The organism is Candidatus Palauibacter sp., assembly GCF_965197445.1.
Lineage (GTDB): Bacteria > Gemmatimonadota > Gemmatimonadetes > Palauibacterales > Palauibacteraceae > Palauibacter.
On record NZ_CBDANE010000004.1, the window covers coordinates 517,672 to 573,304 of the forward strand.

65 protein-coding genes (2 of these 65 running past the window's edge) are annotated in these 55,633 nt (G+C 68.1%); 4 read left to right on the top strand and 61 right to left on the bottom strand.

Going from position 1 to position 55,633, the window contains the following annotated elements:
* The 41 genes from ACN9M6_RS06115 to ACN9M6_RS06315 form a co-directional block, all read right to left on the bottom strand.
* Positions 1–154 carry the 5' portion of a glycosyltransferase family 4 protein gene (locus ACN9M6_RS06115; RefSeq protein ID WP_419162265.1) on the bottom strand. 1,136 nt of this gene lie to the left of the window's left edge, so 154 of the gene's 1,290 nt are visible here — the first part of the coding sequence; its start codon is at positions 152–154; its stop codon lies off the left edge, out of view.
* A gap of 5 nt (positions 155–159) precedes the next feature.
* Positions 160–1,083 (bottom strand): glycosyltransferase, encoded by a 924-nt coding sequence (locus ACN9M6_RS06120; protein ID WP_419162026.1) that lies wholly within the window; start codon positions 1,081–1,083, stop codon positions 160–162.
* Positions 1,080–2,444, bottom strand: coding sequence for an RNA polymerase factor sigma-54 (rpoN, locus tag ACN9M6_RS06125; RefSeq protein ID WP_419162027.1), 1,365 nt, complete (start codon positions 2,442–2,444; stop codon positions 1,080–1,082). Before rpoN ends, ACN9M6_RS06120 begins: the two co-directional genes overlap by 4 nt.
* A 7-nt stretch (positions 2,445–2,451) precedes the next feature.
* Positions 2,452–3,177 carry an LPS export ABC transporter ATP-binding protein gene (gene lptB, locus ACN9M6_RS06130; protein WP_419162028.1) on the bottom strand — a complete coding sequence of 242 codons (726 nt, stop codon included), beginning with the start codon at positions 3,175–3,177 and terminating at the stop codon, positions 2,452–2,454.
* Positions 3,174–4,922, bottom strand: coding sequence for a hypothetical protein (locus ACN9M6_RS06135; protein WP_419162029.1), 1,749 nt, complete (start codon positions 4,920–4,922; stop codon positions 3,174–3,176). The genes lptB and ACN9M6_RS06135 overlap by 4 nt, the downstream gene beginning before the upstream one ends.
* Positions 4,919–5,899, bottom strand: coding sequence for an LPS export ABC transporter periplasmic protein LptC (lptC, locus tag ACN9M6_RS06140; protein WP_419162266.1), 981 nt, complete (start codon positions 5,897–5,899; stop codon positions 4,919–4,921). Before lptC ends, ACN9M6_RS06135 begins: the two co-directional genes overlap by 4 nt.
* A 25-nt stretch (positions 5,900–5,924) precedes the next feature.
* Entirely contained in the window at positions 5,925–6,467 is a 543-nt protein-coding gene (locus tag ACN9M6_RS06145) for a KdsC family phosphatase (RefSeq protein ID WP_419162030.1), read from the bottom strand.
* A 13-nt stretch (positions 6,468–6,480) separates the two neighbouring features.
* On the bottom strand, positions 6,481–7,332 hold the full coding sequence (kdsA, locus tag ACN9M6_RS06150) for a 3-deoxy-8-phosphooctulonate synthase (RefSeq protein ID WP_419162031.1): 852 nt from the start codon (positions 7,330–7,332) through the stop codon (positions 6,481–6,483).
* Positions 7,329–9,038 carry a CTP synthase gene (locus tag ACN9M6_RS06155; RefSeq protein ID WP_419162032.1) on the bottom strand — a complete coding sequence of 570 codons (1,710 nt, stop codon included), beginning with the start codon at positions 9,036–9,038 and terminating at the stop codon, positions 7,329–7,331. Before ACN9M6_RS06155 ends, kdsA begins: the two co-directional genes overlap by 4 nt.
* Positions 9,039–9,052: 14 nt before the next feature.
* Positions 9,053–9,787 (bottom strand): 3-deoxy-manno-octulosonate cytidylyltransferase, encoded by a 735-nt coding sequence (kdsB, locus tag ACN9M6_RS06160; protein ID WP_419162033.1) that lies wholly within the window; start codon positions 9,785–9,787, stop codon positions 9,053–9,055.
* 83 nt (positions 9,788–9,870) lie between these two features.
* Positions 9,871–11,433 carry a hypothetical protein gene (locus ACN9M6_RS06165; protein ID WP_419162034.1) on the bottom strand — a complete coding sequence of 521 codons (1,563 nt, stop codon included), beginning with the start codon at positions 11,431–11,433 and terminating at the stop codon, positions 9,871–9,873.
* Positions 11,434–11,483: 50 nt separating this feature from the next.
* The gene (locus ACN9M6_RS06170) at positions 11,484–12,026 is read right to left on the bottom strand and encodes a nitroreductase family protein (protein WP_419162035.1); all 543 of its coding nucleotides are present in this window, start codon (positions 12,024–12,026) and stop codon (positions 11,484–11,486) included.
* A 36-nt stretch (positions 12,027–12,062) separates the two neighbouring features.
* Positions 12,063–12,977, bottom strand: a complete 915-nt coding sequence (locus tag ACN9M6_RS06175) for a site-specific tyrosine recombinase (protein WP_419162036.1) — start codon at positions 12,975–12,977, stop codon at positions 12,063–12,065.
* Positions 12,974–13,666 carry a DedA family protein gene (locus ACN9M6_RS06180; protein WP_419162037.1) on the bottom strand — a complete coding sequence of 231 codons (693 nt, stop codon included), beginning with the start codon at positions 13,664–13,666 and terminating at the stop codon, positions 12,974–12,976. Before ACN9M6_RS06180 ends, ACN9M6_RS06175 begins: the two co-directional genes overlap by 4 nt.
* Complete coding sequence (gene ispF, locus ACN9M6_RS06185) at positions 13,659–14,144, bottom strand: 2-C-methyl-D-erythritol 2,4-cyclodiphosphate synthase (protein ID WP_419162038.1); 486 nt, start codon at positions 14,142–14,144, stop codon at positions 13,659–13,661. Before ispF ends, ACN9M6_RS06180 begins: the two co-directional genes overlap by 8 nt.
* 27 nt (positions 14,145–14,171) lie before the next feature.
* Entirely contained in the window at positions 14,172–14,576 is a 405-nt protein-coding gene (purE, locus tag ACN9M6_RS06190) for a 5-(carboxyamino)imidazole ribonucleotide mutase (RefSeq protein WP_419162039.1), read from the bottom strand.
* Positions 14,577–14,626: 50 nt separating this feature from the next.
* Positions 14,627–15,877: a beta-ketoacyl-ACP synthase II gene (gene fabF / locus ACN9M6_RS06195; protein ID WP_419162040.1), complete on the bottom strand. Its 1,251-nt coding sequence runs from the start codon at positions 15,875–15,877 to the stop codon at positions 14,627–14,629.
* A gap of 22 nt (positions 15,878–15,899) precedes the next feature.
* Positions 15,900–16,133 carry an acyl carrier protein gene (locus ACN9M6_RS06200; protein WP_419162041.1) on the bottom strand — a complete coding sequence of 78 codons (234 nt, stop codon included), beginning with the start codon at positions 16,131–16,133 and terminating at the stop codon, positions 15,900–15,902.
* Positions 16,134–16,293: 160 nt separating this feature from the next.
* Positions 16,294–17,037 (bottom strand): 3-oxoacyl-[acyl-carrier-protein] reductase, encoded by a 744-nt coding sequence (gene fabG, locus ACN9M6_RS06205; protein WP_419162042.1) that lies wholly within the window; start codon positions 17,035–17,037, stop codon positions 16,294–16,296.
* A gap of 46 nt (positions 17,038–17,083) precedes the next feature.
* A complete protein-coding gene (fabD, locus tag ACN9M6_RS06210) occupies positions 17,084–18,019 on the bottom strand; it encodes an ACP S-malonyltransferase (protein WP_419162043.1) in 936 nt (311 codons plus the stop codon).
* Positions 18,016–18,990: a phosphate acyltransferase PlsX gene (plsX, locus tag ACN9M6_RS06215; RefSeq protein ID WP_419162044.1), complete on the bottom strand. Its 975-nt coding sequence runs from the start codon at positions 18,988–18,990 to the stop codon at positions 18,016–18,018. The genes fabD and plsX overlap by 4 nt, the downstream gene beginning before the upstream one ends.
* A 57-nt stretch (positions 18,991–19,047) precedes the next feature.
* A complete protein-coding gene (rpmF, locus tag ACN9M6_RS06220) occupies positions 19,048–19,230 on the bottom strand; it encodes a 50S ribosomal protein L32 (protein ID WP_419162045.1) in 183 nt (60 codons plus the stop codon).
* A 65-nt stretch (positions 19,231–19,295) separates the two neighbouring features.
* Entirely contained in the window at positions 19,296–19,844 is a 549-nt protein-coding gene (locus tag ACN9M6_RS06225; RefSeq protein ID WP_419162046.1) for a YceD family protein, read from the bottom strand.
* A complete protein-coding gene (ndk, locus tag ACN9M6_RS06230; protein ID WP_419162267.1) occupies positions 19,841–20,257 on the bottom strand; it encodes a nucleoside-diphosphate kinase in 417 nt (138 codons plus the stop codon). The genes ACN9M6_RS06225 and ndk overlap by 4 nt, the downstream gene beginning before the upstream one ends.
* 12 nt (positions 20,258–20,269) lie before the next feature.
* The gene (locus tag ACN9M6_RS06235; protein WP_419162047.1) at positions 20,270–20,713 is read right to left on the bottom strand and encodes an HPP family protein; all 444 of its coding nucleotides are present in this window, start codon (positions 20,711–20,713) and stop codon (positions 20,270–20,272) included.
* 19 nt (positions 20,714–20,732) lie between these two features.
* Positions 20,733–21,602, bottom strand: coding sequence for a succinate--CoA ligase subunit alpha (sucD, locus tag ACN9M6_RS06240; RefSeq protein ID WP_419162048.1), 870 nt, complete (start codon positions 21,600–21,602; stop codon positions 20,733–20,735).
* 1 nt (position 21,603) lies between these two features.
* Positions 21,604–22,734 (bottom strand): ADP-forming succinate--CoA ligase subunit beta, encoded by a 1,131-nt coding sequence (sucC, locus tag ACN9M6_RS06245; RefSeq protein WP_419162049.1) that lies wholly within the window; start codon positions 22,732–22,734, stop codon positions 21,604–21,606.
* 94 nt (positions 22,735–22,828) lie between these two features.
* Entirely contained in the window at positions 22,829–24,199 is a 1,371-nt protein-coding gene (locus ACN9M6_RS06250; protein ID WP_419162050.1) for a phosphomannomutase/phosphoglucomutase, read from the bottom strand.
* A 43-nt stretch (positions 24,200–24,242) separates the two neighbouring features.
* Complete coding sequence (locus ACN9M6_RS06255) at positions 24,243–25,781, bottom strand: NADH-quinone oxidoreductase subunit N (protein ID WP_419162051.1); 1,539 nt, start codon at positions 25,779–25,781, stop codon at positions 24,243–24,245.
* A 1-nt stretch (position 25,782) separates the two neighbouring features.
* Positions 25,783–27,330: a complex I subunit 4 family protein gene (locus ACN9M6_RS06260; protein WP_419162052.1), complete on the bottom strand. Its 1,548-nt coding sequence runs from the start codon at positions 27,328–27,330 to the stop codon at positions 25,783–25,785.
* Complete coding sequence (gene nuoL / locus ACN9M6_RS06265; protein WP_419162053.1) at positions 27,327–29,429, bottom strand: NADH-quinone oxidoreductase subunit L; 2,103 nt, start codon at positions 29,427–29,429, stop codon at positions 27,327–27,329. Before nuoL ends, ACN9M6_RS06260 begins: the two co-directional genes overlap by 4 nt.
* Complete coding sequence (gene nuoK, locus ACN9M6_RS06270) at positions 29,423–29,752, bottom strand: NADH-quinone oxidoreductase subunit NuoK (protein WP_419162054.1); 330 nt, start codon at positions 29,750–29,752, stop codon at positions 29,423–29,425. The genes nuoL and nuoK overlap by 7 nt, the downstream gene beginning before the upstream one ends.
* Positions 29,749–30,276 carry an NADH-quinone oxidoreductase subunit J gene (locus tag ACN9M6_RS06275; protein ID WP_419162055.1) on the bottom strand — a complete coding sequence of 176 codons (528 nt, stop codon included), beginning with the start codon at positions 30,274–30,276 and terminating at the stop codon, positions 29,749–29,751. Before ACN9M6_RS06275 ends, nuoK begins: the two co-directional genes overlap by 4 nt.
* 7 nt (positions 30,277–30,283) lie before the next feature.
* Positions 30,284–30,781, bottom strand: coding sequence for a NuoI/complex I 23 kDa subunit family protein (locus ACN9M6_RS06280; protein ID WP_419162056.1), 498 nt, complete (start codon positions 30,779–30,781; stop codon positions 30,284–30,286).
* A complete protein-coding gene (locus tag ACN9M6_RS06285; RefSeq protein WP_419162057.1) occupies positions 30,782–32,059 on the bottom strand; it encodes a complex I subunit 1/NuoH family protein in 1,278 nt (425 codons plus the stop codon).
* Positions 32,056–33,642, bottom strand: a complete 1,587-nt coding sequence (locus tag ACN9M6_RS06290; RefSeq protein ID WP_419162058.1) for a molybdopterin-dependent oxidoreductase — start codon at positions 33,640–33,642, stop codon at positions 32,056–32,058. Before ACN9M6_RS06290 ends, ACN9M6_RS06285 begins: the two co-directional genes overlap by 4 nt.
* 3 nt (positions 33,643–33,645) lie before the next feature.
* A complete protein-coding gene (nuoF, locus tag ACN9M6_RS06295) occupies positions 33,646–34,935 on the bottom strand; it encodes an NADH-quinone oxidoreductase subunit NuoF (RefSeq protein WP_419162059.1) in 1,290 nt (429 codons plus the stop codon).
* Positions 34,932–35,519 carry an NADH-quinone oxidoreductase subunit NuoE gene (gene nuoE / locus ACN9M6_RS06300; protein ID WP_419162060.1) on the bottom strand — a complete coding sequence of 196 codons (588 nt, stop codon included), beginning with the start codon at positions 35,517–35,519 and terminating at the stop codon, positions 34,932–34,934. The genes nuoF and nuoE overlap by 4 nt, the downstream gene beginning before the upstream one ends.
* Positions 35,516–37,390: an NADH dehydrogenase (quinone) subunit D gene (gene nuoD, locus ACN9M6_RS06305; RefSeq protein ID WP_419162061.1), complete on the bottom strand. Its 1,875-nt coding sequence runs from the start codon at positions 37,388–37,390 to the stop codon at positions 35,516–35,518. Before nuoD ends, nuoE begins: the two co-directional genes overlap by 4 nt.
* Positions 37,391–37,406: 16 nt before the next feature.
* Positions 37,407–38,030 carry an NADH-quinone oxidoreductase subunit B gene (locus tag ACN9M6_RS06310; RefSeq protein WP_419162268.1) on the bottom strand — a complete coding sequence of 208 codons (624 nt, stop codon included), beginning with the start codon at positions 38,028–38,030 and terminating at the stop codon, positions 37,407–37,409.
* A gap of 109 nt (positions 38,031–38,139) precedes the next feature.
* Positions 38,140–38,496, bottom strand: a complete 357-nt coding sequence (locus ACN9M6_RS06315) for an NADH-quinone oxidoreductase subunit A (RefSeq protein WP_419162062.1) — start codon at positions 38,494–38,496, stop codon at positions 38,140–38,142.
* Positions 38,497–38,656: 160 nt separating this feature from the next.
* Between ACN9M6_RS06315 and ACN9M6_RS06320 the strand changes: the two genes are divergently transcribed.
* Positions 38,657–39,163, top strand: coding sequence for a methyltransferase family protein (locus ACN9M6_RS06320; RefSeq protein WP_419162063.1), 507 nt, complete (start codon positions 38,657–38,659; stop codon positions 39,161–39,163).
* Positions 39,160–40,041: an alpha/beta fold hydrolase gene (locus ACN9M6_RS06325; RefSeq protein WP_419162064.1), complete on the top strand. Its 882-nt coding sequence runs from the start codon at positions 39,160–39,162 to the stop codon at positions 40,039–40,041. The genes ACN9M6_RS06320 and ACN9M6_RS06325 overlap by 4 nt, the downstream gene beginning before the upstream one ends.
* Here ACN9M6_RS06325 and dcd read toward each other — a convergent pair.
* The 7 genes from dcd to ACN9M6_RS06360 form a co-directional block, all read right to left on the bottom strand.
* Entirely contained in the window at positions 40,022–40,576 is a 555-nt protein-coding gene (gene dcd, locus ACN9M6_RS06330; protein ID WP_419162065.1) for a dCTP deaminase, read from the bottom strand. The genes ACN9M6_RS06325 and dcd overlap by 20 nt on opposite strands.
* Before the next feature lie 73 nt (positions 40,577–40,649).
* Positions 40,650–41,003, bottom strand: coding sequence for a DUF423 domain-containing protein (locus tag ACN9M6_RS06335; protein ID WP_419162066.1), 354 nt, complete (start codon positions 41,001–41,003; stop codon positions 40,650–40,652).
* Between the two features lie 32 nt (positions 41,004–41,035).
* Entirely contained in the window at positions 41,036–41,272 is a 237-nt protein-coding gene (locus tag ACN9M6_RS06340; protein WP_419162067.1) for a hypothetical protein, read from the bottom strand.
* 43 nt (positions 41,273–41,315) lie between these two features.
* A complete protein-coding gene (moaA, locus tag ACN9M6_RS06345) occupies positions 41,316–42,296 on the bottom strand; it encodes a GTP 3',8-cyclase MoaA (RefSeq protein WP_419162068.1) in 981 nt (326 codons plus the stop codon).
* A gap of 390 nt (positions 42,297–42,686) precedes the next feature.
* Positions 42,687–43,220 (bottom strand): molybdenum cofactor biosynthesis protein MoaE, encoded by a 534-nt coding sequence (locus ACN9M6_RS06350; protein WP_419162069.1) that lies wholly within the window; start codon positions 43,218–43,220, stop codon positions 42,687–42,689.
* A gap of 2 nt (positions 43,221–43,222) precedes the next feature.
* On the bottom strand, positions 43,223–43,477 hold the full coding sequence (locus tag ACN9M6_RS06355) for a MoaD/ThiS family protein (protein WP_419162070.1): 255 nt from the start codon (positions 43,475–43,477) through the stop codon (positions 43,223–43,225).
* On the bottom strand, positions 43,474–43,749 hold the full coding sequence (locus ACN9M6_RS06360; protein WP_419162071.1) for a hypothetical protein: 276 nt from the start codon (positions 43,747–43,749) through the stop codon (positions 43,474–43,476). Before ACN9M6_RS06360 ends, ACN9M6_RS06355 begins: the two co-directional genes overlap by 4 nt.
* A gap of 104 nt (positions 43,750–43,853) precedes the next feature.
* Between ACN9M6_RS06360 and ACN9M6_RS06365 the strand changes: the two genes are divergently transcribed.
* Entirely contained in the window at positions 43,854–45,026 is a 1,173-nt protein-coding gene (locus ACN9M6_RS06365; protein ID WP_419162072.1) for a pyridoxal phosphate-dependent aminotransferase, read from the top strand.
* 33 nt (positions 45,027–45,059) lie between these two features.
* On the opposite strand, the gene ACN9M6_RS06370 is transcribed toward ACN9M6_RS06365, so the two are convergent.
* The 3 genes from ACN9M6_RS06370 to carA all read right to left on the bottom strand — a co-directional run bounded on the left by ACN9M6_RS06370 (position 45,060) and on the right by carA (position 47,520).
* Entirely contained in the window at positions 45,060–45,359 is a 300-nt protein-coding gene (locus ACN9M6_RS06370; protein ID WP_419162073.1) for an HU family DNA-binding protein, read from the bottom strand.
* A 60-nt stretch (positions 45,360–45,419) separates the two neighbouring features.
* Complete coding sequence (gene sppA, locus ACN9M6_RS06375; RefSeq protein WP_419162074.1) at positions 45,420–46,325, bottom strand: signal peptide peptidase SppA; 906 nt, start codon at positions 46,323–46,325, stop codon at positions 45,420–45,422.
* A gap of 67 nt (positions 46,326–46,392) precedes the next feature.
* On the bottom strand, positions 46,393–47,520 hold the full coding sequence (carA, locus tag ACN9M6_RS06380) for a glutamine-hydrolyzing carbamoyl-phosphate synthase small subunit (RefSeq protein WP_419162269.1): 1,128 nt from the start codon (positions 47,518–47,520) through the stop codon (positions 46,393–46,395).
* Between the two features lie 101 nt (positions 47,521–47,621).
* Here carA and ACN9M6_RS06385 point away from each other — a divergent pair, with 101 nt between their 5' ends.
* Complete coding sequence (locus ACN9M6_RS06385) at positions 47,622–48,254, top strand: ribonuclease H family protein (RefSeq protein WP_419162075.1); 633 nt, start codon at positions 47,622–47,624, stop codon at positions 48,252–48,254.
* Positions 48,255–48,261: 7 nt separating this feature from the next.
* Here ACN9M6_RS06385 and secG read toward each other — a convergent pair whose 3' ends face one another.
* The 10 genes from secG to dnaB form a co-directional block, all read right to left on the bottom strand.
* The gene (gene secG / locus ACN9M6_RS06390) at positions 48,262–48,690 is read right to left on the bottom strand and encodes a preprotein translocase subunit SecG (protein ID WP_419162076.1); all 429 of its coding nucleotides are present in this window, start codon (positions 48,688–48,690) and stop codon (positions 48,262–48,264) included.
* 64 nt (positions 48,691–48,754) lie between these two features.
* Positions 48,755–49,519 (bottom strand): triose-phosphate isomerase, encoded by a 765-nt coding sequence (gene tpiA, locus ACN9M6_RS06395; RefSeq protein WP_419162077.1) that lies wholly within the window; start codon positions 49,517–49,519, stop codon positions 48,755–48,757.
* Positions 49,516–50,718 (bottom strand): phosphoglycerate kinase, encoded by a 1,203-nt coding sequence (locus tag ACN9M6_RS06400; protein WP_419162078.1) that lies wholly within the window; start codon positions 50,716–50,718, stop codon positions 49,516–49,518. Before ACN9M6_RS06400 ends, tpiA begins: the two co-directional genes overlap by 4 nt.
* 20 nt (positions 50,719–50,738) lie before the next feature.
* Positions 50,739–51,767, bottom strand: coding sequence for a type I glyceraldehyde-3-phosphate dehydrogenase (gene gap / locus ACN9M6_RS06405; protein ID WP_419162079.1), 1,029 nt, complete (start codon positions 51,765–51,767; stop codon positions 50,739–50,741).
* A gap of 20 nt (positions 51,768–51,787) precedes the next feature.
* Positions 51,788–52,609 (bottom strand): ComF family protein, encoded by an 822-nt coding sequence (locus ACN9M6_RS06410; protein ID WP_419162080.1) that lies wholly within the window; start codon positions 52,607–52,609, stop codon positions 51,788–51,790.
* Positions 52,610–52,619: 10 nt separating this feature from the next.
* Positions 52,620–53,438: a shikimate dehydrogenase family protein gene (locus ACN9M6_RS06415; RefSeq protein ID WP_419162081.1), complete on the bottom strand. Its 819-nt coding sequence runs from the start codon at positions 53,436–53,438 to the stop codon at positions 52,620–52,622.
* Positions 53,435–53,899, bottom strand: coding sequence for a low molecular weight protein arginine phosphatase (locus tag ACN9M6_RS06420; RefSeq protein ID WP_419162082.1), 465 nt, complete (start codon positions 53,897–53,899; stop codon positions 53,435–53,437). The genes ACN9M6_RS06415 and ACN9M6_RS06420 overlap by 4 nt, the downstream gene beginning before the upstream one ends.
* The gene (locus ACN9M6_RS06425) at positions 53,896–54,639 is read right to left on the bottom strand and encodes an L-threonylcarbamoyladenylate synthase (protein ID WP_419162083.1); all 744 of its coding nucleotides are present in this window, start codon (positions 54,637–54,639) and stop codon (positions 53,896–53,898) included. The genes ACN9M6_RS06420 and ACN9M6_RS06425 overlap by 4 nt, the downstream gene beginning before the upstream one ends.
* Positions 54,640–54,654: 15 nt before the next feature.
* A complete protein-coding gene (gene ispD / locus ACN9M6_RS06430) occupies positions 54,655–55,353 on the bottom strand; it encodes a 2-C-methyl-D-erythritol 4-phosphate cytidylyltransferase (RefSeq protein WP_419162084.1) in 699 nt (232 codons plus the stop codon).
* Positions 55,353–55,633, bottom strand: partial view of a replicative DNA helicase gene (dnaB, locus tag ACN9M6_RS06435; RefSeq protein WP_419162085.1) — the end only. 1,105 nt of this gene lie beyond the right edge of the window; only the last 281 of its 1,386 coding nucleotides appear in the window; its start codon lies beyond the right edge, outside the window; its stop codon occupies positions 55,353–55,355. Before dnaB ends, ispD begins: the two co-directional genes overlap by 1 nt.

Here is a 55,633-nt window from a genome sequence, read left to right on the forward strand (position 1 = left end):
GGATGCCGCGCCATTCGGTCCCCCCTCCCCCCCGGTACGCCGGCGCCAGGACGGCCACGTCCACACCGCGGTCCTGCAATCCGAGCAGCAGTCTTCCCAGCCACGGGGTGATGATGTCGGCGTCGTGGCGCGGAAAAGCCGTCACGACGTGCACGACCCTCAAGTCCGGCGGTCCCGCTTGAGTTCCTCGATTTCGTCCCGCAGCTGTGCGATCGTCTCCGCGAGGAAGCCGAGGATGAAGAGGAGCAGCCCCCCGACCACCAGAAGTAGCACGAGCGTGAGCAGCGGCCGGTAACCGAGGCCGAAGCCGAAGCGGAGCACGAGGGCCACGAGACCCGTCAGACTACCGGCTGCGATGAGCGCGAGGCCGGTGGTGCCGAAGAAGAGCAGCGGCTTGCGCCCGCAGACCAGCTGGAACCACACGGAGACGAGATCGAGCATGCCGATCAGTATCCGGCCTCGCCCCGAGAACTTGGCCGTCCCGTGTCGCCTGGGGTGAAGGGCGATGTCCAGCTCTCCGATCCGGTACCCCTCGGCGTGCGCGAAGACGACGAGGTAGCGGTGCCAGTCGTGGCGCAGGGTAAGCCCGCCGAGTACATCGGCCCGAAGTGCCTTCATGGCGTTCAGGTCCCGCACGGGCACACGGAAGATGGCGCGCGCGAGCCGGTTGTAGATCGACGAGACGAAGCGCTTTTCGTACCGTCCGACCTTCCGGCCCGCGACCAGGTCGTACCCTTCGTCCAGCAGCGCCGCGAAACGCGGAATCTCATCGGTCGAATGCTGAAGGTCCGCATCGAACAAGACCAGGTATTCGCCGCGCGCCGCCGCCGACGCGGTGAGTATCGCCTCCGTCTTGCCCCGGTTCCCGCGGTGCCGCAGCACGACTGCCGCATCGAAGCCGGCGCGCGCCGCAGCCGCTTCGGCCGCCTCCGCCGTCCCGTCAACCGACCCGTCGTCGACGAGCACGACCTCCGCCGACAGATCGTGTGCCTCGAAGGTCGCCGCGAGTTCGGCGAACAGTTCGGGCATGTTCTCGGCCTCGTCGTACGCGGGCACGATGACCGAAATCCTCGGGGTCGTCATACGCGTTTGCGCAGGCGGGCCGAGAGGATCCCGAGCTGGTCCCGATATTTCGCGACGGTGCGCCGGGCAATCCGCACGCCGTCCCCCCTCAGGAGGTCCGCGATCGCATGGTCGCTGAGCGGCGCCTTCGGATCTTCCTCCGCAATCAGCTTGCCGATCCGCGTCCGGACTCCACGCGCCGACACGTCCGCACCCCCATCGGTCGAATATCCGCCCGAAAAGAAGAACTTGAGGGGATACAGGCCGCGCGGCGTCTGTACGTATTTCTCATTCGTCACCCGCGAGACCGTGGACTCGTGCACTTCGACGTGCCGCGCCACTTCACGGAGCGTGAGCGGCCGCAGGTGCTCGGCCCCCTTCTCGAAGAAGTCCCGCTGACGGTCGACAATGAAGTTCATGACTCTCAACATGGTCTGGCGGCGCTGTTCGATCGCCTGAATGAGCCACTGCGCGCTATTGAGTCTCTCCGTGATGAACGATTTGTTCTCACCCTCGAACCGAGCGCGGTCGGCAGCCATCTCCCGGTACGTCGGCGACAGCTTCAGGCGCGGTAGCGTCGTATTGTTGTGAGAGACGTGATAACCGCCGTCGACTTTCTCCACCGTCAGGTCGGGGATGACATAGGACTCTGAAGCGTCGGCGTACTTCAATCCCGGTTTGGGGTCCAGTTTCGCAATCTCGTCCGCCGCCGCCTGGACGTCCCGGGGCGTGATTCCGTATTCCTCCGCCAATTCGTTCCAGGAGTGGTCGGCGAGTTCGTCGAAGCGGTCCCGCACGATCCGGTATTCGAGCGACGAGTCGCGGCCGCGGTCGCGGAGCTGCAGCAGTAGCGTCTCGCGCAGACCCCGGGCCGCAATCCCGCTCGGATCAAACCCCTGAATGCGGCGCAGCATTTCCTCCACCTCGCCGCGGTGTACCGGCGCGTCGTCGTCGAGTCGATCCTCCAGAGCCTCGAGAATCTGATCCGGAGGGCACGAGAGAAAACCTTCCCGATCGATGTTCCCGATGATTTCTTCACCGATCAACACCTGACGGTCTCCGAGTCTGAGCAAGTTCAACTGGTCGTGGAGGTGATCCCAGAGACTCTGCGTCGCCGTGACGGTGGGCGTGAAATACTCGCGCTCCTCGTACTCATCCGGCCGCCCGCCCGGGTCGAAGTCGTCGAGGAGGACATCTTCCCAGTCCACGTCTTCGGCGGACTCTTCCTCGAGGAAGGGGTTGTCGACGAGCTCCTGTCTCAGGTGTCCCTGAAGGTCCAGGAGCGGCATGTGCAGGAGGTCCATGGCCTGGTACAGCCGCGGCTGGGCTTTCTGTTCCTGCTGCAGGCGGAGGCCCGCCGAGAGCCCCGGTCTCCCGTCCACAGGCATATCAGAGCCTGAAGTCCTTCCCGAGATAGAGCTCTCTGGCTTCGGGATCGTCGACCAGGTCGCCCGCCGCCCCCTGCACGAGAATCCTGCCCTCGAACAACAGGTAGGCGCGATCCGTGATCGACAGCGTCTCGCGTACGTTGTGGTCGGTAATCAGGACTCCCAGCCCCTTGTCTCTGAGATCGCTCACGATACGCTGGATCTCGTCGATCGCGATCGGGTCGACCCCTGTGAACGGCTCGTCCAGCAGCAGAAACTTGGGACGGGTCACGAGCGCTCGCGTGATCTCCAGCCGTCGACGCTCGCCGCCCGAGAGCGAGTAGGCCTTGTTCGAGCGAAGGTGCTTGATCGACAGCTCGTCGAGCAACTGCTCGAGCCGGTCCCTTCTCTCCTGCCGTGACAGCTTGAGCGTTTCGAGAATCGCCATCACGTTCTGTTCGACGGTGAGTTTCTGGAAGATCGAGGCTTCCTGCGGCAAGTAACCGATCCCGGCCCGCGCCCGCCGGTACATGGGCCAGTCCGTGAGCTCCCGGTCGTCCAGGTACACGCGGCCCCGGTCTGCCTTGAGCAGCCCTACGATCATGTAGAAGGTCGTCGTCTTGCCGGCGCCGTTGGGTCCGAGCAATCCGACGATCTCGCCCTGCCGCACTTCGATCGCCACGTCATCCACGACGCAACGCCGCTTGAACGAGCGGACGAGCCCCTCAGCCCGGAGTACGCTGCTCACGGCACCCTCCTTGATCTTTGTCCCGCGGGGGTCCGCGGGGGACGGAGCCATCCCGCGGGGGGAATTCGCACCGGCACGGCCACCCGCCCCGGGATCCCCGCGTGTACGCGGCGTCGCAGAGTGTCCGGGGGCGCACTCGAAGTGTCAGGAGGCGCGGAGGACGTATCCGGGGGCGCCGAGAGGGTATCGGGAGGCGTCCCGGCCGAGTCGGCGGGAGCCGCGCCGGACAGGGTATCGGCCGCCGTTCCCGAACTGTCGGCCGCCGTTCCCGAACTGTCGGCTGCCGGCTCGAGCCCGAACACCTCGCGGGGTTCGAGGTAGACTCCGATCGCGTGGTCGCCTGCCACGGCGTGGGGTCCCCCGTCCCGGAATCCTACCTCTATGCGCACGCCGATCATGTAGTTGAGCGATGGCCGCGACGAGGCGGCCGAATCCCGCACCATCCTGTAGAGCGCACTCGCGTTCCCGATCAGGTCGAGCTTCGACATGAGGGGGGCCGGCGCAGCCGCCGTATCGGAGACTGCCTCGGCCGACCGTTCGAAGGCGGCGATTAGGGTATCCCCCTTTGCCCAGTTCATGGAGCCATCCGTCGCGAGTTCCGGCGCCGCGACCGCCGCGGAATCGGGAGAAGCCGCCGCGGAATCGGTCGCCGCCGGGCTCGCGAGACTATCCGCACGTACCTCCGTGGAATCACCGGCCGCTTCCTCTCCCGCGCCGGGGGTTTCGTCTTCGGTGCTCCCCTCGGTGGCCGCCGTACTGTCCTGCTGGATCGCGATGGCGTTCCCCACCGCATACAGCGTATCTATCTGGCTGCCGTACATGGCAAAGTAGAGCGAATCCCCATAGACCAGGTGGGCACCGGAGGCGGCCTCCCCGACCCCTTCTCCGTGGGCCCAGACCGCGTCCACCTCCCGATTCTCCAGCGCGATATCGATCACCTCGGCGCGAACCTCGAATCGGTCTCCCGAGGCGTAGGCATCGCCGGTGGCGTGCACCTCCTCGAGTTCCTCGTTCTCGGACCGGAATCGGATCGTGTCGCCCTCGAGCCGAATCTGTTCGGCCTCAATCCACGGGTCCCCCCACATGACGCCGGATCCCTCGGTCCGCGTCAAGGTCGCGCTGTCGGCTCGCGCATTCATGTCGCTGCGCGTGATCACGGCGTCCCCGTGGAAACGGGCTTCGTCCTCGCCGGCAAAGATGGCGACATCGGATTCGACGACGAACGGCTCCCGGGATTCCCCGCTGGTCGGATAGAAGGTAACGGTCGGCCGTCCCGGCGCGGTGGTGAACGCGTCGACGCCGGAGACCGCACGCAGGAATTCCACTCGCGGCCCCGCGAGCGTGGAGCTGTCGGTGAGGCGCAGCAACTCGACGTTCTGCTCGGCGATGACAAAATCAGAAAGCTGAAAGTAGAGAAGTCGATCCGATTTCAGCGTCCGGATCGTATCCCGGTAGACCACGTTGCCGAACAGTTCCACCAGCCGGGGGCCATCCCGCTTGACGGCGCTGTCCGCCTGCATCGTGGCCGAACCGCAGATCCACAGATAGCGCCCGCTCAGATGGGTCACGTGTGCGCCGGACACGTCACGGTTCGTGACGCTACGCGTATCCGACTCGATCGGACGCCATGTGAGGACACACTCATCGAGCCCGGAAGCCGCGGTCGAGTCAGGCTCCTGCGCCGGAAGCGGAGATCCGAGGCAGGACGCCGCGACGAGGAGCGCCAGGAGCCGCGAACGGATCACCGGCGAGCCGTGGTGTCCGGCGGTGCAACCACGGAGTCGGGGAGCGCAGCCGTCGTGTCCGGCGGCACGACCGTACTGTCCGGGAGCACAACCGCGGTGTCGGGGGGTGCGACGGTAGTGTCGCCGGGCACGGCCAGGCTATCCGGCGGCACGACCAGGGTGTCGGGGGGCGCGGCTGCGCTATCCGGCGGTACGACCGCGGGCGTTGTGTCGCTGGGCGCGGGCGTCGTGTCGCTGGGTGCGGCCGTCGTGTCGCCGAGCGCGGCCGTCGTATCGCTGGGTGCGGCCGTCGTATCGCCGAGTGCGGCCGTGCTGTCCGGCGGCACCGTGTCCTCCGGCGCGACCGCCGAATCCTGTACCACCGCCACCGAGTCCTCAGCGGCGGGAGCCGGGGTCCGAACGATCGGAGACCGCGACTCGCCCGCCGGGTTCAGCACGACGACCGAGTCGAGCGTCGGATCCGATTCGAACGCCGACCCCTCGACCACTGTCCCGGGACCTTGCAGGAGCCGAAAGGATACCGGGCCGTACAGCCGTCCGTCGGCGTTCACGTACCGCAACTGTTCCGTTTCCAGACGCTGACCCTCGACACGGTCCAGGGCGACCACGGATCCATCCGCCTCCAGGTCCCCCGTGAGTTCGTGGAAGACGCCGTACTCCGACGTCACCTCGGTTGATTCCCGTCCGTTCACGTCGTAGAAGGTGAGTTTCATGGGGCGGAGGTGGATCTCGTTCTCCGTGTGCCATTGGGCCGTGTCCGATTCGACGATCGCCCGCCGGATACCGTCCCGCGTGATGGTCGTGCGCATCCCGATTACGGAGGAGTCGATGCCATCCGGCAGGACCCGGTCGGCCATCGGGGGCGCATCTTCCGGCCGGCATGCCGCCGAGAGCACGATCAGAACCGCGGCCAGAACCGAGGCCGGAAACGGAACGGTCCTCTCCGCGCGCCGGCCCACACGGCCAGCACGAATCACGTATAAGAACGGCAATCCGTCCTCCTTACCGGAACTCCGCAACCAACCCCTCCCACTCCCCGCGTGCCACGAGCAGGGCTTTCGCGAACTCGCGGACCGCCCCTTCCCCGCCGCGAACCGTGCCAACCCAGGCCGCGCACGCGCGCACCTCGGACACCGCCCCGACGACCGCCACCGGCAGACCTACCCGCTCCATGACGGCGAGGTCCGACAGATCGTCACCCATGTGCGCGGCCTGCTCCAGCGTCCAGCCCCGCCGCGCGAGCATACCCTGAAGGCCTGCAAGCTTTCCCTCCGGGGCACCGAGCGAAACATCCTCGACCTCAAGTTCGCCGGCGCGGATGAGGACGGCCGACGAACGCTTCCCGCTCAGAAACGCGATGACGAGCCCGGCTCTCTGCAGGAGCCGGATCGCCATGCCGTCGAGGGCGTTGAAGCGCCGCATCTCAAAGGAGCCGCTCGCCGGATCCCAGCCGGTCCAGAGCGAGCCGTCCGTGAGTACGCCATCCACGTCCAGAGAGACCAGCCGGACGGCCTTCGCCCGTCGAGGGTCGAGCGGTGCGGTCATGAGGTGGCGGCCGTCAGGCCGTCACGGCCTCGCGCACGCGCATCGAGGTCTCGAGTACGCGTTCGAGTTCGCCGAGCGGGAGCATGTTGGATCCGTCTGAGGGGGCGGCCCCCGGATCCGGATGGACCTCGACGAACAGGCCATCGGCCCCGGCCGCGACGGCCGCCGCCGCGAGCCGGCCGATATGCCGCGGTTCGCCGCCACTGGTGGTGCCTTCGCCGCCCGGCAACTGGACCGCGTGCGAGGCGTCGAACACCGTCGGGCACCCCGTGGCCTCGCGCATGAGGTCGAAGCTCCGCATGTCGACGACCCACCGCCCGTAGCCGAAAGCGACCCCCCGCTCCGTCACGGCCACCTCGCGGGCTCCCGCCTCTCGCAGCTTCCCGACCACTCCACCCACGTCCCCGGGAGCCATCCACTGGCCCTTCTTCACGCTCACAGGCCGGCCCGTCGCGCCGGCAGCGCGCAGGAGGTCGGTCTGCCGACAGAGGAAGGCGGGGATCTGCAGCGCGTCCACGACGGCGGCCGCACACGCCGCCTGCTCGGGAAGATGAATGTCGGTCAGCACGGGGAGACCCGAGCGTTCGCGCACTCGCGCCAGCGCGGCAAGCCCCGCGTCGAGACCCGGCCCCCGCGACGACGAGGCGGAACTCCGGTTGGCCTTGTCGAACGAACCCTTGAACGTGACCCGAACGTCGAGCCGCTCACCGAGGTCCGCCAGGTGGTCGGCGATCTCGAAGTTCAGCCCGTCGTCCTCCAGGGCGCACGGCCCCGCGATCAGGAAAAGAGAAGTCCAGGGTCTCTTGTTCCCGCCGGATGGCGTCCGCCGGCGACCGGAGAAGAACGGCGGACATCCAGCGTTCATCTCCCCGCCGTGACCCCGTTCGTCCGGACCGACACCTCGGAGTCCGCCCATTCTTCGACCGCCTGATCCCGCGCGGAGCGAGAGGACGCCATCGCATCCCTGCGCGCCACCGCCGCCTCGACGAAGGCAGCGAAGAGCGGGTGGGGCTTGTTCGGTCGCGACTTCAGCTCGGGGTGGAACTGCGTCGCGAGGAAGAAGGGGTGATCGGGAAGCTCGAGCATCTCGACCAGCCCCCCATCGGGCGACATCCCGCTGAACAGCATCCCGCCCCGGCGCAGGGTCTCATTGTATGTGGGGTTGACTTCGTACCGGTGACGGTGCCGCTCGGAGATCTCGTCAGCACCGTACACGCGTCGCGCCAGCGACCCCTTCGCGAGCCGGCACGGGTACGCGCCGAGCCGCATGGTGCCCCCCATTTCCGTGACCTTGTGTTGCGAGTCCAGGAGAGAGATCACCGGATCGGTCGTCTTCTCGTCGAACTCGAACGAGTGAGAGTCCGTGAGACCGCACACATTGCGCGCGAACTCGATGATCGCGCACTGCAGGCCGAGGCAGATGCCGAAGTACGGGATCCGGCGCTCGCGGATGAACCGGATCGTTTCCAGCATGCCGGAGACACCGCGAACCCCGAACCCGCCCGGCACGAGCACGCCATCGAAGCGGTCCACGAAATCGGTGCCGCGCTCTTCCACATGCTCCGAGGAACGCCACTCGACGTCGACCTCCACGTCGTTGTCGATCCCCCCGTGGATGAGGGCCTCGGCGATCGACTTGTAGGAGTCCACCAGTTCCGTGTACTTGCCCACCACGCAGATCCGGACCCTCCCATCCCCCGGATTCTTGATCCGCTCGACCATCGCTTCCCAGCCCGTGAGGTCGGGCGCCCTGCCCTCGAGGTGGAGCTGTTCGCAGATACGGTCATCCATCGACTGCGCGCGATAGGCGAGCGGAAGCTCGTAGATCGTCGCCACGTCGCGCGACTCGATGACCCGGCTCACCGCGACGTTACAGAAGCGGGCGATCTTCATCTTGATCCCGTCCTCGAGGTCGTGCTCGGTCCGGCACACGAGCAGGTCCGGCTGGATCCCGATCCCCAGCAACTCGCGCACCGAGTGCTGCGTAGGCTTCGTCTTCAGTTCGCCCGAGGCCGCGATCCAGGGGACGAGCGTGAGGTGGATGAAGAGGGAGTTTTCCCGCCCCACATCCTGCCGGAACTGGCGGATCGCCTCCAGGAAGGGGAGCGACTCGATGTCGCCGACCGTCCCGCCGATCTCGGTGATGACGACGTCGTGATTCGGGGCCAGCCGACGGATTGCCGTCTTGATCTCGTCCGTCACATGCGGGATGACCTGCACTGTGGCGCCGAGGAAATCCCCACGCCGTTCCTTTGTGATGATGTTCTGGTACACCCGCCCGGTCGTAACGTTGTTCGCCTGAGAGAGGGATTCGTCGATGAACCGCTCGTAGTGCCCGAGGTCGAGGTCGGTCTCGGCCCCGTCGTCGGTCACGTAGACTTCCCCGTGCTGGAACGGCGACATCGTGCCGGGATCCACATTCAGGTAGGGGTCGAACTTCTGGATCGTCACGCGCAGGCCGCGTTCTACGAGCAGGCGCCCGATCGAGGCCGCGGTGATGCCCTTCCCCAGCGAGGATACGACTCCTCCCGTGATGAAGATGTACTTCGTCGGCGACCTGTCGTCCGTCATCCCCGCCTCCTTAGCTATCCCCTGGTGGACAATAACCGTTCCGCGCGCTCAATGTCGGCCGGCACGTCGACACCGGGTTCGGTCCATGGACCGAGTTCGACGTGAATCTTCATGCCCGCCTCGAGTGCCCTCAACTGCTCCAGTCGCTCGGCCCGTTCGAGCGCCGACTCGGGCATGGCCGCCCAACGCCTCAGCGCCGACCGGCGGCACGCGTAGACGCCGACATGGCGCAGACGCGCGCGCGTCCCGAGCCCCGGCGACTCGTCTCGCGAGAACGGGATCGGGCTCCGACTGAAGTAGAGCGCCCGTCCGTCGGCGGCCCGAGCGACCTTCACGACCGCGGAGGACCGCCACTCGGCTTCCCCGCGAATCGGCACCGCGATCGTCGCGAGTTCCTGCGCCCTCCGCACGGCACCCTCGATGGCGCCACCACCCACGAAGGGCTCGTCGGCCTGAAAGTTGACGACTACGTCGTCTTCCGCCGCGCCGAGCAGGTCGGCCGCCTCATCCACGCGGTCGGTGCCCGAGATATGATCGGATCGCGTTCTGACGACCTCCGCCCCGAACCCGCGCGCGCACGCCTCGATCTCGCCGTCGTCCGTCGCCACCACGATCTGGTCGAAGACACGAATGGCCGAGGCGGCTCGCCAACACCACTCGAGCAGGGTGCAGCCGGCGAGTTTCTGGAGGGGCTTCCTGGAGATACGTGTGCTGTAGAGTCGTGCGGGAAGGACGCAGATCACGCCCATCGGTGGCGCGTTTGGTTCGTTCGGAGCGGCATCGCAAGAAGCTAGGCGCGCGCTCCAGGGTTGTCAAAATCGGAGCGTCAAGATCAGCGCGGCGGCGGCATCCCCGTGGGTCGCGCGGACCTGCGGGTTCGGACGTCGATAAACCCGATGACACCGGGCGCATCGGGCTCCGCGGTGGAGCCCGCCGCGGCTCCGAACTCCAGCCGGAAGTCCCACAACCGGATGGCCAGGCCGCCCTGGACCGACGTGTTCATGTCGAAATCCTCTCCGGGCCCACCGACACCCCCCGCGCTGGCGCGCGCGAAGACGTCCAGTCCGCCGAGCGCCGCGTCGCCGAGAATGGGTACGGCGTAGGCGGCTTCCCCGTACACCATGCGTGCCCCCCTCAGGCCGCGAAGCCGCATGGTCGGGAGCGTCCCCAGGCCGCCGATCGTCGAGTAGCGCTGCGGCGGAAGGTGGCCAACCACATCCGTTCTCCCGATCGCGAACGCATCGACCGCATGTCCCCACGCCGTCACGCGGCGAACCGACACGCGCCCTTCCACGAGCAGGAAATCGTAGGAGTCAACGAAGGTACGGTCCACCTCGAACTCGTCCTCGAATCCCGCCTCGACACCCACCCCGAACTCCGCGCGGCCATTGCGGCCATACACCGACCATTCAAACCCGGCGCGGGCGAACCAGAGACTCCCGTCAAAGATCAGGCGATTCGGGTGCACTCGATGCTCATCGTCCGCCCCGCCTCCGAAGAGGATGGTCACGTCCCGCGCCGCGAGCGACTCGGCCCGTTCGCGCCCGCCCGAGAGGATCAGCCGCCAGTTCGGAGTGTCCTCCCAGACGGCCGGTTCCGGGGAGGTCCATTCCAGTTCGACGCCGAGCTGCCTGGAGTCGTAGTGGTTCCGGCTGTCATCGCCCGCGACGAAATGCGCCAGGCTGTTGTACCACGTCGGGCGGATCCACGCTTCGTTGCTGACCACAGCGCTGGTCGCGAACAGGCCCAGGCGGACCCGCTCGCCCAGGTGCCACGAATTGTGCAAACGAAAGTCCACGTCCCCTCGAGCGGGGATCCACGTCGCGCCCGCCGCAAGTTCGGGACGGCCGGGGGCATCCGACACGCGGGCCAGCGCACCCACCGGGACGGACAGGCCGTTCACCCGGTCGTAGGTGGGCAGACGCACACCCCAGGTGCCGTCGAGTTCGAAGGGGGGTTCAGGCTCGACTTCCGAGATGATCTCGAAGCCGCCATTCGTGGGCCGTACGCGTAGCGGCTCGTTGGGACGATAGGTGATGGAGCCTCCCACCTCGGCCAGGCTGGAATCGTAGAACCCTCCCCCGAGCACGAGGACGTCCCCCGACACCGACCCACCGGTGCGGAGGAAGAGATCGCCATCGACCACGTAGATGTCACCCTCGATCCGACCCGCGATCCGGGCGCTGCCCTCGAGCAGGAGGACGGGCCCGGGCACGGTGTCGCTCGCCGCGAGCACAGTGTCGCGCACCCACAGGGTGTAGAGTTCCGTCTCGAGGAAGTCCCGGAGCGCCTGCTGCGCGTCCGAACGCGGCTCGCCGGCGAGCCGCACCTGCTGCTGGCTCTGCGCTTCGCCCGGCAGCACGGCTGCCAGCACCACCGGGAGTCCGACCGCCACCAGTCGCCAGGACCGGGTTGGCCTCGGAGAACGCCGGGACCTGTGGCGCATCACGGCGCGGTCTTCCGGTTGGCGCCCCAGCGGTCCCAACCGATGACCTCTTCCCGCGCGCGCCGCTCGGGCAGGTCGGACAGGCCATCGTGATAGCCCAGGCAGAGGAGCGCCACGACCGGCACATGACCCGGGACCCCGATCGCGGACCGCACGCCGGACTCCCTGAAACCGTAGATCCAGCTCGAATCGAGACCGAGATCAGCCGCCGTCAGCACCATCGTCTGCGCTGCTGCCGCGAGATCTCCCGCGAAACTGGGCCTGCCCGTGCCGCTCACGTGGGAGTGGATCCGCGCACAGCACACGATGACGACCGGAGCCGTTCTCACGTGGGGATGGTTGAAGGCGGCGGCCGCGAGCGTGTGTCGCGTGAGCGCCTCCTGCACAACGACGAAGCGCCACGGCTGGCCCTCGTGGGCGGACGGCGCATAGCGCGCGGCCTCGAGCACAGCCTCGAGCATGTCGGGTTCGACCAGCCGGTCACGGAAGCGCCGGACCGGGCGTCGATTACGCGCCAGGTGCAGGAGCCGGGTCAGGCGCATTGGCGGTCGCCCGGCGGTCGTCGACCGGGAAGCCGATCAGCCACGGGGATGGTGACTCCGGTGCACCTGACGCAGGTGCGACCGGTCGACGTGCGTGTAGATCTCGGTCGTCGAGATGTCTGCATGTCCGAGCATCTCCTGGACGGACGCGAGGTCGGCGCCTCCCTCGAGCAGGTGCGTCGCAAAACTGTGGCGCAGCGTATGGGGCGTCACGCGCTTCAGAATCCCGGCACGCTGGACATGGCGGCGGAGGATCTTCCAGACGCCCATCCGGCTCAGCGGGCCACCCCGTGCATTGAGGAACACGCGCCCCTGCGAGCGTCCCCGGTCGAGTGTGGGCCGAGACTCACGAAGGTATCGGCCCACCGCCGAGCGCGCAGCCGCGCCGACGGGGACCAGCCTCTCCTTTCCGCCCTTGCCCCGCACCCGGACCAGCCCCTCCCGCAGGTCGAGATCGCGGCCTTGCAGCGCCAGGAGTTCCGAGACCCGGAGCCCGCAGCCGTAGAGCAACTCGAGGATGCCCTCGTCGCGCGGGGCGGCCCAGTCGTCCGGCCGGACGGCCCCGATGAGCGCCTCGATCTCGGGGACCGAGAGCACGTCGGGAAGCGGGCGCCCCGCGCGGGGTGCCTCGAGGCGCTCACTGGGGTCGGCCTCGAGGACGCCCTCCACGACGAGGAAGCGGAAGTAGCCCCGCAGCGCGTACACGCACCGGGCGACGGTGGAGGCCGCCCTGCCCTCCTCGGCCAGACGCGCGGTGTGGTCCCGCAGCAGTTGGTACGTCACCTGTCCCGGCGAGGCGGCTCCCTCCGAGACGGCGAACGCCGCGAAACGACGCGCTTCGCGCAGATACCCATCGATGGTGCGCGGAGAGAGGCCGCGTTCGAAGCCCAGATGGTCGCGGAACGGCTCGAGATGAAATGCTCGCTCGACATCGGGGCCCGGATCGGTCACGTCGTGTCGCGGGGCGGGCCGCTCTCCGAACCTGCGGCGTCGGGATCAGCGGCCGGCGGCTCCTCCCGGTCGTCGCGACGGCTCCGAACCCACCAGCCGACGAGCAGGCCGAGGACGGCGGCGGCCACGACCAGGAGCCACGCGTTGACCCGGCTCAGGAGTTCGAAGATCCGGTGCACGTTGCGCGAGGCGAGGATGCCCCCCGAGAGCATGAGCGCGTTCCAGAGGAACGATGCCACGACGATCGGGATCAGGGCGCGAACCGCACCCAGTCCGGTGAAGCCCGCGAAAGTCGGGACGATCACCCGCAACACCGGAAGAAAGCGGGCGAAGAAGATCGCCCACAGGCCGTGACGCTCGTAGAAGCGGGCCATCCGCCGCAGCTGATGCGGCCGCAGGACGCGTCGCCCCCAGCGCGACCTGAACACCGCTGGTCCGTGCCGCCGCGCGAGCCCGAACACGAGCATGGCGCCGCCGGTGTTCGCGACCCACGCGCTGAGGAGCACGGCGACCGGCTCCAGCGAGCCCCGGTCCACGAGCACGGCGCCGAGTACGACGAACGTATCCGACGGAACCGGCGGGAAGATGTTCTCGACGGCGGAGCCGACGGCGATCAGCGCGTAGGCGGCCGCATCCGGCAGGGCAAGCAGGAAATCGAGGAGAGGTTGAACGCCGGGGACCTCAGGCACCGTCCGCCGCTCCGGCCACTGCCGCAACGGCGATCGCGGCCAGTCCCTCGCCTCTCCCGATCCAGCCCAACCCTTCGTTCGACTTGCCCTTGATCGATACTGCGCTCGCGGGGACCTGAAGGGCTTCCGCCAGCCGCTCGCGCATCGCAGCCGCGTGCGGCGCGATGCGGGGGCGCTCGGTGACGATGGTGACGTCGACGTTCCCCACGTGGAACCCATCGTCCCGCAACCGCCGCACCGCCGCGGCGAGCAGGCCGATCGAATCCGCGCCTTCGTGCGCCGGATCCGTGTCCGGGAACATGGCGCCGATATCGCCGAGGCCGACGGCGCCGAGGACGGCATCCGTCACCGCGTGTGCGACGGCGTCCCCATCGGAATGACCCTTCAGGCCGGGGGTGTTCGGGATGGTGACGCCCCCCAGCACGAGCGGCCGCGTCTCGTCGAAGCGGTGGGAATCGTACCCTACGCCGGCTCGCACGAGACGACCGATCCGCCCGGGCGCCGCTCAGCCCCGCGCCACGCCGAGGATGCGGAGGGCGAGGTGGGCCGCGTTCTTCGCGTTGTCGATGCCGACGGCGGCAACCGGGACACCGGGCGGCATCTGCGCGCAGGAGAGCAGTGCGTCGAGCCCTCCGAGCGTTCCGGCGGAAACGGGGACGCCGATCACCGGAAGCGAGGTGTGAGCGGCGACCACGCCGGGCAGCGCGGCCGACAGTCCCGCTCCGCAGATCACAACGGAGTGGCCGGCGGCCTCGGCGCCCGCGGCGAGAGACGCGGTCCGCTCGGGCTGCCGGTGGGCCGAGCTCACCTCGACCTGCACCTCGATCCCCTGTTCACGCAGGATCGACACACCCTTTTCCATCGTCGGCCGGTCCGACTCGGACCCCATCATCACCAGCACGGAACTCATCACATTCTCCAGGCTGCGCGCCCCAGCGACCGACCCGCCGCGAAGGGCGTCTACTCGCCAGCCCAGCGACGGATCGCCAGGCACACGTTGTGGCCACCGAAACCGAAGGAGTTGGACAGGGCAGCCTCGACCGGGCGCTCGATCACGCCGCCATGCGCGTACTCGAGATCGCACGCGGGATCGGCCTCCTCGAAGTTGATCGTCGGGGGGATGACGCCCGTCCGGCAAACGAGCGCGGAAATCGCGCCCTCGATCGCACCCGCCGCCCCCAGCGTGTGCCCCGTCATCGACTTCGTCGAACCCACCACGATGGAATACGCATGGTCGCCCAACACGTCCTTTATCGCCTTCGTCTCGGACGCGTCGTTGGCGGGGGTCGAGGTCCCGTGTGCATTGATGTACCCGATCTCCGATGGCTCGAGCCCGGCATCGTCGAGAGCCTGCCGCATGGCCAGGCACGCGCCCGAGCCATCCGGCGCCGGCGCCGTCATGTGGTACGCATCCGCGCTCTGCCCGAAACCGGCGATCTCCCCCAGGATCTCCGCGCCGCGCGCCTGCGCGAAGTCCAGTCCCTCGAGGATGAACATCCCCGCCCCTTCGCCGAGCACGAAACCATCGCGGTGGGCGTCGAACGGGCGGGAAGCGTGCTCCGGGTCGTCGTTTCGCGTCGACATCGCCTTCATGGACGCGAACCCGGCGACAGTGAGCGGCGTGATCGTGGACTCGCTGCCCCCGGTGATCATGACATCGGCCTCTCCGTTCCTGATCGAGCGGAAGGCGAGTCCGACCGAATGTCCGCTGGAAGCGCAGGCCGAAACTGTCGCGTAGTTGGGACCCTGCGCCCCATACCGCATCGACACCATCCCCGCGGCCATGTCGGGGATGAACATGGGGATGAAGAAGGGGGAGACGCGTCTCGGCCCACCCTCGAGCAGCTTCTTGTGCTGGGCCTCGAGGAGCGGAAGTCCACCGATGCCGACGCCGATGAGCACGCCCGCCCGGTCGGACGGCAGGTCACCGAACCCGTCCGCGAAGCCCGCCTCCGTCATGGCCTGGTCGGCCGCCGCCACGGCGAACTGGAGAAAGCGGTCCGACCGTCGGGCTTCCTTCCGGCCCATGTACCTTGACGGATCGAAGTCGTTGACCTCGCACGCGAAACGAACCGACTGGTCGGCAGCGTCGAACAGGGTGATCGGCCCTGCCCCGCTGACCCCGCGAAGCAGCGCGTCCCAGGTCCTGGCAGGATCGAGCCCGATCGCCGTGACCATCCCCACCCCGGTGATCACAACACGCCTTTTCATGGGTGCGACGGCAAGCGGGGCGTTACCCCTTCGAATTCAGGTATTGGATCGCCTCCCCGACGGTCTGCATCGTTTCCGCATCCTCGTCCGGAATCTCGATCCCGAATTCCTCTTCAAAGGCCATCACGAGTTCGACGGTATCGAGCGAGTCGGCGCCGAGGTCGTCGACGAAATTGGCGTCGTCAACCACCTTCTCCTGCTCCACGCCGAGTTCCTGCGCGATGATCTCACGCACTCGTGCAGCGGTGTCCCACATTGCGTGCTCTCCTTGTAATAAGGGGGCCGGCCCGCGGCCCCCGTGCGTGTCCGTTGAATCGTCCAGCATGAATAGCGCTGCTATTCTCGCTCCCCGTGCCTTGCCAGCCAAGTACCTCGCCGCCCTCGGTGCGACGGCGGAGGCTCGCCACGGACGGCTGCTAGGGCTGCATCACCATTCCGCCGTCGACCACTATGACCTGTCCCGTGACGTACGAAGCCCCGGGACCCACCAGAAAGCGGACGACCGTGGCGACATCTTCCGGCGATCCCGGCCGGCCGAGGGGAATCCTCGCCGACATGGTCTCGCGAACACTTTCGGGTAGCCCCGAGGTCATGTCGGTCTCGATGAACCCCGGCGCGACGGCGTTGGCCCGGACGCCGCGACTCGCCAGCTCCTGGGCGATGCTGCGGGTGAGCGAGATCAGCGCGGCCTTGGCCGCCGCATAGTTGGACTGGCCCCGGTTGCCCGTCAAGCCCACGACGCTCGAGATGTTCACGATGTTCCCGGCCCGCCGCTTCATCATGCCGCGGGCGACGGCGCGCACGAGGTAAAACGCTCCAGAGAGATTCGTGTCGAGGACCGACTGCCAGTCCTCGTCCTTCAGGCGGAGGATGATATTGTCCCGTGCGATCCCGGCGTTGTTCACAAGGATCGTGGCGTCACCCAGCTGCTGCGAGACCGCCTTCACGAGATCCCGGCATGCCGCGGAGTCCGATACATCGCAACCGAAGCCCGCGTGTCCGGAACCCGGCAGCTCCGCCGCCACGGCTTCGGCCCGCTCGGCGCCGGTGCCGACCACGGCGACCCGGGACCCCGCCTCGGCCAGTTCCGCTGCGATCGCGTGACCGATGCCCCGCGTCGCGCCCGTTACGATCGCGACTTCGCCCGTCAATTCGCTCATTCGATTCCCTTCCGACTCCTGTGGCTGCTGGCGTCCCCGGGACCCCTCAGTCCGCGGACCCGAGGTATGCATCCACGGACCGTGAATCGCCGACCGGGGTCACGCGCAGGCTGCGATCGACCCGGCGGGCGAGTCCGGAGAGCACGTTCCCGGGCCCCACCTCGAGCCAGCGCGACACCCCCGTCTCACGGATACGCTCGATACCCTCCGCCCACCGCACCGGGGACGTCAACTGCATGATCAGCGTGCGGCGGGCGGTGCCGGCATCCGTCACGGAGGCCGCGGTCGCGTTCGAGACTACGGGGAACGACGGTTCCGCCCAGCTTGCGGCTTCGAGCACAACCTCCAGCCCTTCCGCCGCCGCCGCCATGAGGGGCGAGTGGAAGGCGCCGCTCACGTTCAAGGGCAGCACCCGGCGCGCGCCGGCCTCCGTCGCGAGGTCACCGGCGGCCGCAACGGCCTCCACATCCCCGCTGATGACGACCTGACCGGGTGCGTTCAAGTTGGCCGGCACGACGACACGCCCCTCGCCCCCGGCACGCTCGCAGATCTGCGTCACGGCCTCGGCGTCGAGCCCGAGCACGGCGGCCATCGTGCCCGGCCGGGCAGCCCCCGAGGCCCCCATCAACTCGCCGCGCCGGCGCACGATCCTGAGGCCATCCTCGAATCCGAACGCGCCCGAGACGAGATAAGCGGACAGTTCGCCGAGCGAATGCCCCGCCCCGACCTCGACCCGGCCGGCACGCCCGGCGATGAGCCGCCAGACGGCGCAGGAGTGCAGCATGATGGCGGGCTGCGCGTTTTCTGTGGCTCGCAACTGGTCCTCGGGTCCCTCCCAGCAGAGACGGCTCAGCGGCATGCCGAGCGCGTCGTCGGCCCGCTCGTAGAGCTCCCGGATGGACGAATCGTCTTCCGCCAGGTCCCGTCCCATACCCACGTACTGCGAGCCCTGGCCCGGAAAAAGGAGGGCGACGCGGCTCACGCCCCACCCTCTCGCGGCAATGCCGCCCGAACGCCCGCGGCAAGTCCCGACGCGGCGCCGTCCGCCGCCATGCGAATCCCGTTCATGATCGCGCGGGCGGGCGAGGCACCGTGACAGATCACCGTCACCCCGTCCACGCCGAGCAGCGGCGCGCCCCCGTACTCGGCGTAGTCGAGGAAACGCAGCGCTTCGTCGAGCTGTCCTCCCTCGCCGACCCCCGCCTCCCGAAATACCTGGAGGACGAATTCGGCGATCGACTCGTAGAACTTGAGGAGGACATTGCCGACGAACCCGCTGCACACGAGGACGTCGCAAGATCCGGTCACGATGTGGTGTCCCTCCACATTTCCGACGAACTCGAGGCCGGGGTCGGCGGACATCAGTCCATGTGCCGTCGTGACCACGCCCCCTCCCCGCTCCTCCTCCTGGCCCATGTTGAGGAGTCCGACCCGCGGGCGATCCATCGAGAGCGCGTGCCGGAAGTAGATCGACCCGAGATGGGCGAACTGATGTAACTGGTCCGGGCGGGCGTCGACGTTCGCCCCCACGTCGAGAACGAGTACGCGACCCGAGGCCGTCGGGAAGAGGGCGCCGACCGGCGGCCGGTCGACACCGGGGAGCAGGCCCAGCGTGAGCACCGAGGCCACGACCGTCGCCCCCGTGGAGCCCGCCGACACGAAAGCGTCCGCGCGCCCATCGCGGACCGCCTCGAGCCCGCGGACCACGGTGCTGTCCGGCTTCCGGCGTACCGCCAGCGCGGGCGGCTCGGCGGGATCGATGCGCTCTTCCGCCGCGAGCCACGTGACGCGGTCGCGGGGGAACCGTTCCAGCTCCGCTTCCGCGACGCGACCCGGCCCCACGAGCAAAAGGGCGATGTCATCCGGCCACGCTTCGAGGGCTCGCCGCGCGCCGGCCATGGCGGCTTCCGGCGCGGCGTCGCCCCCCAGGAGGTCAAGGGCTACGCGTATCATGCCTGGATTAACTGGCGGGTCCCGGTCGCCGTGAGGCGGCGACCGTGCGCGCGAACGTCAAAAGTCTTCGGTCTGGACAACCTCGCGGTCCGCGTAGTGGCCGCAGGTCGGACAGACCCTGTGCGGTCGCTTTGGATCACCGCAATTGGGGCACGCCTGGCGCGCGCTGTCGTGCGCGTTGTAGTGCGTACGCCGCTTGCGCTTGCGCTGCTTCGACGTGCGTCTCTTGGGGACGGCCATATCGTCAACTCACTCCTCTGCGGATCGGGCGGAACACGATAACTGGCGATGTCTTCCTTCGAATGTCAACCTTGGAGGCCACCCAGCGCGGCCCATCGGGGATCCGGCCCCGGCGGCGGGCAACCGCACCCCTCGTCGGCAAGCCGCGTGCCGCACGTCGGGCACAGACCCCGGCAGTCGGCTGCGCACTCCACATACCTGGGTGCGCGCACCCAGAGTTCCTCTCGAACCGGGCCCGCAAGATCCAGTTCGCCCGCCTCCGGATCCAGAGCCCAGACGCCCTCTTCCCCTGGTGCGATCCGCGCAGGCGAGCGGAACAGCGCGTCCCACTTCGCCGTCACGATCAGCTGGACCGGATCGAGACAGCGCCGGCACTCGACCCGGGCCCGCGCCTTGAGAGTTCCGCGGGCGCGGACGCCCTTCGATCCGGCCCTCTCCCCCATTCGGCGAATCTCGATTTCGAGGTCGAGGCGCTCGAACGGGAGCGGCAGGTCACCCAGCTGCTCAGCAGGCGCCTCGAGGCGAAGCGTGCGCTCGATCGGACCGGCGGCGAGCCCCGCGAACCCGATCCGGGTCGCGTCGGTCGCGGCCGGCGGGTCGGGGCGCGGACTCACCCGCTCTCGATGAGATCGACCTCTCCAAAAAAGAAGCCGAGTTCCCGCCTCGCGTTCTCATCGGAGTCCGAGCCGTGAATCGCGTTCCGCTCCTTGCTCTCCGCATACAGAGCGCGGACCGTGCCCGCCGCGGCTTCCGCCGGGTCCGTCGCCCCGATCACCTCGCGCAGGTGCGGCACCGCGCGCTCGTGTTCGAGGGCGAGCGCCATGCAGGGCCCCGAAGTCATGAACTCCACCAGCGACCCGTAGAACGGGCGTTCGCGGTGCACGGCGTAGAATGCCTCGGCGCCGGTCTGGCCGAGTCGAAGCACCCTCGAGCCGCGGATCCGGAACCCGGCGTCTTCCAGCGCGCCGAGTACTCTGCCGGCCTTTCCCGCGCCGAACGCATCCGGCTTGATGATCGCCAGCGTCATCGTCTGCAAGCCTCAATCCTCCGTCTTGTTGTCCTGTGTCGCTTCGTCCATGTCCCGGCGCAGCAGCAGCCGGATAATGTCGCCACGCGTGAGGAACCCGACCAGCTGACCCTCGCGCACGACCGGCAGACGTTCGATCTCCTTGTCCAGCATCAGCCGCACGACGTTGGCCAGGGGTTCGTCCTCGTTCACGCACATCACGGTCCGTTCCATGATGTCGCGCACGTTGCCCGTGACGGCCCCCAGCACCGCGCTTCCTCCCCCCGGCTCTTCCAGCGCGGGGAGGAAATGCGTCATGAGCTGGCCGTCCGTGAGCATGCCCAGCACGTGACCTTCCTCGTCGATGACCGGGACCGCCCGCAGTCTCCGACGGACCAGCACGTCGGCCGCCTCTCTGAGCGCCATCGAGGGGCCGGCGGTCGTCACCTTGCGGGTCATGATCTCGCGTACCTTCATTGCCCGCCTCCTTTGCCGGTTACATGCGATCCCGTATCAGGCCGACCAGGTCCGCCGGCCTCCGCGCCACGCCGATCCCGCTCCGCTCGAACGCACGGATCTTCTCCTCGGCCGTCCCCTCGGAACCGGAGATGATGGCCCCCGCGTGCCCCATGCGCCGACCGGGCGGGGCGGTCTGGCCCGCGATGAACCCGACGACCGGCTTGCTCATCTCTCGCGCCACGAACTCGGCGGCCACCTGTTCATCCGTCCCGCCGATCTCTCCGATCATGGCGACCGCTTCCGTCTCGGGGTCGCTCTCGAACGCCGCGAGGCAGTCGACGAAATCGGTGCCGATGAGGGGGTCACCCCCGATCCCGACGCAGGCGGACTGGCCGATCTCCGCCCGTGTGAGCTGGAAGATCACCTCGTACGTGAGGGTGCCGGAGCGACTCACGATGCCCACCGGTCCCTCGCGCACGATCTGACCGGGAAGGATCCCCACCTTGCACCGGCCCGGCACGATGAGGCCGGGGCAGTTGGGGCCGATGAGGCGTGCTCCCTTCTCCCGTACATAAGGTAATACGCGCAGCATGTCCCCCACGGGCACGCCCTCGGTAATGCACACGATAAGCGAGATTCCCGCGTCCGCGGCCTCGAATACCGCGTCGGCCGCGAAACGCGCGGGCACATAGATCACGCTCGTGTCGGCGCCGGCTTCGGCCACCGCCCGCTCCACGGTGTCGAACACGGGTATCGTGTCCTCGAACGTCTGCCCGCCCTTGCCCGGCGTCACGCCGGCCACGACGCGGGTGCCGTATTCCATCATCTGCCGGGCGTGGAACGAGCCATCGCGACCCGTGATCCCCTGGACCACGAGCCTCGTCTCCTCCCCGATGAAGATCGCCATATCAGCGCCCCCGCCGGACGGCTGTCTCCACCGCCCTGTCCATGTCCACCATGGCTTCGAATCCGTGCGCGTCGAGGATCGCCACGCCTTCCTCCTCGTTCGTCCCGGTGAGGCGGATGGTGATCGGGACCCGCAGCTCCATGCGGCTCGTCGCCTCCACGATCCCGTTGGCAACGTCATCGCAGCGCGTGATTCCCCCGAAAATGTTGAACAGGATTGAATTCACGTTGGAATCCTCGGTGATGAGTTCGAGCGCCGTCACCACCTTGTCGGGGTTCGAGGAACCGCCGATGTCGAGGAAATTCGCGGGCTCCCCTCCGTAGTATTTGACCAGATCCATCGTGGCCATGGCCAGGCCGGCGCCGTTGACGCAGCAGCCGACATTGCCGTCCAGCTGGATATAGGAGAGCTGGGCTTCGCGCGCTCTGACCTCCGCCGGGTTCTCCGCCCCCGTGTCGCGCAGGGCCGCGATCCCGGGCAGCCGGAAGAGGGCGTTGTCATCGATGTTCATCTTGGCGTCGATCGCCTTCACCTCCCCCTCCGGAGTCAGGATCATCGGATTGATCTCCGCCAGCGTGGCCCCGCTCGCCCGGTAGGCCCCGTACAGCTTCGAGAGGATCGACGCGGCCTGACGGGCCGCCCGCGGATCGTCGTAGAGGTGGTGGCCCAGGAGCGCCGCCTGATGGTTGAGCAGGCCGTAACGGGGGTCGACGGCCACCTTGCGAATCGCCTCCGGCATCGTCGCGGCGACCTCCTCGATGTCGACGCCGCCCTCCGACGAAACCATGATCGTGTCGGCCTGGCGGGCGCGGTCGAGCACGATCCCCACATACGCCTCCGACGCGATGTCCTCCGCCGGGGCGACGAGGACCTGCCGCACCTCGATGCCCTTGATCTCCATGCCGAGAATCGCTTCGGCATTTGTACGGGCTTCGGCCGGAGTCGCGGCCAGTTTCACGCCGCCCGCCTTGCCGCGTCCCCCTGCGTGGATCTGAGCCTTCACCACGACCCTCCCACCGAAGCGCTCGGCGGCCTGCGCCGCCTCCTCTGCCGTCGTCGCGACCTCGGACTCGGGGACGGGGATACCGTATCGGGCGAAGATCTTCCGTGCCTGGAATTCGTGTATGTTCATCGGATCGTCGTCGTACTCTCTTGCTCGTTTGTGAGGGTTGAACCCGAATCTCGCGCCCCGCGGGCGAGGCGGCCACCGCCGGTCCGCGACTCCATCACACGGTCGGCAACGCGACCCCCTGGTCGGCGAGGAAAGACCTCGCCACAGCAGCGATCTCCCGCATACGTTCCTCCGTGTCGGCCTCGATGCGGGCCACGATCACCGGCTGCGTGTTGCTCGCCCGGATCAACAGCCAGCCCCCGTCGAGCAGCACGCGGGCGCCGTCGATATCGATGACTTCGTGGCGCTCCCTGAAGAAGCGCACCGCCTCCGCTACGACCGCGAACTTGCGGTCTTCCGGGCACTCGAGCCGCAGTTCAGGCGTGGCCGGGTAACTCGGAATCTCCGCGGCCAACTCCGACAGGGGCCGGCCGGACCGCGCCACGAGACCCGCCAATCGCGCGGCCGCGTAGATTGCATCGTCCGTCCCGAAAAACCTGTCGGCAAAGCAGATATGTCCGCTCATCTCCCCAGCCACGGGCGACCCTCCGGCTCGCATCCGCTCCTTGATGAGCGAGTGGCCGGTCTTCCACATCACCGGGATTCCGCCATCGGCCCGGATCACCTGCGGCAGCGCCTGGGAGCACTTCACGTCGAACACAACCTCGGCCCCCGGCCGCTCGGCCAGCACCTCGCGCGCGAACAGCAGCAGCAGGTGGTCGCCCCGGATGATCGTCCCCTCTTCGGTCACGGCGCCGATCCGATCCGCGTCTCCGTCGAGTCCCACTCCGAGATCAGCCCCCGTCGCCCGGACCCTCGTAATCAGGTCCTGTACGTACTCGTCCACGGTGGGGTCCGGATGGTGATTGGGGAAGGTCCCGTCCGACTCGCAGTAGAGGCCGTCCACATCGATGCCGGCGGCGGTCAGCGCCCGCACGGCCACCACGCTCCCGGCCCCGTTTCCGCAGTCGAGCACCATGCGAACGTCGCCCTCGACTCGCCCGCGCGTCGCGATTTCCTCCACGTAGCGGTCGAGGATGTCCTTCTCGGCGACCTCTCCGCGGGATCCGGAGGCGAAGTCTCCGGCGTCGATCCGAGTCCGCAGCGCACGGATCGAATCTCCGTAGAGAGCCCCGCCGTCCCGGACCATTTTGATTCCGTTGTATTCGGGTGGATTATGGGAACCGGTGATCTGAATCCCCGCATCCGTACCGAACTCGATGGCCGCGAAATAGAGCGCCGGAGTCGGTACGGTTCCAACCGTGGTCACGTCGACACCCGCCGAGCAGAGCCCCCGGCACAGGGCGGCCGCGAGGTCCGGGGAGGACGGGCGATTGTCGTGCCCGACGACCACCCCAGGCGAGGCGCGGCCGGCAAGCTCCGTCCCGAAGGCACGCCCGACCAGCTCGGTCGCCGCTTCGGTCAGGTCGTCGCCGACAATGCCGCGGATGTCGTACTCGCGGAATATGTGGGGCGGAATATGCATGAGACCGATCAGGGGTGAATGGGTCCCCGCGGACGGACGGTCCCTACGGGGCCGGCGGGTTCGAAATCCGGGCCGCTACATTGCCCGGCTGCGGGTCGGCGAGCGCGTTGCGCGCCCGGTCGATGATCCGCCCCGGGAAGAGCCCGGCCAGGAGGATGAGTGCCACACAGGTCCCGATCACGAGATTGAACCCCGGTTTCGCCGGGGCCGGCGTGCGGGCATCCTCGGGCGCCGCCTCGAAATACATCTTCCACACGACGCGCAGATAATAGTAGTAGGCGATGAGGCTGGTCAGGACGAGCGTCACCGCGAGCGCCGTCTCCCCGGCGTCGACCGCGGCGCGCAGCAGGTACAGCTTCCCGACGAATCCCGCCGTGGGCGGGAAGCCCGCCAGCGAGAGCAGGAAGATGAAGAGGGCGGCTCCCAGGAGAGGACGCCGCCAGCCGAGTCCCCGATAGTCTTGCACCCGCTGGTTCCGGTCGCCCTTTCCCGCCACATGAAACACGATCGCGAAGCTCCCGGCCGTGACGACGGTGTAGGCCGCCAGATAGAAGAGCGATGCAGACCGCCCCAGCTCGGAGGCCGCGACCACGCCCACCAGCAGGTATCCCGCGTGGGCCACCGAAGAGTAGGCCAGCATCCGCTTCACGTCTTCCTGCGCCAGCGCGACCAGGTTGGGCACGATCATGGTCAGGATCGCGAGCCACCACACCGCGCTTCTCCACACATCCGCGGCACCGCCGAGATCCACGGTCAGAACGCGCAGCAACGCGATGAACGCCGCCGCCTTTACGCCGGTCGCCATGAGAGAGGTGACGGGCGTCGGAGCCCCCTCGTAGGCGTCCGGCGCCCACATGTGGAACGGGACGGCCGCGATCTTGAACGCGAAACCGATGAGAAAGAGACCGATGCCCGCAACGAGAAGGAGCCCGCCGCCTGCCGCCGGCCCGGCCGCGATCATCTCCGCGGCGGTGGCGAGTCGCGTGGTCCCCGTCGCCCCGTACAGGAGCGCGATCCCGTACACGACGAACGCACTCGCGAAGGCGCCGACGATGAAGTACTTGAGGCTCGCCTCGGAAGAGCGCGGATTGTTCCTGACGAAGCCCGTGAGCACATACACCGAGATCGACATGAGCTCGAGGCCCACGAACAGCAGGATCAGGTCTCGCGCCGCGACGAGCACCATCATCCCCACGAGCGCCATCAGAGTCAGCGCATGGAACTCCGGCGAGCGAAGACCCTCGCGGCTCAGATAGTCCCGCGACAGCGACACGACGAGCAGACCCCCGCCGAGCAGGATCACGTCGGCCGCGACACGGAACCCGTCGAGCGCGATCATGGCGTCGGGCGGGCCGGAAGCATCGCTCAGCCACAGACTCGCGATGAGCGCGCCCGCGATCGAATAGAGCGTGACGAGACTGTCCACCGACATCCGCCCGTCTCCGCCGTCCCCGCCGGAGGCCGTGCCCGTCCGGACGAAGGCATCGCGCATGAGGATGACCATCGCCGCGAGAGACAGGATGACTTCCGGCAGAAGCGCCACCCAGTAGCTGCCGTGCGTCGCGAAGTCGAAGACCCTCACGTCACTCCCCTCCCCCGGCCTCGACCGGGTCGGACAGGGACGCGACATCGGCCGTCCGCGTCTCTACATACTCGATGAGGGCCTCGACGGAGGCCCGCGTCCGGTTCAGGAACGGACCCGGCCACACGCCGATGAGCAGGATCAGCGCAAGAAGCGGGACCAGGATCATGCGCTCGCGGCCGTTCACGTCGGTCAGTGTGCGGTTCTCGTCGCGGTCCAGACCATTGAACAGAACCCGCTGCACCATCGGCAGCATGTAGCAGGCCGCGAAGATGACGCCGGTCGTCGCGATGGCCGCGATCCACGGATGGGTCCGGAAGGTGCCGAGCAGGATGAGGAACTCGCCCACGAAGCCGTTCGTGCCGGGAAGCCCCACGGACGACAGCGCGACGACCACGAGCGCAAAAGCGAACAGCGGCATGACCTTCGCGATGCCGCCGAAGTCCGCGATCCGCCGCGTGTGCCGCCGCTCGTAGAGCATGCCGATCAGGAGGAAGAGAGCCCCGGTCGAGATGCCGTGGTTCACCATCTGGAGGATCCCGCCTTCGATCCCCTGCGTCGTAAGCCCGAACACGCCGAGCACGACGAACCCGAGGTGGGCGACCGACGTGTAGGCGATCAGTTTCTTGGCATCCGGCTGCACCGCCGCGACCCAGGCGGCATAGAGGATGCCGATGAGGCCGAGCACGAGCATCGCGTTCACGACGCCCGGATCGGTCGCCGCGGCCGGGAAGAACGGAAGCCCGAACCTCAGGAATCCGTACACCCCCATCTTCAGCAGCACGCCCGCCAGGATGACGGACCCCGCCGTGGGGGCCTCGACGTGCGCGTCCGGAAGCCAGGTGTGGAACGGGAAGAGCGGCACCTTGATCGCGAACGCGAGCGCGAACCCGCCGAACAGCCACAGCTGGGTGCGGCGCGCAAGGTCGAGCGACAGCAGGTCTTCGTAGGCGAAGCTCCACCCCCCGGCGCCGCTCTGGAACAGCCACGCGAGGGTCACGATCGCGACCAGCATCAGCAGGGAACCCGCCGAGGTATAGAGGAAGAACTTCACCGCCGAGTAGATCCGGCGCTCCCCGCCCCAGATCCCGATGAGGAAATACATCGGGATCAGCATGATCTCCCAGAACACGTAGAACAGGAAGAGATCCAGGGCTACGAAGACCCCGATCATCCCCGTCGTCAGGAAGAGGAGCATCGCATAGAAGGCGCGCTCCCGTCGCTGGATGTAGGAGAACGAAGCCGCCACGGAGAGCGGCATGATGAAGGTCGTGAGCAGGATCATGAGGATCGAGATCCCGTCCACCCCGACGCTGTAGGAGATCCCCCACGCCTCGACCCACGGGATGGAAACCTGGTTCTGGAACCCCGGTTCCGCCGTATCGAAGGTCCAGAAGAGCGGTAGCGAAAGCGCGAACAGCACGAGGGTCGTGACGAACGCGACCGTCTTGGCGCGCGACTCCGGCACGACGAGGCATGCCCCGCCCCCGAGGAGGGGGAGCACCACGAGGGCCGTCAGAATCCAGTGTCCCTCGTATAGGGCCATCATGAGAGCACGCCCAGCACGAGCAGGGCGCCCAGCATGAACACCACGAGGTACGTCGTCACGCGGCCGCTCTGGAGCTGGCCTCCGGCCCACCCGAGGAGGCGGGCGCCCCGGCCCACCCCGTTCACGGCACCGTCGATGAGACCCGCGTCCACGATCCGCCAGCAGGCACGCCACAGGGCGAGCGAGGGCCGCACGATCATGCGGTCATAGAGTTCATCGACGTACCACTTGTCGTGCAGTACCCGGCCGAAGCCGGTCGGGGCCACGGCTTCGGCTTCCGTGGGCACACGCTTCGGCGACAGGACGCGGACCGTCGCGGTCACGGCCACGATCGCGACAACGGCCGAGACCCCGGCCCACAACGCCTCCCCGCCGCCCGCCGGCGCGTGGTGTTCGGCGACGATGCCTCTCGCCTCGGCGATGGCGATCGCCGGTTCGAACACGGGCTCGAGCCAGTGGTGCAGCCATTCGACGGCCGGCAGCAGAGGCAGCGCCTCGGGGATGTTGGCCCAGCCGCCGACCACCGAGAGGACGGCGAGGACCGCCAGCGGCCCCCACATGACGAGGGGGACCTCGTGAAGGCGACGGCCCGCTTCCGCCTTCCCCCCGCGGCCGAACGTGCGGTTCTCGCCGTGGAAGGTCATGACCATGAGGCGGGCCATGTACACCGCCGTCAGGAGGGCGGTGGCCAGCGCGACGCCCCACAGGATCGGGTACCCGTAGGCGCCCGCGTACCAGATGATCTCGTCCTTGGAGAAGAATCCGGCCAGCGGCGGGACTCCGGCGATGGCGAGCGTGGCGACCCACATGAAGACCCATGTCCGGGGCATGAAGGCCCGGAGCCCCCCGTGGTTTCGCATGTCGTTGGGATCGCCGCCGTGCGCTTGATCGTGCGCGTCGCCCTGACCCCCGTGCTCCCACGCACGATGGACCGCGTGGATCACCGCGCCGGCCCCGAGGAAGAGCAGCGCCTTGAAGAAGGCGTGCGTCATGAGGTGGAAGACGCCAGCCGTGAACGCCCCGACGCCGACGGCGAGGAACATGTAGCCGAGCTGCGAGATCGTGGAATAGGCCAGCACCTTCTTGATGTCGTACTGACGGATCGCGATCGAAGCCGCGAACAGCGCCGTCCCCGCCCCCACCGCCGCTACGACGCCCTGCGACACGGGCGCAAGCGCGAACAGGACGCTGGTCCGCGCGATCAGGTAGACGCCGGCCGTGACCATGGTCGCCGCGTGGATCAGCGCCGAGACCGGCGTGGGTCCCGCCATGGCATCCGGCAGCCATGTGTGCAGCGGGATCTGGGCCGACTTCCCGGTGCAGCCCAGGAACAGGAGCAGGGTGATCCCGGTGACGAGGACCCCGCCGTACGCGAGTGTCCCCTCGGCCGCCTCGAGCATGGGGACGAAGTCGAGCGTCCCGAAACTCACGAAGAGGAGGAACATGGCGACGAGGAAACCCGCATCGCCGATCCGGTTCATGATGAACGCCTTCTTGCCCGCGTTCGCGTAGTCACGGTTCTCGTACCAGAAGCCGATGAGCAGGTAGGAGCAGAGCCCCACGCCCTCCCAGCCCACGAACATCAGCGGCAGGCTCGCCCCCAGCACGAGGACCAGCATGAAAAAGACGAACAGGTTCAGGTACGAGAAGTAGCGCGAATAGCCCGGATCCTCGCGCATGTAGCCGACGGAGTAGATGTGGATCAGGCTCCCCACCCCGGTGACGACCATGCACATGAGCATCGAGAGCTGGTCGAACTGGAGATCGACGCCGACATGGAGATCTCCGGACACGATCCAGCTCCAGAGGCGGACCACCTCCGCTCCGTGCAGTTCGGACCCATTCATCCCGATGAAGTTGATCAGGACAACGTTGAAGCTCAGGAGCAACGCCGCGGGACCGACGAGGGTCGGGATCCGCCTGTTGTCGCGCCACAGGAAGGCGCCGAGACCGTTGACTGCGGCCCCGAGCAACGGCAAAGCGAGGATCAGCCAGGGGAGCACCGGATGGAACGCCGCGCCCGCGCCCTCCTGCCCCGCGAAGGCGGCGGCTCCCGCCGGGAGCGCGCCCGACCCGCTGAAGATGGAGCCGCTTACCATCTGAGCAACCGGAAGCGGTCGAGGTCGACCACCTCGTAGTGCCGGAAGACCGCGATGATGATCGCGAGTCCGACGGCGGCCTCGGCCGCGGCGACGGCCATCACGAAGAACACGAGGATCTGGCCCTCGATCCCGTGCAGCCGCGAGAACGCCACCAGCGACAGGTTGCCCGCGGTGAGCATCAGCTCGACGCACATGAACACGATGATCGCGTTGCGCCGCAGCAGGACGCCGATCACGCCGATCGAGAACAGGATCGCGCTCACAAAAAGTGCGATCAGCCCGTGCAGTCCGAGGGCGCTCGCCAGCCCGGCCTCGCTCACGCCCGCTCCCTCCGTGCCAGGAGGATCGTGCCCACGATCGAGACCAGAAGCAGCACTCCGGTGACCTCGAGTACGATGGCGTACTCCTGGAAGAGCGGCCGGGCCACCACGCCGATCACTCCCTGCTCCTCGATGGTCGCTCGCAGCGCGTTCCCCGTCACTTCCACGGCGGGCCGGGCCTCCGCGCCGCCGATGAAGAGGCGCGTCAGGATCCCCAGGAAGGCGATGCCGATGGATCCACCCACGAGCCCGCCGACCGGCCCCCGCAGATCGCGCCAGTCCGCGTGCCCCAGGTTGAGGAGCATGAGCACGAAGAGGAACAGGACCATGATGGCCCCGCCGTACAGAATCACGTTGATGGCCGCGACGTAGTGGGCGTCCAGCATGAGGAACATGCCCGACGTGGCGAAGAACACGCCGACCAGGAAGATCACGGCGGTCACCGGATTCCGGCGTGTGACCATGATCACGGCGCCCAGGATCGCGCTCGCCGCGAAGGCCTGGAAGAGGAAGTCCTGGATCATTGCGACATCACTGCGACGCCGGATCGTTGGGATCCCACAGCGCCGTCACGTCGTGCTCCTGCTCGACCAGCCGCTCGAGGTCGTAGACCCACCGCTCGCGCGAGTACTCCGCGTTCTCGTAGTGGACGCCGAGGTGAATCGCCTCGACCGGACACACCTCCTGACAGTACCCGCAGAAGATGCAGCGGAACTCGTCGATCTCGTAGATCGCCGCGTAGCGTTCACCGTTCTCGTCCTCGGCAGGCACCAGCTTGATGCAGTTCACCGGACACACGGTCGGGCAGAGCCCGCAGGCGACGCACTTCGCCCGCCCGTCCTCGTGCACCGCCATGCGGTGCGTTCCGCGCGTGCGCGGCGCCAGTTCCCACTTCTCGTCCGGGTACTGCTGCGTCTTCGTGCGGGGGCTGAGGAGATGCCGCAGTGTGATCGACATCCCCTTCGCCGCCGCCCTCACGTACGACCCTTCCGCGCGCGGCCGTTCCAGAATCTTCACGTCTCCGGGCATCTACCCTCCCTGGCTTTCGCCACCGGCTGCCTGGCTTTCCGGCGCGCTGTCCGTGGATCGCGATCCCTTCGCCGCGCCGCGGATCAGCGTTCCCCGATCCAGGGCGAAGAAGAGGGCGCCGGCGAGCCCGAGGTTCACGACGAACAGCACGAATGCGTACCAGCCGCCGGCCGGGATCCCGACGGCTTCGATCCCGAGGATGACGAACGCGATGACGAGGATATACACCGTCACCGCCTCCAGCATGAACTTCCAGCCGAGGTCCATCAGCTGGTCGTAGCGGAAGCGCGGCAGCGTCCAGCGGATCCAGATGAAAACCAGGACGACGAGAGCCGTCTTCGTCCCGAAGGCCCCCAGCGTGAGCAGCGTTTTCCACCACGTCGGATTCCCGATCACCGTCCCGTCCGCGAGCACCCGGATGTTGTCCCCCTGCCAGAACGGGATGTCCCACCCGCCGAGGAAGAAGACCGTCACCAGCGCGGCAATCGTGATGACATGCGCGAACTCGCCGATCATGAACATCGAGAACTTCATCGCCGAGTACTCGGTGTGGTACCCGGTGATGAGTTCGGACTCAGCCTCGGGCAGGTCGAAGGGCAGCCGATTGGTCTCCGCGAGACCCGAAACGAAGAAGAAGAAGAGCCCGACGAGCAGCGGGAAGGCGAACCACGTCGCGTACGTCGCGGGCCCCGCAGTGAACGTCTGCTGCATGGAGACGATCTCGGGCGCGCGCACATCTCCCGTGAGGAGGATGAGCGGCACGAGGCTGAGCGCGAGCGCGACCTCGTAGCTGACCATCTGAGCCGAGCCCCGGAGGCCTCCGAGCAGCGAGTACTTGGAGCCCGAGGCCCAGCCGCCCATCGCGACGCCGTACACGCCGATCGAACCGATCGCGAGCACGTAGAGAAACCCGATCGGGACGTCCGCCACGATCATCTCCACCAGCCCCCACGGCGTGGGCAGCGGGGACGCGAACGGGATGACGGCGAACAGGATGGTGGCCGGCAGGATCGCGAGAACGGGCGCGAGCAGGAAGAACGGCCGGATCGCCTGGGCCGGCATCGTCTCTTCCTTTATCAGGTTCTTGAGCCCGTCGGCGATGACCTGCAGGAGACCCCAGGGCCCGACGCGGTTCGGACCGCTCCGATCCTGGATGAATCCCGCCACCTTGCGCTCGACGACCGTCACCAGCATGACGGCGAGCATCAGCACGGTGAAGAACACCGCGACCTTTCCCACGGTGGCCAGGGCGAAGGCGCCCCCGGTGACAGGGCTCACGCGTCGGCCGCCGCCGCCGTGCCGGCAGCCGGGGCGCCCTTGAGGCCGATCCCGTCCCAGGTCAGCTCCTCGAAGGCCGGGACGTCACTCGCCATCCGCTCGAACGCCGTCCGGATATCGGACACGGCATCGCCGTCTCCCAGGCGGGCCATGACGCGACTGAGAATCATCCACGCCGGGCGGGCCGACCCCGGTGGCGTCAGCGCCTGGTGGAAACGCTGCACCCGGCCCTCGAAGTTCGTGAACGTGCCATCCATCTCGGCGAAGGTCGCGATCGGGAGCACCGCGTCGGCGTTGCGCGCGGCGGAGGGCAACCGCGTCCCCAGATAGAGGAACAGGTCGGCCGAGGCGCCGAAGCTCTCATCCGCGCCGTCGAGCCCGTCGTCAAGCACGACGAGCGCTCCCGCGCCCTCCCCGCTCGCGATCCCCTCGACGCGCTCCGCGCCGAAGATGCCGGCCCCCGCGACATTCGCGGCGCGGTCGGCCCGGAGCTTGAGTGTCGGCACGGTCGGTAGTTCGGCGGTGTCTCCCCGAGACACCCGGAACTCGGCCGCTTCCACGCCCAGCCGCGCGAGGAGCAGGCCGAGGAAGAAGAGGTTCTCGTTCGACGCGTCCGGCGACACGATCGCGCGACCGCCCGGCGATCCGATGTCGCCGAGCCTCTCGGCGATCCAGTCCAGAGCGGTGGCCCAGTCCACCGGCCGGAGCCCGTCACCGTCGCGGATGAGCGGGACCTCGGCGCGCACGCCGCGATTCGTCATCACCAGGTGCCGCCGACCGTAGTCGCACATCCACCAGGAGTTGACCGCGGCGTTGTGCCGCGGCTTGACGCGCACAATCTGGTTTTCCATGGTGTCGATCGTGACGTTGCAGCCCGTCGGACACCCGGGGCACACGCTGGCCGTCGCGTCCATGTCCCAGGCGCGGGCCTTGAACACGAAATCTTCGTGTACCAGCGCACCGACCGGGCACACATCGACGATATTTCCCTGGAAAGGATTGTCGAGTTCACGCCCCGGGAAGGTGTCGATGTACGCCTTGTCCCCCCGCTGGGCGACGATGAGCGCATCGTCCTCGGCGACGTCCCGCATGAAGCGGACGCAGCGCGTGCAGATGACGCAGCGGTCCGCGAAATAGAGGATGTCGTCGGCGATCCGATCCCGCCCCATGACCCGCTTCGGCTCGTCTACACGGCTCTGCAGCTGATTCGTGACATAGGCGTAGTCCTGGAGCATGCACTGCCCCGCCGCGTCGCAGATCGGACAGTCGAGCGGGTGGTTCACGAGCAGGAATTCGATGACCGCCTGGCGGGCCGTGCGGGCTGTGTCGCTCGCCGTGTGCACGACCATGTCGTCGGTCGCCTGGAGCGTACAGGAGGGCTCCAGTTTGGGCCGCCCCTCGACCTCCACCAGACACATGCGGCACTGCGCCGGACGCGTCGGGATACCCGGGTGGTAGCAGTAGCGCGGCACGACGACGCCCACCCGCTCCGCCGCTTCGATGACGCGCGTCCCGCGGGGGACGGTCACCTCGACGCCGTCGATCGTAAGCGTAGTCGTCGCCTGCGCTCCGTTGTCAGCCATTCGTCACCCCGCCGCGACCAGGGTCGGCTTCATCCACGCCTCGTAGTCGGCGCGGAACTTGTCGAGCGAGGAGCGCAGCGGGAACACGACGCTATCCGCCAGCACGCAGATCGTGCGCCCCGTCATCTGCTCGCAGAGCTCGTACAGCGTGTCGATGTCTCGCAGCGCGCCGTCGCCCGCCTCGATGCGCTGGAGGATGCGAACGACCCACGACGTGCCCTCGCGGCACTGCACGCACTGCCCACACGACTCGTGCGCGTAGAACTGGGCGATGCGCCGCATCGCCGCCACGATGTCGGTATCGGCATCCATCACGATCGGAGAGGCGGTGCCCAGCGCGCTTCCCGCCTCCGCCAGACCCTCGTAGGTCGTGGCGCAGTCCAGTTCGTCACCGGTGAGGAGCGCGGTCGACGATCCCCCGGGGATCACCGCCTTCACGGGCTTGCCGGACGGCGTGCCCCCGCACGCGTCGAAGATGATGTCGCGGAGCGGGATCCCGAGCGCGAACTCGTAGTTCCCCGGCCGTACGAGGTGCCCCGAGCAGCTCCACAGCTTCGTTCCGGGGGATTGTTCACTTCCCCACTGCCGATACCAGTCGGACCCGTTCTCGAGGATCATGGGAACCGCCGCCAGCGTCTCCACGTTGTTCACCGTGGTGGGCATGCCGAAGGCCCCGGCCTGCGCCGGGAAGGGCGGCTTGGCCCACGGCTCCGCGCGGTTGCCCATCAGCGAGTTCATGAGACCCGTCTCTTCGCCGGCGATATAGGCGCCCGCGCCGGCGTGGACGGTCACATCGCACGACCACGGGGAGCCCAGGATATCGGAGCCGATGAGTCCGGCGTCATACGCTTCGGTCACCGCCCGGTTGAGGACCTGAGTCTCCTCGAAGAACTCGCCCCTCACGTAGATGTAGACGTGCTCCGCCCCGATCGCGCGAGCCGCGATCAGGCAGCCCTCGATCAGGAGGTGAGGCGTCCAGCGGATGACCTCGCGGTCCTTGAATGCGCCGGGCTCCGATTCGTCCGCGTTGCAGCACAGATAGTGGGGCTTGCCGTCGTCCTTCGGCATGAAGCTCCACTTGAGTCCGGTCGGGAACCCTGCCCCGCCGCGCCCGCGCAATCCCGAAGCCTTCACGACCTCGGTGATCTCGCCGGGCGCCATGCCGACGGCCTTCCGGAGGGCCTCGTAACCCCCCAGGGCGCGCCAGCCGTCGAGTGTGCGCGCTGCGGCCTCGCCCTGATGCTGCGAGAGCACGGTCGTGGTCTCGAGTTCGCTGCGGTGCGGGAAGCTCATGCGTTCCCTCCCCCGTCCGCCCCCGATCCGTCGCGCGCGCCGCGAAGATTCGCGACGATCTCGGGCACCCCGTCGGGCGTAACATCCTCGTAGTAGCGGTCGTTGACCTGCACGACGGTGGCGAACCCGCAGGCGCCGAGGCACTCGGCTTCGATGACGGTGAACTCGCCATCCTCCGAGATCTCGCCCTCACGGGTCCGCGTCTCCGCCAGGAACCGGTCCAGGACCTCTCCCGACCGGTTGAGGTGGCAGGAGATGTTGGTACACACCTGGACGAGGTGACGCCCGACCGGGTGCTTGTTGTACATCGTGTAGAAGGTCGCGATCGAATGCACGTAGGCGGGCGTCAGTTCGAGTGCCTCTGCGACCTGCTCCATGTCCCCGGGCTCGATCCACCCCTTCTCCGCCTGCACGAATCCGAGCATGGGGAGAAGAGCGGCGCGTTTGGTGGGATAGCGGGACAGCGCCATCTCGAGGCGGCGCCTGCCCTCCTCCGTCTCGAAGATCGGACCGTCGAAAGTCTTCCGCGCGGTCAGCTGGAAGGGCTGCGCTCCGACGACCGCGGGATGGATGCGCCGGCTCATCGGTCGATCTCCCCCAGCACGACATCCAGCGAGGCGTTGATCGCCACCACGTCCGCCACGAGCTCTCCCTTCACGAGTTCGGGCAGCGACGCGATGTTGACGAACGAGGGACCGCGGAAACGGCAGCGGACGGGCTTCGTCCCCCCGTCGGAGACGATGCCGAAGCCGAGTTCTCCCTTCGAACTCTCGATCGAATACCACGTCTCGCCGGCGGGCACGCGGACGCCCTCCATGACGAGCTTGAAGTGCGAGATCATCGTGTCGATCGATCCCATCGCCTCCCCCTTGGGGGGCAGGACGATGCGGTAGTCGTCGATATTGATCGGACCGCCCGGGAGCCGGTCGAGCGCCTGTTCGACGATGCGGACGCTCTGCTTCATCTCCTCGACCCGGACCAGATACCGGTCGTACACGTCACCCGTGGTGCCGACCGGCACGTCGAAGTCGTACTCCTCGTAGCCGAGATAGGGGCGCGCTTTCCGCACGTCGTACGCGACGCCGCTCGCGCGCAGCGTGGGGCCGGTGATGCCATAGCTCACCGCCCTGTCCGCGTCGAGCATGCCGATGTCCATCGTGCGGCCCTGCCAGATCGCGTTTCTCGAGAGAAGGCGCTCGACCTCGTCCAGCGTGGCCGGGAAGGTGGCCGCGAAATCACGCGTCGCCGCCGTCCAGCCGACCGGAAGGTCCGCCATCATCCCGCCCACCCGGGTGACGGAAGTGGTGATCCGCCCTCCGGTGTAGGCCTCGTGCAGGTTGTAGATGCGCTCGCGTTCCTGGAACGTGTAGAGGAAGACGGAGAACGCGCCGATGTCGATCGCCGTCGTCCCCAGCCACAGGAGGTGTCCGAGAATCCGGTTCAGTTCGCCCAGGATGACCCGGACGACGCGACAGCGCTCCGTGATCTCGACGCCGAGGAGAGCTTCCACCGCCCCGGCGTAGCCAATGTTGTAGAGCATCGGCGCGAGGTAATCCATGCGATCCGTGTAGGGCACGCACTGGTTCCACTCGCGGAACTCGCAGGTCTTCTCGAAGCCGGTATGGAGGTAGCCGATGTGCGGGACGCAGCGGACCACGCGTTCGCCGTCGAGCTGCAGCACGAGCCGCAGGACACCGTGGGTGGCCGGGTGCTGCGGCCCCATGTTGATCAGGATCGGCTCGCCCTCCAGTGCGTCCTCGAGCTTCTCCTCCGGTGCCACGTCTCGGATTCCGGCGTCCGCCTCGCTGTCCGCCTTCGCCCGCACCTTTCCCTCGTCCGAGACGGCGTAGCCCGCCATCTCCAGCTCTTCCACGGCGTAGATGTCGAGAAGGTCGCGAGACAGGGCGCGGCTCACCTGCGCGGAGCGGCTGAACCGGCCGCGGAGGGGGAAGTCCTTTCGAAGCGGAAACCCCTCTTCGTAGTTCTCCGGCATCAGGATGCGGCGCAGATCGGGATGGCCCCGGAAGCCGACGCCGTACATGTCCCATGTCTCGCGCTCCAGCCAGTCGGCGCTGAGCCACTGGTCGGTCACCGTGTCCAATTCGAGGTCGTCCATGGGTACCTCGCACGCGACGCGGAGCTGGCGGCCATGCGCCATGGACCAGAGTTGGTACCAGACCTGGATGGGGGCGCCGATGCCCGCGTGCGCGCCCATGATGTCGGCCAGAAAATCGTACGCCTGATCCGGCGTCTCGCGCAGGAAACGGAGCACTTCTGCGTTGAGGTTCGGGTCGACCCATACCACCGGGTAGCCGACCGCGTCGCGCTCCACACGCCGGACGCCCTCACCGAAGCGATCCCTCAGCGCACGGACCGAGGGGTGGTTCGTCGCGTCCCCGTCGAGCGGTGCTACGCTCACCATGCGTGGCACCGCGGCCGTCGTGGAGGCCGTCACCGACCGAGCGTCCCGGTCAATCCCGGTGTTCCAGCCGGCGCTCGCGCCGGTCGCGAGGCCGCGTCAACGCGGATGTCGGCCCGAGCCCGCTCATACGGTTCTGGTTCGTGGAGTTGCCGAAGGGCTGGGCCACCAGCTCGATCGTCTCCGGCGGCAGGTTCGGTTGCCCCACAGCGGCGGGAGCTTCGTCTCGCGCCCGAGGGTCGGCCAGCGACTCTCCCTTGATCTTCTCCTGGATCATGAGGAGACCGTAGATCAGGCCCTCGGGCCGAGGCGGGCACCCCGGCACGTACACGTCTACCGGAACGATCGTGTCGATGCCCTGCACGATCGTGTAGTTGTCGAACATCCCGCCCGAGCTCGCGCAGGCCCCCATCGACACGCACCACTTGGGCTGCGGCATCTGGTCCCACACCCGTCGCAGGACGGGGGCCAGCTTGTAGGTGACCCGCCCGGCGACGATCATCAGGTCGGCCTGCCTCGGGCTGAACGACATGCGCTCCATGCCGAAGCGCCCGATGTCGTATTTGCTCGCCGCGGACGCCATCATCTCGATGGCGCAGCAGGCGGTGCCAAACGGCATCGGCCACAGTGAGTTCCGGCGCGCCCAGTTGATGACGTAGTCGAGGCGGGTCGTCATCCAGTTTCGCGGGATCCCCGTGTCGAGCCGACCCTCTTCCGGGTGCGCGCCGGGTGGCAGCGTGTCGAGCGTCTTCATCTTGCAGTCCGTGGCAAAAGCCGGCGTCCCCTCAGTCCCACTCGAGCGCCCCCTTCTTCCACGCGTACACGAGCCCGACCCCCAGAACGACGAGGAAGGCGGTGATCTCCATGAACCCGACCATCCCCAACTCCCGGAAGATGACGGCCCACGGAATAAGGAAGAGGGTTTCAATGTCGAGGACGATGAAAAGCATCGCCACGATATAGAAATTCACCGAAAACCGCTCTCGCGTACTTCCGAGGGGGGGGATGCCCGATTCGTAGGGGCTCGCCTTCACGGGCGTCGGGCGACGCGAGCCCAGGACGTGAGAAACTCCCATCATCGCGGCTGCGTTCAGCACGCCGACCAAGCCGAGGATCAGGATGCCGAGATATGGGTCGAGCAAGGGGGTGCGCTCCTCTCGCGCGAGCTTGTGAATTTCTTCACTTTCCCGCGCCGCGAAGGTATCGCGGAGGGGTGGGTCCGGCAAGCGGGAACAGGGGCTCGGAACACCCCTCCAGCGTGCGGTTTGCAGGGCTCGGGCCGGAATCGTGCGGAGACGAAGTATGAACCCGGACATCACAGTCATTCTGTTCGCGGCGGATGTCGTCGTTCTCGGCCTTCTGCTGGTCGGAGCTGTTGTGTCCGCGGCCTGGCCGGACAAGCGGATCTGGCCACCTCCGCAGCGGCCGTCCTGGCAGTACCGCCTGACATGGATGGGTTTCTATGCGGCCTTCGGGATCGGCGCCGCGCTGCTCTTCTTCGACTGGAATTCCTGGGTCTTCCGCAGTCCCGTGCGCTTCGTCGCCGGCATCCCTCTCGCTCTTCTGGGGGGACTGCTCACGGTCTGGGCACTCGCCACGGCAGGATGGACGAACACGTCGGGGGTGAAGGGACGGTTTGTGTCCTCCGGACCCTACCGGTTCACGAGAAATCCGCAGTATCTCGGAGACATCGTCTTCTTCGTCGGCGTAGGCTTCATCGTGGCACCGCTCGCGGAAGAGCCCTGGCTGGAAGAGCAGTACGGCGGCGAATACCGGGAGTATCTGCGGAGGATCCCGCGGTTTCTGTGAGTCCCGGGCCCACCGCAACCGACCGTTCCGATCGCAAGGCCTGTCTCGTCCGGGAAGTCGAGATCACGGATGGTACGGTACGGATGATGATTCTCGGAGAGGGCCGTCCCATCCTCTTTCTGCACGGGATCAGCGCGCACGGCCGCGCATGGCGCTCGGTCTCGGAGACCTTCGTCGCGGAGCACCCCGGCTGGATGTGCTGGCTCCCCGACGTACTGGGCCGGGGGGCGTCCGAGGCGTCTCCCGGGCTGTCTTACACCCTCGACGACGAAGTACGCCGGATGCGAGAAATCATCCGCGTGCTCGCTCCGGACGGCGGGGCGCCGCGGCTCGTCGCCGGCCACTCGCAGGGCGCCGCCGTGGCGCTGGCGCTCGCCGGCGTCGAGCCGGCCGTCCGCGGGCTGCTGCTCGCGAGTCCGGTCGCGGCCGACATCCGCCGCCCTCTGCTCCTCGGCCTCCTCGGCTCGGAACCGGTAAGGCGGGCCGTTGGGAACATGTTCGCGCCGCTGCACGGGCAGATCGGCCGTCTGGTGTTGAGGCGCGCGGGCGGTCCCGCGTTCAGGGCTCCACCGGCCCTCGTGGAGGCGTACGCCCGACCCTGGGCGGATCCGGCGCGCGCACGCACGCTCATGCGCATCCTCGCCGACTGGCGGCCGGCCGATCTGGAGAGCCGCATGCCGGATCGGCCCCTCGCGGCACACGTCGTAACGGGGGCGCGCGACCCCCGGATTCCGGTCGCGGCGGCCCGCTGTCTCGCCGCGCGCCTCGGGTGCGGCATCACGGTGGCGCCGGAAGGCGGGCACGTCCTGACCGAGCAGCACCCCCGCATGCTCGCCCGCCTGCTCGCCGGGCTGGCCGCTACAGTTTCGGCGGCGTGACCCCGGTCTGGCCCTGGTACTTTCCGGCCTTGTCCGCGTAGCTGATCTCGCACACCTCGTCGGACTCGAAGAAGAGCACCTGCGCAATCCCCTCGTTCGCGTAGACCCGGGCGGGAAGCGGTGTCGTATTCGAAATCTCCAGCGTCACATGTCCCTCCCACTCCGGCTCGAAGGGCGTCACGTTCACGATGAGGCCGCAGCGCGCATAGGTGCTCTTGCCGACACAGATGGTCATCACGTTGCGCGGAATCCTGAAGTACTCGATCGAGCGCGCGAGGGCGAAGGAGTTGGGCGGGATGATGCAGACATCCCCGGTGAATTCCAGGAACGAGCGCTCGTCGAATGCTTTGGGATCGACCACGGGGAAGAGCGCGTTGTGGAAGATCCGGAACTCGTTGGCGACCCGCATGTCATAGCCGTAGCTGCTCACGCCGTAGGAGATGACGCCATCGCGGACCTGGCGGTCGGCGAAGGGTTCGATCATCCCCTGTGCGCGTGCCATGCGGCGGATCCACCCATCGCTCTTTATCGTCATCGAACCTCTCGGTTTGGGCAGCGGCAACTCGAAACCTATGCCGGCGTCAAGTCCACCGCCGCCGGGCGCCGCGTCAGGTGCGGTTGAGAGCGATCCACGCGGCCCACATCCAGGCCGCGATGAGCGCTGCGCCGCCGACCGGCGTGATCGCACCCAACCACCCGATGCCCGACAGCGCGAGGGCATAGAGGCTGCCGCTGAACACCGCGACGCCGGCCAGCATCAACAATCCGGGGCCTTTCCAGCCGGCATCCGGCCAGCGAGCCGCCGCGAGGCCGAGCAGAGCCAGCCCGAGGGCATGCAGCATGTGGATACGGGCCGCCGTCTCGAAGACCGCAAGGTCGTCCGCCGCCAGACGGCCCTCCAGGGCGTGTGCGCAGAACGCCCCCACCGCTACTCCGAGGCCGGCCAGCAGGAAACCGGACACCAGGAGGTGCCGGTGAGGCGAAGGGCCCCCGATCAGTCGAACAGCGACGGGGCGCCCGCCCGCCGTGTCGCCTCGTCGACGATGGCCTGCATGACCCGGTCCCAGCGCTCGGGGCTGATCTGAGCCAGTGTTTCTTCCAGGATCTCCACCAGTTCGCAACCTTCCTCGCGCCTCAGGACGGGACCGGCGTCCTCCTGCTCCAGAGCATGGCGCAGCCGGGCTGCGCGCTCGACGAGGTCGCGGTGCCGGAGGCGTTCTTCGTAGTTCACGCGGGCGTTGCCGCGCCGGTCATCGGGCCGCCGGCCGAGCCCATCAGCCGCCGACCTGGCTCAGCGCGGCGAGGCCGCCGCTGCCGGCCGCCGTGCCCAGTTCCAGGTAGTGGCGCTTCGGCTTGCCGGCCAGCGCTCGCGCCACCGCGTCCGCGATGCTGCCCGTCTCGCGCAGCGGGCCCTTGAGGTCCACTTCGTGATCGCCGAACAGGCAGGTTCGCAGCTTGCCGTCGGCCGTCAGTCGCATGCGGTTGCACCGCTCGCAGTAGTTGTGGGAGAGCGGCGTGATGACCCCCACGGTGCCCGCGCCTCCCGGGAAGCGGTAGTACACGGCGGGCCCATTCCCCAAAGGGCCGGAGTCCGGCAGCAACTGGTCGATGGAACGGATCCGGTCGAGCACCTCGTCCGCGGAAATGAAACGGTCGGTGAGGTGGAGGTTCTCTCCGACAGGCATCACCTCGATGAAGCGCACGTGCCACGGGCGCTCGCGCGTGATCTCGGCAAAATCAGCCACCTCGTCGTCGTTGAGACCCCGCATGATGACGCAGTTGATCTTGATCGGGCTGAAGCCCGCCTCCTCGGCGGCCTGGAGCCCCGCGAGCGTCTCATCGAAGCGCCGCGCCGGCCGCCGCGCGATCTCGACAAACCGCTCCCGGTCGAGCGTGTCGAGACTGACATTCACCCGGTCCACCCCCGCCTCTCGCAGCGCCTCGGCGAATCTCGGCAGAAGGATCGCATTGGTGGAGAGCGAGAGGTCGTTGATTCCGGGAACTGAGGCGATCATCCGAACGAGGTCGGGCAGATCCTTGCGGACGAGCGGTTCCCCACCCGTGATCCGGACCCGTTCGAGGCCGAGATCCGCCATCTGTCGGACGATCTCGGTGATCTCCTCGTAGGCGAGCATCGCGGGCTTGGGGATCCACGCGAGTCCCTCTTCCGGCATGCAATACGTGCACCGGAGGTTGCACCGGTCGGTGACCGAAATGCGGAGATACCGGATACTGCGGCCGAACTGGTCTCTCATGGCACCGGGGATGAGGGTTTGCTGATTCCGTGCTTCGTGGAAAGAACAGGGCCAAGCCCCACCACCCTCAAGCTATACCGGCGGCGGTCGGGTCGCTGGTCCCGACTCGGTTCTCCTGGGCGCTTTGAGAAGGTGGGGGAGAGTCGATTCCCACCGACTCTCCCCCGAAACGGACGGGTCTAACTCGTGAGCGAGACGCTGTCCTCCATCATCATGTTGTCGTCGTCGCCGCAATCACCGGCGAACGCGGCCGTCGCGATCAGACAGACAACCAGCAGGTTCCGCACCATCTTCAACATGGCGTGCTCTCCTCGTTCTGGAGGCCGAGCCGGAAGTCATCCGCTCCCGAGGTGCCTCGGCCATCCGTTCGTGCAACCATGTCATCTAACGTCATTCGCCGGGATAGTCCCGGCCGACGTGATCTCCGTTCACCCCGCCCGAAGCAGGTGCCGCCGTGCCGGACTCTGTCTGCCGTGCGCCCACCCAGTGCGAACCGCCATCGGCATAGTGTTCGTGCTTCCAGACCGGCAATCTCACTTTAACCGTTTCGATGATCCACCGCGAGGCTTCGTAGCACGCGTCGCGGTGCGCCGCCGCGACCGCGATCACGACACTCACCTCTCTCAGCCCGAGATGACCGACACGATGCGCCGCGGACACCGACCCCACCTCGAACTGCCCGAGCGCTTCGTGGCAGATTGCCTCCAGTTCGCGCTCCGCCATCTCTCCGTACGCCTCGTATGTGAGACTGGAAACGGAGCGTCCCCGGTTCGTCTCGCGCACGCGCCCCTGAAAGACGAGGACGGCTCCATCCGCCTCGGAACCGAAGTCGTCGAACTGGCCGAGATCGTCGAGGCTCTCCCTCGTGATCCTGGCTCGGACCCGGCCGTCGTCGGCGCCTGCCTCGTCCTGCGCGGGGGTCATCGTCAGCCGCCCGCCACAGGAGGGATCAGGGCGACTTCGTCGCCATCGGCGAGCGGTGTGCCGGATTCCGCGTAACTCTGATTGACCGCGATCACCACACGTTCGGGGAGCCAATCGAAGCCGCCGCCCCCCCGGAGAGTCTCCACGAGATCCTCCACGGTGCTGTCCACCGCGAGTTCGGCCGAACCCTCCCGGCCTCTCGCCAGCTCTCCGTACACGCCGAAGAAGAGGGTGCGGATCGAGATTCGCTCCGTCACGACCACCCTCCGGCAAGCGACAGATGGGTCAGGAGGCGGGGCACGATCCCCTCTTCCCGCAGGGTGGTGACCCTCACGCGGGTCGCCCCGGGCTGCTCCGGGTCCGCGAAAGCCGCGACGGAGAGATTGCCCCGGAACGTGCAGAGCGAGATGTGGGTGTCGCTCTCGGTATCGATCCAGGCGTCGACGATTCGATCCGCGCCGAGGAAAAATGCCCGTACGACGCCGAGTACCTCGGCGGGCGAAAGAGTGCTTCCGGTCTCTGTCGTCATCGGTTCTCCCTGCATACCATCATCCCGCGAGAAGAATAGGGCCGCACCCCGTCTCTCTCAAACTCGGCAACCGCACCGTCAACCCTCGTCAGGAACGTTCAATCGTGCCCACTCCGGAGTTCTCTTCAAACGTCGCACAACTCGAGGCCTCACCTACGCTGGCCCTCGCCGCGCGTGCCCGGAAGCTGAAGGCCGACGGGGTCGACGTCGTCGACCTCTCGGCTGGAGAGCCCCAGTACCCGGCCCCCGCGTACGCCGCCCGGGCCGGAATCCGGGCGGTCGAAGAGGGGAAGACAGGCTATCCGCCCACGGCGGGTCTTCCGGAGCTGCGGGACGCGATCGCCCGCTATCTGCGGGAGACGACGGCATCCGCGACTGTGGACCCGGCTTCCGTGATCGTGGGGGCCGGGGTCAAGCAGGCGCTGTTCAACTGTTGTTACGCTCTGTTCGAGCCGGGACACGAGGTGCTCGTTCCCGCTCCGTACTGGCCCAGCTACCCGGCAATCGTCGGCCTCTCCGGCGCTGAGCCGGTCGTCATCGACACGGGGTGGGACACGGCGTTTCTCCCTTCCGTCGAGGACCTCGAGGCGGCCCGCACGCCCCATACTCGCGGACTGATGCTGAACAGTCCGGGCAACCCGACCGGCGCGGTGATCCCGGGTGATCTCCTGCGCGACATCCTGATGTGGGCGGATCGGCACGGGATCTGGGTGCTTTCCGACGAGATCTACCGCCGGCTCTCATACGACGGTCCGGCGCCGTCCGTGTTCGACGTCGCCGAGCGCGGCGAGCGGACGGTGCTCCTGGACGGGCTCTCGAAGGCGTTCTGCATGCCGGGGTTCCGGATCGGCTATGCCGTCGGCCCGCCCGATCTCGTCCGGAAAATGTCGGATCTGCAGGGGCAGACCACCTCCGGGGCGGTGGGACCGTCCCAGTACTCCGCCGCGGCCGCGCTGGGAGAGAGCGGCGCTCGCGAGGCATTCGTCGCGGATCTCGTCTCGAAGCTCGCCCGGCTGCGGGACCTCGGCCTGACCGCCTTCAACGGGATCGGCGCGATCGAGGCCAAGCCGCCGGATGGCGCACTCTACTTCTACGGGCGCCTCGCAGACCCGGCCGCCTCTTCGCTCGCGGTCGCGGAGCAGCTTCTCGTCGAGGCCTCCGTGGCCTGCATGCCGGGGGAGCCCTTCGGCTCACCCGGGTACCTCCGCTTCAACTTCGCGGTGGAGCCGGAAGTCCTCGAGGAAGGAATGACGCGCCTCGCCGACTTCTTCGGCTGAGGGGGCCGGGCGGCAGGCGGCCCGGCCACCCGTTCAGCCCCGGTTCTCCTGGCTTGCGGCGACGTCTTCGCGAAGGAGGCGTGAGGGCTTGAAGACCGGTACGCTGCGCTCCGGCACCCGCACCGGATCACCCGTACGCGGATTCCGCGCCATGCGCGTCCGGCGCTGTCGCACCTTGAACGTGCCGAATCCGCGAATCTCGATGTGTTCGCCCCCTACGACGGCGTTCTTGACGGCGTTCAGGAACGCGTTTACGACCGCCGCACAATCCTTCTTCGTCACGCCGGGCCCGATCGCGTCGTGCACCTGTTCGACTAGATCCGCCTTCGTCATCTCCCTCTCCTCCGAACGTTAGCAACCCCCACCTATCTGGTTCGCTCCGATCCGGAGCGACTATCTCCACTCATAGAGGAGCCTTGGCGCAGCCGGACGCAGCGATGGCAGCGTCTGAAGCCAACCCTGCGCCTCTCCGAGGCTGACGCCCCTAAGGAGATCGAACAGACCCACCCTCGGTTCTCGTGGCCGGACCACGGAGGGATTCGATCCCAGACCTGCCAGCCGGCCGGCGTGGGCGATCGTCTCGTCAAGAGTCATGAGACGGTCGACCAGCCCCAGATCGCGCGCCTGCCGACCGGTGTACACGCGACCGTCCGCGAGTTGGAGCACGGTCGTTCGGTCCATTCCTCGGCCTTCCGCCACCACGTCGACGAACTGCTCGTGAACGTCGCGCACCAGTGTCTCCAGGATCTCGCGGTCCGCCGGCGACAGCGGGCGCGCGAGTCCGCCCATGTCCTTGTGCGGGCCGCTCGTCACCACTTCCCAGCTGAGACCCACCTTGCGGAAGAATTCCTCGGCGTTGGGGAATTCCATGATGACGCCGATCGAACCGGTGATCGTGCCGGGAAGCGCGTACACGCTGTCCGCGCCCACCGCGGCGTAATATCCGCCTGACGCTCCCACATCGCCCATCCAGGCGAGGACGGGTCGGTCGTCGTCCTCCCGGAGATCGCGGATGGCCTCGAAGATGGCCTGCGAGGCCCCGACCGTACCTCCCGGTGATTCGATCTCGATGACGAAACCGCGAACGCTCCGATCCTCGCGGAATGACTTGAGGACTCGCGTGAAGCCCGACTCCTCGACAATCGTTCCGCGAAGCGGGACCACCGCGACCCTCCCTCCGGCGAACCAGCCGGCTCCCGCCAACAGCCAGCCGAATGAGAGGGCGGCACCCACGCCGAAGATGCCGAGCAGCGCGAGGAGCACGATCACGGTGTTTCGCTTGTCGTAAGCCACGTTCACGAAGCGTTTCGAGAGGGGGGTCCCGGTGCCGCGGCGGCTCGCAACGTAGAGAACACGACGCCGTCGTTCAACGTGTTGCCGAAGTTGCGGTTTCCCGCATCGTCTCGACAAAGCGGTTGAACAGATACCGACTGTCGTGCGGACCAGGTGCCGACTCGGGATGGTACTGCACGGCGAACACGCGCCGCTCCCGGTGGACAAGTCCCTCGACCGTACCGTCATTGAGGTTCCGGTGCGTGACTTCGAGTCCGTCGCCGTCCTTTATGCGCCCGTCCTCCTCCTCGACCGCGAAGCCGTGATTCTGCGACGTGATCTCCACCGCGCCCGTACCGTAATTCAGAACCGGATGGTTTCCGCCGCGGTGGCCGTACGGGAGCTTGTAGTTCCGGGCCCCGAACGCCCGCGCGATGAGCTGGTGCCCGAGACAGATCCCGAACAGGGGGATCCCGGCATCGCTGAGGGCCCGGATTCGTTCAACCGCGCCCGGGACGGCTTCCGGATCGCCCGGGCCGTTGGAGAGGAACACACCGTCCGGCCGCGCCGAAAGCAAATCGGCCGGCTCCGTGTCGCAGGGGACGACGCGCACGCGGTATCCCTCGCGCAGGAACAGGTCGAGGCTTCGGGTCTTGACGCCATAGTCAAGGCAGAGCACGAGGCCGTGGACCGCTGTCTCCGCCGGAGGCGCGAGTTCGTAGGGCTCCGGAGTCGATACGGCGGTCGCCAGATCGCGACCCGACATCTCGGGCTCGGCCGCCAGCCGCTCCGCGGCCTGCCGGGTGGGGATTCCTTCGTGCGCCAGCACCGCCCGCATCGCTCCCGCATCTCGGATGTGACGCGTGAGCGCCCGTGTGTCCGCATCGATGAGGGTCGGGATGCCGTGCAAGGCCAGGTACTCCGGGAGCGTCGCGTCGGCGGGGCCGGATCCGATATCGCTCGAGAGGTGACGGACGACGAACCCCGCCACCCACGGACGCCGCGACTGAACGTCCGGGTCGCGGATACCGTAGACTCCCTGCATGGGTGCGGTCATGACCACGATCTGGGACGCGAACGAGGGATCCGTCAGGACCTCGTGATATCCCGTCATCACGGTGGTGAAAACGGCTTCCCCGGCGGTCTCGGCCTCGGGTCCGACGTACCTCCCGTCGAAGCGCCGGCCATCCTCCAGCAGCAGGTATCCGGGGCGTGCTTGCATGTCGGTCACGGGGCGCGTCCAATGTGGCGGTCGAACGTGCGGGCATCGGGGGTTCGGTCCTCGGCCCGCGCGCACCTTGATTCGAAGCCAGGGGAGGCGCGGTGAGAACCGACTCCGGACCCGGTCGGGAGGGCCAGGCCGAAGCTCCGCTCGTCCATATCTTCGCCGACGAATCGTGCCTCGGCAACCAGTTCGAGGACCGGGAGAATCCGGGCGCCGCGGCGGGCCTGATCGAACGCTTCGACGAACGGCGCGGGTGGCATCGGCGCGACTTCGCCCACTTCGATCCCGATACCACGAACAATCGCATGGCGCTCGTATCCGGAATCGTCGGTCTCGGCGCGTTGCGACAGGCCTGCCGAGTGGTGTTCACCAGCGACAGCCAGTATCTGGTTCGGGGGATGAAGGAGTGGGTCCACGGATGGGCCCGGCGCGGATGGCGACGCAAGGGCGGTCCGATCGAGAACCTCGACCTCTGGCAAGAGCTCTCGCGGGCGGCGGCACGCCACCGGGTCGAGTGGCGCTGGACACGGGGACATGCGGAGGACGTGAAGAACGTCTACGCCCACACGCTCGCGATCACGGCGGCCCGAGAGCGGCGCGGTACCGGCGGGCTCGTTCCTTCGAGCTTCGAGGGCTGGGTGGCGGAAGCGCAGGAAAAGGGGAAGTTCACAGACTTCCTGGACCTGCCCGACGAGGCGTTTCACCCGGATCGGCAGCCGCCCCCGATCTAGCAGCCGGCTACTGGCCCGGATCTCCGCTGCCGGAGTCCGGATCGCCCTCGGTCCCCGCGGGCTCCTCGCCCGACTCGTCCTCCACCGCCCCGCCAGCTCCGAGGTCGGGCGGCGCTTCCAGGAGCGAGGCCGGCGCCTCGGGAAGGTTCCGCTGGCCTGGCATCCCCTGGCGCAGAATCGACTCGGGAGCCGAGTCCGTACGGGCCGACAGGACGGCCAGGACGAGCGCCAGGAAGAGGAAGCTCCCTCCGCCGTACCAGCTCATCTTCGTCAGTGCGTTCGCCGCCTGCCGCCCACCCATGAACGAGTCGGTGGAAGACGAGGCGCCGCCGAAGGACGCGGCGAGCCCGCCCCCCTTCCCCGCCTGAATCAGGATGATCACGCACAGAAGGAGCGCGATCAGGGCAATCACTACGATCAGGAACGTGAACATCATCTACCCGCTGTGGTTGGATCAGCCGCTAAGCTAGAGGCGGCGGCGGTGCTCGGCCAGTTTTGGGTCACCGGCCGGCCGCGCAGATCGCCGCCCAGCTGTCGGGATCGAGGCTGGCGCCGCCGACCAGCACCCCGTCCACGCCCGGCGCCGCGAGCAGTTGCCCGATATTGGCGGGCTTGACGCTACCGCCGTACAGGATGACCGCTCGGGCCGAATCGCCGGCCCCGGCCGCCGAGAGCTGCTCGCGAACGATGGCGTGCGCCTCCGCCGCATCTTCGGGGCTCGCCGTACGTCCCGTCCCAATGGCCCACACCGGCTCATAGGCATAGACGAGGCGGGTCCGGCCAGCGGCATCGATCGACGACAGCGCCCCATGAATCTGTCTCTCGATCACGGTCGCCAGCTGCCCCGCCTCCCGCTCCTCGAGCGTCTCCCCTACGCAGAGGACGGGACGCAGACCGGCTTCGAGAAGACGCCTCAACTTGAGGGCCACGTCGGCGTCCGTGTCGCCGAACTCACGGCGGCGTTCCGAGTGGCCCGCCAGACCCCAGGTGGCGCCCGTCGCCGGTACCATGGCGGCCGAGACTTCGCCCGTGTGCGCGCCTGCGACCTCCGTATGTACGTCCTGTACGCCGAACTGGAGGTCTGGCCTGTCGGCCGCCGCCACCGCGAACGCCGGCAGGCTGATGGCCGGCGGGAACACGACCACAGTGGCATCATCGCGCGGCGGGTACCGAGCCACAAACCGCTCCATGAACGCCCCGGTCTCGGCCGGGCCGTGGCACATCTTCCAGTTCGCGGCGAACACGGGCGCGCGCAGCTCACTCACGGCATATTCCTTTCGCGGCTCGAGAGGGCGTCGAGCCCTGGCAGTCGACCGCTCCCAAGATATTCGAGCGCGGCGCCACCTCCGGTACAGACGTGCGAAACGCCGCCGATCAGGCCGGCCCGCCGAACAGCCGCAGCCGAGTCACCCCCGCCGATCACCGTGAACGCGCCGGCAGCCGTGATCTCCGCCGCGGCCTCCGCGAGGGCGAAGGTCCCCGCCGCGAACCGTGAATCCTCGAACAATCCCATGGGACCGTTCCAAAAGAACGACGCACAGCCCCGCAACGACGTCGCGTACCGGGCGCGCGATTCCGGACCGATGTCGACGGCGGCCATCCCCGGCTCGATTGCGTCCACCGGCACCTCCTCGACCTTCGCTCCGGGATCCCCGGCGCGGCTGGTGACCGTCACATCGACAGGCAGCCGAATCTTTTCCTCGGCCTCGGACAGGATCGAGCGGGCAAGATCCAGCGCGGTCTCCTCGACGAGCGAGGCCCCGGTGTCGACCCCTCGTGCCCGGAGGAACGTGTTCGCCATGGCCCCTCCAACCAGGAGGCAATCCGCACGCTCCAGGAAACGCCGCATGAGGTCGATCTTGTCTCCGATCTTGGCGCCACCGAACGCGACTGCGAACGGACGAGGTGGATCGGCAAGCACGCCGAGCGCCTTGAGCTCCCGTTCAACCAGCAGCCCGGCGGCAGAGGGGTGAAGCTGCCCGGGCACGCCGGTCGTCGAGGCGTGGGCGCGGTGGAGGGTTCCGAAGGCGTCGTTCACAAAGAAATCGCCCAGCCGGGCGAGCCGCCCGGCCAGGGCGCGGTCGTTCGCCGCTTCCCCGGGCAGGAAGCGCGTATTCTCGAGCAAAAGGATCCGGCCGGCCACAAGCTCCCGGCTCGCACGCAGCGCCGACTCGCCATCACACGGGGCCGCAAAGTCGACGCCGACCCCAAGGAGGCCGGCGAGCACCGGGCCCACGGGTGCGAGCGAGAAGGCGGGATTCGGACGCCCCCCCGGCCGGCCGAGGTGCGAGAGCAGAACCGGCCGGGCGCCGCGCAGCAGCAGCCACCGCAGCGTGGGCAGCGACGCCTCGACCCGCGTCGCGTCGGCGACCTCGCCCGCCTCGAGCGGGACGTTGTAGTCCACGCGCACGAGAGCCCGCTTCCCGGCCAGGTCGGCCGGGAGGTCTCTCAGAGTCCTGGCCATCGAAGGAGTTCCGTGCCGGTTCAGACCCCGACGGCCATAGGCAGGCGCTCTCCGACGAAGCTCGCCAGGTCCACGCAGCGGTTCGAGTATCCCCATTCGTTGTCGTACCAGGAGATGACCTTCACCAGCGTGCCCTCCATGACCGATGTCGACTGCGCGTCGATGATCGCGCTGGCCGGGTGCCCGGTGAAGTCGACGGATACGAGAGGTTCCTCGGTGTATTCGAGTACTCCATCCAGTGGGCCGGCCGCCGCCGCCCGGAAGACCGCATTGATCTCATCGACCGACGTCTCGCGTGAAACGGTCGCTACGAGGTCCACGATCGACACATCCGGCGTGGGGACGCGCATCGCCATCCCGTCCAGCTTTCCCCTGACCTGAGGGAGGACCAGCCCCACGGCCTTGGCCGCGCCCGTGGTCGTAGGGATGATCGAGAGCGCGGCCGCGCGCGCCCGGCGCAGGTCCTTGTGCTGGAGGTCGAGCAGCTGCTGTCCGTTCGTGTAGGCGTGGACCGTCGTCATCAACCCCCGCTCGAAGCCGAACTCGTCGAGCAGCACCTTCACGACCGGCGCGATGCAGTTCGTCGTGCAGCTCGCGTTCGAGATCACGTGATGCCTGTCCGGGTCGTATGCCTCGGCATTGACCCCGAGCACCAGGGTGACGTCGGGTTCGACGCCCGGAGCGGAGATGATGACCTTCTTCGCGCCCGCGGTGATGTGGCGGCCGGCGTCCTCGCGCTTTCGGAAGATGCCGGTCGAGTCGATCACGACATCGACGCCCAACTCAGACCACGGCAGGTCGGCGGGATCGCGCTCGGACAGGACGCGCACCCGCTCATCCCCCACGACCAGGTCGGGGCCGTCCACGCGAACCTCGCCGCCGAAGCGTCCGTGCACGGAGTCGTACTTGAACAGATGGGCCAGAGTGGCGGCATCCGTGAGGTCGTTGATCGCGACGAAATCGACGTTGCCGCGCGGGTTCTCGAGCGCCGCGCGCAGGATGTTCCGGCCGATGCGGCCGAAACCGTTGATGCCAACCCTCACACTCATTGGGATTCCTTTATGGGGAGTTATGGACGATAAGCCCCTGTCGGTGAATCGTCTCCGTCGAGGGGACGTAACGTGCGCGCAAAACTAACGGTCGCCACGCGGCGGAATCCAGCCTCCGCGAGGGCCTCGGCACATGCGATGGCGGTCGCCCCGGTCGTGAGCACGTCATCCACGATGATGGCCGTTCGATCGTCGCCGATGGAGCCGGCGCGCAACCGGAAGCGCCCCTGCACGTTGGCCCGGCGCAGGGCGCCGCGGAGACCCGCCTGGCGTCCGCCTCCCGGCCGCCGCTCGAGCACACAGTGCAGGGGGCCGAGGCCACCGTCCGCGAGACCACGCGCAAGTGCCTCGGCCTGATTGAAGCCGCGCTCCCGGAGCCGGGCGGGCGCGAGCGGCACCGGCACCAGCCAGGGAGCGGACGGGCCCTCAAGCCGGGTCACCACGGTCTCCACCGCGGTGGCCATGGAGGCGGCCATCCAGGGCGCGATGGCGCACCAGCGGTCGTATTTGAGGGCGCGTACCGTCCGCGCGGCGAGGCCATCGAAGGCGAACGGTGCGTCGGCCGCGATCAGCACTTCGGGCCACGATTCGCAGGTGCCGCAGCGCACCGGCTCCCCGGCTGCAGCCGCGATGTTGCCGAGAGGCTGGGCGCAGCGCGGGCAGCGGGGTGCCGGCAACCGCGGCATCCGCGACCGGCACAAGGCGCACAACGGGGGGCCGGCAGCGGCCACGCCCCGACGGCAACCGACACACGCCGCCGGCACCAATGCGTCGAAGGCCGCGGAGGCCGTGCGGCCGAGACGCCGAAGCGGGCGGGCCCGCTGCGTTCGGGTCAGACGCACCTTGGCCCGATCACCGGGCGCGGGTGTCGAGCGCCTCCACGGCCGCCGCGCGCATCGCCTCGACCGGCGGTGCGCGCCCCGGGAACCAGCACTTGAGCGACAGCGCCGCCTGGCCCACGAGCATATCGAGGCCATCCCGCGCCCGGATGCCGAGCGAGCGGGCGTGATGAACCCACGGCGTCTCGCCGGCCGAGTACACCAGATCGCAGGCGAGGGCGAACCGTCCCCGGTCCAGCGCGAACGGCAGCGGGTCAGAGGCCGAAAGCCCGAGGCTCGTCGCGTTCAGGACCAGATCGTAGGCGGCGCCGGGATCCGGCGTCTCGACGACCCGCAGGGCCTCCCCACCCACCGCGGCGCGCAGAGCCTGCGCCCGGGCAGCCGTCCTGTTGAGGACCTCGACGGAAGACGCGCCACCCTCGAGCAGCGCGTGGACGGCGCCTCGGGCAGCACCGCCGGCCCCCAGCAGGAGCACGCGCGCGCCCCGGGGGTCGAACCCGAGCCTCTCGAGCGCGAAGCCCAGACCCCCGACATCCGTGTTGTCGCCCGCGAGGTCACCGTCGGCAAGCCGCCACCAGCAGTTGCAGGCCCCCGTCGCGCGGACGGCGCCGCTCGGCCGCGTAAGCGCCGCGGCCGCACGCAGCTTGTGCGGGAGCGTTACGTTGCCTCCCGCCAGATCCGGATGCCGCATGGCTTTCTCGACTTCGTCGGAAACGACCGACCAGGCCGCGTAGTCCGCATCAAGCTCCCACGCCTCAAAGGCCGCGCGGTGCAGGGCGGGTGAAATGGAATGGTCGACGGGGTCGCCAAGAAGCACGTAGCGAAGGGTCACGGGGACGTCTCGCCGATCCGGTCGAACAATCCGCGCATCGCGAGTTCAAGCAGCGCCCAGGTCTCCTCGTACGTCTCGATGTCGCCGCCGTACGGGTCCGGCACTCCGGCGCCCACTCGCTCATCGTCCCGCGGCAGGAAGTCCGTCATCACGTGGATCGAAGCGGCCGGGTCCCAGCGCGCGGCCGCTTCGGCGTGCGATGCTTCCATACCGATGATCAGGTCGGCCCAGTCGAGCAGCTCGGCCGATAGCTCCCGGGATGTGTGCGTCGCGAGATCGAGTCCGTGTGCTGCCGCCACCGCGATTCCGGGGTCGGAAGCCGGATTGCCCGGGAACGCGAACATGCCCGCCGACGTACAGGAGATCTCCGACAGGCCACGCGCCTCGGCTTCGGCCCGTCCGATGACCTCGGCCAGTGGGCTCCGGCAGGTATTGCCCGTGCACACGAAGAGCAGATTCACCCGATCGAGCCGCGCGGGCCCTCTCCGCGCAGCACCCGCTCGATGCCGACCGCCGCGACGGCTCCCTCGCGCAGCACGTCGACCCCTTCGTCGCGCAACCGGACGAGCGTCGACGGAGGCGAATCTCCCAGGTCCCCCGCGTCCAGCCACCCGACCGGACCCTCCGGCCGCATCGACGACAGCGCATCACGCGCCTCGCGGCGCGTCCGCGCCGGAGGCCCTCCGGTCACATTCAGGCTCGTCGACGTCAGCAGTCCCCCGGCGCGCTCGAGCAGCCGCCGCACGACCGGGTGGGTGTCGACCCGTGCGGCGACCCCGGCCTCGCTCCCGTCATCCAGGACCAGCGTGAGCGGCCCCGGCCAGAAGGCATCGGCGAGCCGCCGCGCCGCGCCGGTCCACCGCACGGCGGGTAGAGCTTCCACGAGCGCGTCGCGGCTCGCGGCGAGTCGAATCAGCGGCGCGAGCGGACGCTGCTTGATCGCGGAGATGCGCGCATCGACCGCGGGGTCCGGCCGTCCCCCGATCCCATAGACCGTGGATGTCGGGTGCGCCACGACCCCCTGCGCATCGAGGAGCGCCACCGCCCGATCGAAGGCGGCAACTCCCTCTGCCAGCACGGTGCCCGAGCGGCGGCACACCGAGGCCGCAGCGACCCCGGTCGCAGCCTCGGACTCGCCCCATTCGTACCACTTCACCGCTGCGATATCGATCCCGCCCCCGCCTCGCTGACGCAACAACATTCGGCCGCCGGAAGTCTAGCGGCTCGGGATCAAGCCGCTCTCAACCATCCACCGCGCGATGGACAGGTCACGCGGCGTCGTGATCTTGAGATTCGAGTGATCACCTTCGACCGTAGACACGTCGATCCCGAGACGTTCACACAGCATTGCGTCGTCCGTCATCCCGGCCGCGTCATGCTTCCCCCACGCCGCCGCATCCGCGAGAGCATGTGTCTGCGCCAGCACCTTGGCGGGGAACCCCTGCGGCGTCTGGACGCGCCGAAGATCCTCACGTGGTACGGTCTCGATGACACGTCCGCGGTCGTCGATCCGTTTGACAGTGTCGTCCAGCCCGATCACGGGAATCGCGGGGCCCCGCCTTCCGGCCTCGACAACCCGGGAGATGAGTCCGGCCGACGCAAAGGGCCGCGCCCCGTCATGCACGAGGACGACCTCGACCTCGCCCGCGAGCGCGCCGACTCCGATCCGCACCGAATCCGCCCGCGCCACGCCGCCCGCATGCACGGAGACGCCGTCCGGCAGCCACTTCGGCGGGGTCTCCGCCCACTCCGCCGGCAGAGTGACGACAACGCGCTCGATATCCGGATGGCCGGCGAACGCCCGCACGGACCAGGCAAGCAACGGCTCGCCCCCCAGGTCCACGAACTGTTTGGGTCCCTCGGCCCCCAATCGCCTGCCCCGCCCCGCCGCGACGATGACCGCCCCGACGCGCACTAGTGGGGTTCCGCCCGTCTGCTCACGGACTCGAAGGCCGTGAACGCCTTGTGGAAGTAGAGGTCGACGCTCCCAGTGGGCCCGTTGCGCTGCTTCCCGACGATGAGTTCGGCCTTTCCGGCCAACCCCTTCTCCTCCACTTCTTCGGGCTTGCGGTGCATCTCCTCACGGAAGATGAAGAGCACGACGTCGGCGTCCTGCTCGATCGCTCCCGACTCCCGCAGGTCCGAGAGCCGGGGGCGGTTGCCCTCGCGCTGCTCAGGCGCCCGGGAGAGCTGCG

Bases quoted from the DNA above. Each gene is read 5' to 3' on its own strand.
- kdsA (WP_419162031.1), bottom strand. From the start codon at position 7,332: ATGAACGCTGGATGTCCGCCGTTCTTCTCCGGTCGCCGGCGGACGCCA.
- ACN9M6_RS06260 (WP_419162052.1), bottom strand. From the start codon at position 27,330: ATGATGGCCCTATACGAGGGACACTGGATTCTGACGGCCCTCGTGGTG.
- ACN9M6_RS06155 (WP_419162032.1), bottom strand. From the start codon at position 9,038: ATGACGGACGACAGGTCGCCGACGAAGTACATCTTCATCACGGGAGGA.
- ACN9M6_RS06290 (WP_419162058.1), bottom strand. From the start codon at position 33,642: ATGGCTGACAACGGAGCGCAGGCGACGACTACGCTTACGATCGACGGC.
- moaA (WP_419162068.1), bottom strand. From the start codon at position 42,296: ATGAGAGACCAGTTCGGCCGCAGTATCCGGTATCTCCGCATTTCGGTC.
- sucD (WP_419162048.1), bottom strand. From the start codon at position 21,602: ATGGCGATCTTCATCGGGGAGGAGACGAGGCTCGTGGTCCAGGGGATC.
- nuoF (WP_419162059.1), bottom strand. From the start codon at position 34,935: ATGAGCTTCCCGCACCGCAGCGAACTCGAGACCACGACCGTGCTCTCG.
- ACN9M6_RS06350 (WP_419162069.1), bottom strand. From the start codon at position 43,220: ATGACCCCCGCGCAGGACGAGGCAGGCGCCGACGACGGCCGGGTCCGA.
- ACN9M6_RS06250 (WP_419162050.1), bottom strand. From the start codon at position 24,199: ATGCATATTCCGCCCCACATATTCCGCGAGTACGACATCCGCGGCATT.
- ndk (WP_419162267.1), bottom strand. From the start codon at position 20,257: ATGACGCTGGCGATCATCAAGCCGGATGCGTTCGGCGCGGGAAAGGCC.
- nuoE (WP_419162060.1), bottom strand. From the start codon at position 35,519: ATGAGCCGGCGCATCCATCCCGCGGTCGTCGGAGCGCAGCCCTTCCAG.
- rpmF (WP_419162045.1), bottom strand. From the start codon at position 19,230: ATGGCCGTCCCCAAGAGACGCACGTCGAAGCAGCGCAAGCGCAAGCGG.
- carA (WP_419162269.1), bottom strand. From the start codon at position 47,520: ATGCAAGCACGCCCCGGATACCTGCTGCTGGAGGATGGCCGGCGCTTC.
- ACN9M6_RS06145 (WP_419162030.1), bottom strand. From the start codon at position 6,467: ATGACCGCACCGCTCGACCCTCGACGGGCGAAGGCCGTCCGGCTGGTC.
- plsX (WP_419162044.1), bottom strand. From the start codon at position 18,990: ATGATACGCGTAGCCCTTGACCTCCTGGGGGGCGACGCCGCGCCGGAA.
- ACN9M6_RS06310 (WP_419162268.1), bottom strand. From the start codon at position 38,030: ATGACGACCCGCCTCGACTACGTCATCAACTGGGCGCGCCGGAACTCA.
- ACN9M6_RS06320 (WP_419162063.1), top strand. From the start codon at position 38,657: ATGAACCCGGACATCACAGTCATTCTGTTCGCGGCGGATGTCGTCGTT.
- kdsB (WP_419162033.1), bottom strand. From the start codon at position 9,787: ATGGGCGTGATCTGCGTCCTTCCCGCACGACTCTACAGCACACGTATC.
- secG (WP_419162076.1), bottom strand. From the start codon at position 48,690: ATGATGTTCACGTTCCTGATCGTAGTGATTGCCCTGATCGCGCTCCTT.
- fabF (WP_419162040.1), bottom strand. From the start codon at position 15,877: ATGAAAAGGCGTGTTGTGATCACCGGGGTGGGGATGGTCACGGCGATC.
- gap (WP_419162079.1), bottom strand. From the start codon at position 51,767: ATGAGTGTGAGGGTTGGCATCAACGGTTTCGGCCGCATCGGCCGGAAC.
- dcd (WP_419162065.1), bottom strand. From the start codon at position 40,576: ATGACGATAAAGAGCGATGGGTGGATCCGCCGCATGGCACGCGCACAG.
- purE (WP_419162039.1), bottom strand. From the start codon at position 14,576: ATGAGTTCCGTGCTGGTGATGATGGGGTCCGAGTCGGACCGGCCGACG.
- ACN9M6_RS06280 (WP_419162056.1), bottom strand. From the start codon at position 30,781: ATGCCCGGAGACGTGAAGATTCTGGAACGGCCGCGCGCGGAAGGGTCG.
- ACN9M6_RS06370 (WP_419162073.1), bottom strand. From the start codon at position 45,359: ATGACGAAGGCGGATCTAGTCGAACAGGTGCACGACGCGATCGGGCCC.
- ACN9M6_RS06120 (WP_419162026.1), bottom strand. From the start codon at position 1,083: ATGACGACCCCGAGGATTTCGGTCATCGTGCCCGCGTACGACGAGGCC.
- ACN9M6_RS06200 (WP_419162041.1), bottom strand. From the start codon at position 16,133: ATGTGGGACACCGCTGCACGAGTGCGTGAGATCATCGCGCAGGAACTC.
- ACN9M6_RS06360 (WP_419162071.1), bottom strand. From the start codon at position 43,749: ATGACGACAGAGACCGGAAGCACTCTTTCGCCCGCCGAGGTACTCGGC.
- ACN9M6_RS06235 (WP_419162047.1), bottom strand. From the start codon at position 20,713: ATGAAGGTACGCGAGATCATGACCCGCAAGGTGACGACCGCCGGCCCC.
- nuoL (WP_419162053.1), bottom strand. From the start codon at position 29,429: ATGGTAAGCGGCTCCATCTTCAGCGGGTCGGGCGCGCTCCCGGCGGGA.
- sucC (WP_419162049.1), bottom strand. From the start codon at position 22,734: ATGAACATACACGAATTCCAGGCACGGAAGATCTTCGCCCGATACGGT.
- ACN9M6_RS06170 (WP_419162035.1), bottom strand. From the start codon at position 12,026: ATGCGCCTGACCCGGCTCCTGCACCTGGCGCGTAATCGACGCCCGGTC.
- ACN9M6_RS06425 (WP_419162083.1), bottom strand. From the start codon at position 54,639: ATGTTGTTGCGTCAGCGAGGCGGGGGCGGGATCGATATCGCAGCGGTG.
- fabG (WP_419162042.1), bottom strand. From the start codon at position 17,037: ATGAGCGAATTGACGGGCGAAGTCGCGATCGTAACGGGCGCGACGCGG.
- ACN9M6_RS06275 (WP_419162055.1), bottom strand. From the start codon at position 30,276: ATGATCCAGGACTTCCTCTTCCAGGCCTTCGCGGCGAGCGCGATCCTG.
- ACN9M6_RS06400 (WP_419162078.1), bottom strand. From the start codon at position 50,718: ATGGCCAGGACTCTGAGAGACCTCCCGGCCGACCTGGCCGGGAAGCGG.